This is a genomic window from Rossellomorea sp. y25, from assembly GCF_038049935.1.
Lineage (GTDB): Bacteria > Bacillota > Bacilli > Bacillales > Bacillaceae_B > Rossellomorea.
The window spans coordinates 3,446,567-3,504,237 of sequence record NZ_CP145886.1 but is presented as its reverse complement, the minus strand read 5'-3'; the positions used below and the strand labels follow the sequence as shown (position 1 = coordinate 3,504,237).

The following is a 57,671-nucleotide window of genomic DNA, read 5'->3' as shown; positions in this document are numbered from 1 at the left end:
GGATACATAGCCTTACCGTAAAGTACGTCCTGAGTGAAAGAGTAGTAGAGGAAGTACTAGAAGGAAAGCCAAAAACATTTTTTTCCCGGCTAAGACATTCAGAACGAATTGACGGGGCAGTTTCATCCTTATTTGAAGGAAGAGTGGTAGTGATGGTGGACGGGTACCCTTTCGCCATCATTGCTCCTGCTTTATTTATTGATTTTATTCAGGCACCCGATGATTACCACATATCAATGGGCAGATTCACCAGCCGAATCATCCGTTTTATCGCCTTTCTATTAGGAATATACCTGCCAGCGGTTTACATAGCATTAGCAAATTTTCATAAAGATGACATACCCACCAAGATTTCAAAAGCTATCATTTCTGACGATGAGATATTGCCAACCTTTTGGGAAATCGCCATTCTTTTATTCTTGGTCAGAATATTAGTAGACGTTTCGTTTCGTCTTCCGCAAAGTGCAGTCATATTGGTGTCTTTAATCGGGACCATCGTCATTGGCGAAACGGCGGTCACCGCCAAATTAATCCACCCCGTCAGTCTGATCGTCATAGGGATAACCGCTCTTTCCAGTTTCTTGGGAGCAAACAGAGGACTGGTGGGACCTGATGCCACCTTAAGGATAGTATTTTTATTAACGGCTAACTTTTTTGGTTTTAATGGAATCATCATTGGGACAACCATTCTAATGTTGTATATGGTGAGTCTGAAATCGCTCGGTGTTCCTTATCTTTCTCCTATCATTCCTTTTAAGATGCAGGAATTAAAGGATACGTTTTATCGAGAAGATTTACAGAGGCTTACTAATAGCAAGCATACTTATACTAAGGATGGTGATTGATCAATAGCAATAACCCTTTAATGTGCAAATTGCAATGGAAGGATAGGATCAAGACCATCCTGCGGTCAGTAGAATATCAAGGGTTTTTAAGAGGTACTATTAGGATACGTCCATTCTCAATACAGCTGTCGCAGCTGTATTTTTTTGTAGGGAATTCAATCGTCAAAGGGATATTGGATATGATTGTTTTGTAAAAAAAATGAAATCCCATTGCCATCTTTTAGTTAATATTGTACTATTGTGAATAATCAGACATATATATTAGACAGGTTATCGTCTAAGGGTAGAGATGCGGAGAATCCCTGTGACCAATGAATTGCATGACACTTATTTGTGATGCAGTTTATTGTTCATGGGTTTTTTTATGAAAAAAAAGGGGAGGAATTGGCATGAAGTTCAAGGTTTTATCATTCGTTTTAGTGTTGATGGTTGTTCTTGCCGGGTGCAGCAGCAGTGATACCGCCGGGGGTGAAACGACGGAAATCGATTTCTGGTTCCCGGTAGCGGTTGGCGGGGATGTTGCGAAGATCGTTGATGGGTTTGTGGCGGATTTTGAAAAAGAGAATCCTGACATCAAGGTGAATGCGAAATATGGCGGCAGTTATGCTGAAACGATGACCCAAGTCATGGCATCTGCTCAAGCTGGAAATTCACCTGAGCTTGCCGTCTTATTCTCCATCGATTTGTTCACATTGCTTGAGAATGATCTGATTGAAGAATTGACTCCGATGTTTGATCAAGGGTATTTGAATGATTTCTATGATGGATTCATGGCGAACTCTTCCATCGATGATAAGGTGTACAGTTTGCCATTCCAGCGCAGTACCATCGTCCTTTATTATAACAAGGACGCCTTCAAAGAAGCAGGGCTGGATCCGGAAGCTCCACCTGAAAACTGGGATCAGCTGGTGGAATACGGGAAGAAGCTGACGAAAAATGGAGGAAAGGACCAGTGGGGACTTGAAATTCCAAGTACCGGTTACCAGTACTGGATGTTCCAGGCTTTAGCGCTTCAGACTGGAGACAACATCATGTCTCAAGATGGTAAGGAAGTACATTTCAATGCACCATACTCAAAAGAAGCGATGGAATTCTGGTTATCCCTTGGAAAGGAACATAAAATCATGCCGGAGGGTGTCATTGAATGGGCGACGGTTCCTTCTGACTTCCTGAGTGGAAAAACGGCGATGATGTATCATACGACAGGTAACCTGACGAATGTGAAGAACAATGCGGACTTTGATTTCGGTGTGTCCTTCCTGCCGGCGAACAATGAGTATGGTTCCCCTACTGGAGGAGGAAACATCTACTTGTTCAAAGATCTTCCAAAAGAGAATAAGGAAGCTGCAATCAAGTTCATGAAGTTTCTTACAGAGCCTGAGCGTGTTGCTCAGTGGTCGATCGATACAGGATATGTAGCCACAACCGAATCAGCTTATGAAACTGATTTATTGAAAAAGTATGTAGAGGAATTCCCTCCTGCACTGGTTGCCCGCGAGCAGCTTGAGTATGCAGAAAGTGAACTCGCAACCTATCAAAATGGTGAAGTGCAGAAAATCTTCAATGACCATATTCAATCGATCCTGACGGGTCAAAGCCCGGTTGAAGAAGGGTTGGAAAACGCACAAGAGAAAGCAGAAAAAGTGTTGGAGCCTTTCCAGGAATAAGAATGCAGCAGAATAATGAAGTGAGTGAAGCTCAAGTGAGGATTGTGCTGACTTGAGCTCCTGCTTCACAAGAAAGGTGGGTCCGATTCATGACAACAAAGCAAAGAAAACTCAGTTCCCGAACGAGAAATAATCTGTTTGCCTACGGGCTGCTGTTTCCTTCTTTCATATTTTTGAGTTTGTTTACGTTTTACCCGACGATCAAATCAATCCAGTTAAGCTTCTACAGTGGCCCGATGACCAGGCTGCAATTTTCGGGACTTGAACAATATAAAGGAGTTTTGGAGGATGAGATATTCCGGAAGGTCATTCTGAATAACATCCTCTTCATGATCGGTACAGTGCCGACAAGTTTGTTCCTGGCGATGTATCTTGCCATCTGGCTGAATAAAAAAATGGCCGGAAGCTCTTTGCTTCGTACGTCATTTTTCTACCCGACGATCGTTCCGTTGATTGCGGTGGCAAATATTTGGCTTTTCATCTACACCCCGCAGTATGGATTGCTCGATAACTTTCTGCATATGTTCGGACGGGATGACACGAACTGGCTGGGGGATCCAAACACCGTCATGATCGCGATGATTGTCATGATCATCTGGAAAGATGCCGGTTTCTTCATGATCTTTTATCTGGCAGGTTTGCAAAATCTACCGAGGGACGTGTATGAAGCGGCTGAGATGGAAGGGGCGAAACCGTTCCAGATGTTCCGTCATATCACCTTCCCACTGCTGATGCCTACGACGCTGTTCGTCATGATCGTGGCGATTACGAATTCATTTAAAAACGTCGACCACCTGTACATCATGACCAAGGGTGGACCGGATAATGCCAGCAATCTATTACTCTACCATATCTATGAAGTGGCATTCACGAACTGGGATTTAGGTAAAGCAGCGGTGCTGACCGTGATTTTGATCGTCATCATGCTCGGAATCACAGCATTCAATTATTTGTACCTTGATCGGAAAATCCATTATTAAGGAGGGGAAGATTCGATGAAAAAATTGAACTATGGCATCATCATTTTTTTAGGGATACTTTCATTCATCCCCCTCCTTTGGGTCATCATCACCTCTTTCTCTCCCGGGAATCAAGTGATCAACGGAGGCTTTCCGTTCTGGGTCTCGAATCCAACGGTTGAAAACTATGTCAACGCGTGGAAGACTGCACCATTTTTGCAGTATTACTTCAATACATTCGTCATCGTTTTTGGGGTGTTGATTGTCCAGTTAGTCACCGTTACGCTTGCGGCATATGCGTTTGCACGGGTGAATTTCAGAGGGAAGAATGTACTGTTCATCCTGTTCCTGCTGCAACTGATGATTCAGCCCGAAATCCTGTTATTCCCGAACTATCAGGTAATCAGCCAGCTTGGGCTTGTCAATACAAAACTCGCCGTCATGATGCCATATTGGGCTTCTGCATTTGGGGTATTCCTCATGCGCCAAACGTTCAAGCAAGTCCCGTTCGATCTTGATGAAGCGGCAAGAATGGACGGATGTAAATGGTATCAAACACTGTGGCATGTATATATCCCATCGGCGAAACCGACCTATATCGCATTTGCCCTGGTATCGGTCAGCCACCATTGGAGCAACTTCATGTGGCCGTTGATCATCACGGATTCTGTCGAGTCCCGGCCGTTGACCGTCGGACTTGCCCTCTTTGCACAATCATATGAAACGGGAGCGCAGTGGGGAATGGTCGCAGCCGGTACGGTAATGGTCATCATGCCTTTAGTGCTCGCCTTCTTCCTTTTTCAAAAACAATTCGTATCAAGCTTTATGCACTCAGGAATTAAATAGGAGGGGATCTGATGGACATTCATTTCTTAGGAACGGGGAGTGCCTATCCTGGCTCCGAACGCGACAATACATCAATCTGCTTTTCGAATGATGACTATCATGTGCTGGTAGATGTCAGCGGCAATCCTTGCCGGAAGCTGAAGCAGCTGCGGGTGGATTTAGGGGAGCTCGATGCAGTGGTGTTCACCCATTTTCATATTGACCATATTTATGGATTGCCGTCCTTGCTGTGGGGGATGTGGCTGGAAGATAGGAAAAAGCCATTAAGGATTCTTTGTGATGATCGGAATGAGAAAAAACTGCAGGAATGGCTGTCAACGATGGAAGCAGATCAGTGGCCGATTGCTTTTACCATTAAGGTTGAAACCTTTGACGGTGATCGTGAAGATGATCTTCTGTCTGGTGGTGGGATGACGTTTTCCTGCTTTAAGGCCCTTCATTCTGTTCCTACTGTGGGGCTTGAAGTGCGATGTGCCGGCCGGGTCGTCGTATATTCGAGCGATACGGAAATCAACGCACGAATCCGACAGTATGACCATATTGATATGTTAATCCATGAAGCGACTTCTGCCCGGAATATGGCAGGGAACCACAGCAGTCTCGTTGAAGTTGCAGAGAACTATGATATGGATAAGATCGGGAAAGTCGTTCTCGTCCACTTATCCGACCAAGAACCTTATGAAGAAGAGGTGGCAAAGCTTGACACTCCAAAGGTCATCATCGGTGAAGATCTGATGACACAACGGGTATAAATGAATAGATACAAGGATAAAGATCAGGAGATTCCTTGAGTATGGCGAAAATCCAATTGTTCAATTGGAGAAATCGTCATGCTCAAGGAATTTTTTTAATTTGAAGGAGGGGGACAGATGAAAAATCTGAAAGGATATATTTTTGACTTGGATGGCACCGTATATCTTGGCAAGCAATTAATAGAAGGAGCAGACACCATCATCAATTCTCTTCTCGATGAAGGGAAGAAGGTACTGTTCCTCACAAATAAGACGATTGAATCCCGACAGCGTTATGTGGAGAAGTTGAACGGCTTCAATGTCAAGGCTACCCTTGAGAACATTTTGAATCCGACACTTACGTTGATTGACTATTTACGTGAACATCATCCAGATGCCACATTGTATGTGATTGGTGAGCAGCCGATTAAGGATGAGCTGACACTTGCCGGATTCAGGGAAGGAATGGCGCCATCAGAGGTGGATGTCGTCGTGCTCTCATGGGACCGGGATTTTCATTACGACCATTTGAATTTTGCTTATCAGGCGATCAAGCTTGGTGCGAAGATGATCGCGACCAATCCGGACAGAACCTGTCCAGTAGAGGTTGGTGATGTTCCGGATTGTGCCGGGATGATTGGTGCAGTGGAAGCCGTTGTGGGGAGAAAGATTGATGTCCAGATTGGAAAGCCTTCTAAGCTGACCATTCAGGCAGCTCTAAAATTATTGGAACTAAAGCCGGAAGAGTGCGTGATGATCGGCGACCGTCTTGAGACGGATATCCGGATGGGCATCGAAGCCGGGATGAAAACGGTCCTCGTTCTCAGCGGGGTCACGACCGAGGGGGATTTGAGGGGAACGGTTTGGACGCCGGATTATGTGCTGCCTTCAGTCAAGGGGCTGTTATCGGATAAAATCATATAAGGAAAAGAGAAGCTGTTATGCCGGGCACCCAAGCAAAACAACGAGCTTGAACGTCAAACCCGTTGTTTTTTTATGTAATCAACACCTTTTTGTGTTTCCACCATAAATCAACCCACAAATATTTGTGGCTCGAGCACGTTGTTTCCCAGCTGTTATTCCCGGTATAATTTTCTTAAGATTTACATTTCTTCGTTTAATCACCTCGCACTTGAGGTAACAGTCACTATAAGGAGGTGTTGTAATCATGGAAGCAATCAGTAAGCGTTTTTTCTTGTTTCTTTCTCACAATAAGGCGATGGATAAGATGGCCAAACGGTGGGGGTCAAGATTTGGGGCTAATAAGCTTGTAGGGGGAGAAACCTTTGCACAAGCGATTCCATTGATTACGCAATTGAACGAGGAGGGATTCCAGGTAACGGTCGATCATCTTGGTGAGTTCGTCGATTCCACATCGGTGGTCCGGGAGAATGTCCAAGGATGTATCCAGAGTATCAGTGCGATTGCCTATCATGGGCTGGAAACTGAGATCTCTGTGAAATTGACTTCCCTGGGATTGGATATCAGTCAAGATCTTGTCATGGAAAACATGGAGTTGATTCTCTCGAAAGCGAAAGAAAGCGGAATCACGGTCACCCTCGATATGGAGGATTCCTCGAGGTGCCATGCGATCCTTGACGTTTACAAGAAGCTCCGTCAAAAGTACGACAATGTGGGGACGGTGATCCAATCCTATCTATATGTCTCAGAGCAGGATGTGGATGATCTCAATCAGTTCTCCCCTTATTTGAGGCTTGTGAAGGGTGCATATAATGAATCGGGTAAAGTGGCGTTCCAGGAGAAGAAGAAGGTGGATGAGAATCTGAAGCATCTCATCAAGAAGCAGCTCTTGAACGGCCATTATACTGCGATCGCAAGCCATGATGAAGCGATCATCGATTACACCATCGGATTAGTAAAAGAACACAATATCCCGAATGACAGATTCGAGTTCCAAATGCTTTACGGCATGCGGAATCAACTGCAGTCCGACTTACTGAAAAAAGGATATACCGTCCGCATTTACCTGCCATATGGCGAGGACTGGTTCGGGTATTTCATGCGACGCCTGGCGGAAAGGCCGGCAAACATCGCATTTGCATTAAAGGGAATCTTCAGCAAGTAACATCCAGACAGAATGAAATCAGAAAGGAATGTGAAGAGAATGAGTAACGGAATTTACAACATCCCAAAACCAACAAATGAGCCTGGCAATACATATGCCCCAGGTACGAAAGAAAGAGAAACGTTAAAAGCTGAATTAGAACGCCAAGCTGGTATCGAGGTTGAAATCCCGGTCATCATCAATGGCGAGAAAATAAAGACCGATACAGTGAAACAAGTGGTTATGCCGCACGATCACAAACATGTATTGGCTACTTATTCACAAGCAGGTGAAAAAGAGCTTCGCGATGCAGTGGAAGCGGCAATGGCTGCGAAAGATTCTTGGTCCAATATGCCATGGCAGCACAGAGCATCGATCTTCTTGAAAGCTGCGGATTTGATCTCTGGTCCATACCGCGACGTCATCAATGCGGCCACAATGTTAGGACAATCCAAAACAGCGTACCAAACGGAAATTGATGCTGCACAAGAATTAGCGGATTTCTTACGCTTTGGCGTTGATTATGCAAACCAAATCTATCAAATGCAGCCAGATAGCATGAAAAACATCTGGAATCGTTTAGAATACCGTGCGTTAGATGGTTTCGTATTAGCTATCTCTCCGTTTAACTTCACAGCAATCGGTGGAAACCTGCCGTCAGCTCCTGCCATCATGGGGAACGTAGTTGTGTGGAAACCGGCAACAACGGCTGTACTATCAAACTACTACTTCATGCGAATCCTGGAAGAAGCTGGACTGCCTAAGGGCGTTATCAACTTCGTCCCATCACGTGGTTCACAAGTATCAGATGTGGTGTTAACAGACCCACGCATGTCCGGATTCCACTTCACTGGATCAACAAGCGTGTTCCAGACGATTTGGAAGACAGTCGGGGAAAACATCACAAACTACAAATCGTATCCTCGTTTAGTTGGGGAAACAGGCGGTAAAGACTTTGTCTTCGCTCACGAAACAGCTCAAGCAGACAAAGTTGTCGCTGCACTTGTTCGTGGTGCATTCGAATACCAAGGTCAAAAATGTTCAGCAGCTTCTCGTGCTTACATCCCTGCAAGCATGTGGGAAGAAGTGAAAAATGGTGTCGTGGAAGAAACGGCGAAGCTTAAAGTAGGGGATGTAAGAGACTTCAGGAACTTCATGGGTGCGGTCATTGACAAAGCTGCCTTTGATTCGATCACAAGCTACATCGACTATGCGGCTGATTCTGAAGAAGCTGAAATCATTGCCGGTGGTACGTATGATGATTCAGTTGGATACTTCGTTCAACCGACTGTCATCGTAACAACGAATCCAAACTTCAAAACGATGACCGAAGAAATTTTCGGACCAGTATTAACGATTTATGTATACGAAAATGAACAATTAGAAGAAACACTGACTTCAGTGGATACAGCTTCCATGTATGCATTAACGGGCGCAATCTTTGCGCAAGATCGTGAAGCGATCATGCACTTGGAACGACGTCTTTCCGGTGCAGCTGGTAACTTCTACATCAACGATAAACCAACTGGTGCCGTGATCAACCAACAACCATTCGGTGGTTCACGCGGTTCTGGTACAAACGATAAAGCAGGCTCTATTTTCAACATGATTCGTTGGACCAGCCCTCGTATCATCAAAGAAAACTTTGCTCCAACAACAGATATTGTCTATCCGTTTATGGATGAAGAATAAATCGAACACGATAAGCTCTCCCGATCAGGGGGAGCTTTTCTTTTTTTATTCGGGGATTTAACGCTATAATAGGAATCATAAACACTCGTGGAAAGGTAAGATTCCTATGGAAGCAATTGATGTAATCCTCCAAACCGAAGATATTCATAAAGCGACGGAATTGATCAGCTCAAAACTGGGCAATCCCGTCATCATTGAAAATAAAAATTTCGAACTGATTTCATACAGTTCCTCTTCTAATAAGTTCGATCAAACACAGCTAAAGACGATCCTTACAAAAAAATGTCCGGTCTTCATCATCGATCGACTGAAAAAAGAGGGAATCGTACACCAGCTCGAGAAACATACGGATCCGATCCGGGTGCAGGCGATGGAAGAGTTAGGATTTCACCAGCGCGTCGTCATTGCCGCAAAATACCTTGGAAACACGATGGGGTATATTTGGGTTCAGGAATCCAACCGTCTTCTGGAAAATGAAGAGCTCGCATTCATTGAAGAAATCTCTTCACATCTTGGAAACCTGATTAACGATATGTTCGCAAAGGTCAATATCAAACAGGATAGAAAAGAAGAAGTACTGTGGCATCTCCTGCAGCACGAATACGGAAGTGAAAGCCAGCTGCGCCATGATGCTTCCCTCGTCAAGCTGACCCTGCCGGAACGGTTCACGGTAGCGGTGTACTCGATCGCATCGTCGCAATATAAGTCCATGCTCGATCAACTGGAGAAGTTGGTCCAGGAATCCAGCTTCACCACAAATATTTATTCACTGCGTACGGAATATCAGGTGATCCTCGTTCTCTACGGAAAGGCAGACACACCGTTATCTTCCCTGGAACTAGCCAGAGATCTCGTCGAAAAGGTGAAAGAACAAACAGGCGAGGAAGATTTCTACAACTTCCTCATCGGGATCGGGAAGGAATACACCACGCTATATCAAATGCGAAAGAGCTTCTTGGAAGCGTCAGAAGTCATTGAGACGGCTAACTTCATCAGCCCGCGCCCCGAATCGATGCCCCGGGAATTTGCTCAATTGGGCATTTACCGGTACTTGCCAACGCTCTATGAGAAAAACACTTCAAAGGACTATTACAGTGATGACCTGTTGTCATTGATCAAGAATGATGTCAAAAAACAGACAGACCTTCTTAAGACACTCGAAGTATACCTGGCGAATGACGGAAAGGGAAAACAGACTGCTAATGAATTGTTCATTCATCCGAACACGTTGAATTATCGGATCAAAAAAATACAGGAACTGACTACGATTGATTTTAATGATTTTAATATGAAGGTATATCTATATACTGAATTACTTCTACTGAATAATGTTGAAGCGTATTATCAGCGGTATAAGGATGCTTTGAAGGGGATTTGATTCTGGTATGTGACAATTCCCGTGCAAGATTTCGCTTTCCTCGGGCGGATGGCAAGTCTCCTCGTCGCTGCGTGAGTTGCGCTCCTGCAGGGGCTCACCTATTCCGCCTTCCCCTTAGGAGTCTTCGTCTTGCACTCCAATCAACAGCGAGAACCTGCAAAGTGCATTTTATGTGCTTTTGAAAAACAATAAAAAATCCGAGCGAATTCGATTTTCATTAAAGAATTTCGAATCATCGTTCGGATTTTTTGGGGTTATAACTCTTTTGTGCTAGTGGGAGGCACAGTTCAGTCTCTACTATTTCCTTTCGACCATCACCCGGATTCATCCATGAAAGTATAGTAAGAAATGTCCCGGTTTTGACAAGTGAGTTGTCAATTCGCAACGTTCTTGAAGAGATTAGCCACTTGTTTGAAATTGTGTGATAAACTTGTAAATATTGGATATTGCATTTTCGGGCAAGATAATTGAAAAAATAGGATTGAAAGTAAAAAGAAAGTGAGTGAGGTATAAAATATGGACTTATTAATCTGGATAACTATTGGTTTTATAATAGTCGGATTTACTGCGCTCAATTCTATAAAAACAAGTATGGAAAACCAGCTCGCTTACATAATATCAAATTTGGAAGACGAGGAGAGTTCAATTAAAGCTAAGTCCATAATTTGGTGGATCGTGAGTGCCGCAGCTTGGGGAATTGTTAGTATGATTCTTATTGTTTGGTGTTTTCATAATTACATTGGATAATTGTTGGTTGTAGATGTATTTAAAAAATTATATTTGTAGGATGATAAGTCAATGATGGGAATAAGTATAGCGACGAAGTGGGAATATGATGCGACATTGGAGTACTTTAGCGTAAAAGAAAACGAACGTTTCGGTTATCCTTATGGCGAGTATTTCATGAGAACAATAAATGATGCTGAACTTGTTTTTTATAGTACCGGTGTAAGAAAAGTAAATGGTGTTGGTGGTAATCAGTATATGATTTCTAAATTTAATTTAACGAAAGTAATCGTTGCTGGAACATGTGCAGGAATAGATGATACGTTCAGTAATTTGGATATTTTTGTACCCGATAAAGCCGTTCAATATGATTGCACTGTAAAAGAAATTGAGCCTTTTATTAAACAATCTTTCATAGTCGATATTGATCTATCAAACTATGGAAATGATTTTTATACCGGAACTATTGCCACCGCTGATAAAGCAGTAGTGATGTGGAAGGACTATTTAGAACTGAAAGAAAACGAAATAACAATAGCCGATACAGAAGCGGGTGCAATTGCTTATATCTGTAAGAAGAATGATGTTGAATGCATTATCATTAAAGGAATATCTGATTTTCCAACAGATGAAAGAACCTCCGATAAGTTCGAATCGAACATTGAACAAATGAATGTTTATTTAGAAAACACACCAAAGGTGATGAACAAAATATTTGGCGAATATCTAAAAATATTTATTTAAATAAATTTAATAAAGGCAGGAAAGTTGCGGCGGAATACTTTACTTACAGATAAAAATGGTGAATGGACAAAAAAGACAAAGTGGTGTGTTAGTGCAATAAGAAAAAGGGCTTAGAGGTGGATATTCTCTAAGCCCTTTTCTGATGTGAAATTGCTACTCCATCCCCTTATCATCCTTCATCAACTTCTTCATATCGATCATAAGCATCCGGTCCATCGGATAGGTGGTCGTATAACGATATTTATCAGCACCGGATTCAAACACGACGTAGAGCTCTTTTTGTACTTCCACGATTCCCTCAGGCATCGGAATGGCTTCTATGCTCTGACGCGGTTTTGCCGTGTGGCCATCAAGGAACCAGAGAGGTACTTGCTTTCCATCAATGGTTACATGGGCATGAGGGTCTTCTTTTAACGGGTATTCATATCGGTACAGCACGCTATCGTTTGCTCTTCCATAGGAGGTACTGAGAGTGACGCCATTCCTTGCAGCCTTCTGCATGATGGCTCCCTGGACTTTTCCTGTCGTAGAAAGAACGTAATCCGGCACCGCGTCATGGTCAGGAGATCCATTCCAATGCTCTTCACTAAGCATGTCGTTGTTCCGTTCCAAATCAAAGCCGATCATCCAGGCGTAATGCATTTCCCCATCCCGGTTCTCAATATGATGAGATGGATCGGTCGGGTAGGCGTTTGCCTCATAGAATTCCCCGACCCAGAGGATGCCTTCATCATATACGGTATAAGCGGCTTCGACCGGTAATGGAATCTGTCTTGTGAACTGGATTTCCCCGTTATTTTCTGCCTGTACCATGTCGCTTAAATTAAAACTGAATAAGTGATTCTCGGATGCCACCCAGCCGTGATCACGACTAACGGTCACACCGCCTGCATGACCGGTATACGGTGTGCCGTCCGTATTGTAAAGGACAACGGACTTCACCAACTCTCCCGTCTTTCGGTCTGTTACGGTAATGGTACCAGGCCGAATCCCATCATCGACGTAGCTGACGGTAAGCAGCCAGTCTTTTTTTGCATAATAGGTCAATCCTTGAGGCACGAGCCCTTGGGAAAGTCCAGCGATCACCGGACCGTCCGAACTGATATCCCACAAACCTTGGTAGGCAGGATCTTTTTCATGTTCCCACCGTTCCAGCTGGGTGATGATCTGGTGTTCAGGAGTGACTAGTACAGGATCTGATTTTTCCGATACATTTCCTGATGTATCCTCCGCGCTCACTTGTAACGTGTATGTTTGATTACCAACTAACGTATAGAGCGTAAATGATGTCTGGGATGGATCTATGGAGAATTCAAGTTCCCCATCTTTGTAAATGTGATAACGGTATAGATCTGATTCAGTTGAAGCGTCCCAGGTCAAAACGGCATCACCGTTCCCCGCTGATGCCTCAAGGTTGGTCGGTGTTTCCGGTGCTTCTTCATCTGACACGGGGCGATCCGGTGCTTGATCTTCCACAACCCATCCCGGTGTCGGATATTGGCCGGCTGCCAATTTTTCCATTGTCCGGGTATTATCCTTTGGATAGGAATAGGTGACGGTTTGTTTTAGAGAAACGTCCTCTCCAGAGTATTCGGCTCTGACGACTTCGAGTCCATCAGGGTCATAAACGGTCAGTGTATTGCCGCCGTTGACCAGGCCGGCGATATCCCCGAGGACGATCGTATCCTCTTCTTGAAGATATTTGCTACTGTACGAATAGAAATAGTTATAATTGAATGCTTCCTGGGAAATAGGGTTGATGGCTGTATTTCTAGTCCAAATCACCACTGTATCCCAAGGCTTTAGTATGTGAGTGTCCCCGATTTCTTCATCCCAGTTATAGGAAGCGAATCGGTACCCTTTCAGGTCGATTGGGTCCGGGCTGTTGTTATAAAGCTCAAAATATTCGAAGGCATCATAGCCTGCATAGTTATCGGTGTTCGGAATCAATTCGGTGATCAGTAGGTTGGGTGTCGGTACGTTTTCTGTCGGTCCTGTGACGAGTGGTGCTGTAGCTTCCGATTCGTTTCCGACTTGATCGAGTGCCGTTACCTCGAAAGAGTACTCCCTGTTCAATTCCAGAGGGGAGATAATCAAGCTCTTCATGTCAGGGGCGACTGTACCGTAAAATGTTCCATTAATGTAGACGCGGTAACCTGCAAGATCACGTTCTGTATTGGCGTTCCACAATAACTTGACATGATCACTGCCTGGAGTTGCTTTCAGTCCGGTTGGGGTAGCAGGGGCTTCACTGTCCACGACCTCCTGTGGGACAGCCCGGACTTCTTTTGTGGCCGGGGATTCGTTTCCTTCCGGGTCGACAGCCGTCACCCGGAATGTGTATGCCTGACCATTTTCCAATCCATCCATGATTGAAGTGGTCGTGTCCGTTGAAGTGGTCGTTCCATCAGGGTGGTAGATCGTATAGGAGACTGCACCTTCTGAAGCTTCCCACTCAAGGGTGATTGATTGGTTGGCGGGTGTTGCAGTCAGGTTGGTTGGTGTCGCAGGACCAGTCACTTGTTCACTCAACAGGCTGGCAGGAGTCGGTTCTTCATCGTTTCCGAGCTTCTCCATTGCAGCTGAGATAGTGGCCTTGTAAATGATACTTCGGTTAGTGATGCCATCAACTACCCCATCATTAATGAGCGCTGTACTGAGAATATTGTCCTCCGCATCCGCAATCCCTACCTGGCGAAGGCTGCTGTCATGCAAACCCTGACCGGATGTCGTCAGCTTGATTTCGTATACGTCATCGGGAGTGAGATACATGTCATAGTTGGAGTTGAAGTCCCACAGCGGTACATCAGGATAAGCGAATTTCTTTAACCAGAGGACCAGGGATTCTTTCGGCTGGATGATTTTGTCGTCGATGGGCCATCGGTTAGCGGGGCTTGAGAAGTTACTAGTGAAGTATTGGAGCTCATAATCTTGTAGATTGATTGCTTCTGAGGTGGTGTTATAGATTTCGACGTACTCAAAGGGCTGACCGGTGCCTGCGGATTTGGTGACGATTTCCGTGATGACAAGAGGCGGATTGGTTTCTTTCGCGTTTGCGCTGTGAGCATGAAGCAATAAGAGTCCTGCGATTCCTAAAGCAAGAAGGACGGCTATACGGGTGATAGATCTGTTTTTCAACTTCATTTCCTCCTTTTAAATGGTATTTATGTATAAATGAAAAGAACCCCATGGCAATGGAGTGCACGATTATCGTACACACGAATTGACACAGGGTTCTCCTCATCTCTACCCGCTATATAATCTTACTAACTCCATCATACAATGGGGGATTCAGAGTGGCAATGCACATTCTGTAAAATTTAGAATTTTTAGATATATCATTGAAATGGTTGGCTGATTGGTGTATGATAAAAGGAATATTAAGAGGAATGAAGCTTGGTAGGAAGAGGAGAAGAGATCACCTATGAAGCGAACTGTATGGTTTTTTCACTATGGAGTGGAGAAATCAGGCATTCGTTTTGTGGCGCGATCTCTTTTTCATTTAAGGAGGATGGCGGCATGGCGCATTACATGAATGAGGCAACGGAATTTTTCTGGCAGCATGATATCTATTTCCGGATTTTGGTGAGTGCTGTATTAGGGTTCATCATCGGATGGGACAGGACATCGAAAAATAAACCAGCCGGGTTAAAAACATATACGTATGTATCGGTGGCCTGTACATTGATCACGATCGTCTCCATCGAAGGGGCGAATATGCTCAGTCAACCGGACAGCGGAAAAGTGATGGACCCGTTTCGTCTGGCGGCGCAGATCGTATCGGGACTCGGTTTCCTTGGAGCGGGCGTGATCCTGAAAGATGGATTGCGGGTGAAAGGACTGACGTCAGCTGCGATGATTTTCTACGTTGGGGGAATCGGGATTGGTATCGGAGCCGGGTTTTATTCCATTGTCATCTTCGCAACATTTGTAACCTTCATCATTACGAAAATAGGAAACTTCTTTGAAGAGCATGAAATCACGTCATTTCCTCTTCCATGGACACGGAAAAAAAGTAAGACAGAGGAGGAAGAAGAAAAGGTTGGCACGTAAATAAAGAGTGAGCTCAACTCCCAGTGGTTGAGCTCTTTTTTTGGTTAAAAATCCAGATTCCAGAGCTTCGGATCACCTGAAGAAATGGCGAGGGCACCGGCTCTTAGTCCATTCAGAATATCTTCCTTATTACTGATCAGGCCACCAGCGATGATGGGCAGCGTAGTCATGGCCGTCAGTTTGTCAATGATGGACGGCATGAGACCAGGAAGGACTTCAATCGCATCCGGCTTGCAGTTCTGTGCGATATCAATTCCTTTGTCAAGGGCATTGCGGTCGATAAGAAAAAGGCGCTGGATCGTCATCAATCCTTCTTCCTTTGCATATTTGATCAGGTTGCTCCTCGTTGTGATGATGCCAGCGGGCTTCCAGATTTCTGCTATGTATTTAATGGCACTTTTCGTGTTGGACAGCCCATCGATGAAATCAATATGTATGAACGTGGTTTTACCGGCTTCCTTCAGCTTTTTTAAATACCCTTCCATTGTAATCAAACTGCCGGTTAGGATGAACACGATGTTGGCGTTTGACTGTATGGCTTTGTCGAGGTCCTTTTCTTCCTTGATGGAAGCGATGACCTGGGATTGGACGATGTCGATAATGTTAGGTTTCATGGAATTGGCCCCTTTTAATAATCTGAATATTGTTTTTTCTTTTAGTATAGCATAGTTGTTTGGGGATTCTTCTTTAATGGAGGCGATGATCTGAGAATTGACGATATATTGGTCGCTCCTTTAGAGAGTGTGGGTCGTACCTTTATAGGTGAATATATTAGACTGCCTGTTAAAAGATGACTAGCACAATTATCGGTAGTGAGATCCGGTTAAGCATCAGAGCTAATCAATAGACGGAAATATTCCGCTTAAATTCGCCATGACGATTAAAAAAGGTTGAAATAAGGGGACATATTCCGATTCTATCTTCTTCTTTCGACTAATCTCAATTTCTCTTAAAGCCAAAAAGTAGAGTAAGGACCGTCCCCGGTTTGTCCAAAATAATACAATTAATTCAAAAACCGGATTGACAAACCAATTATAATCATTTACCATTACCCTAATGCTAAAACGCATCATAACTTTAACTTAATAAAGCATATCTTCTTATCCAGAGAGGTGGAGGGACTGGCCCTGTGATACCTCGGCAACGGGTTCTTATGAATACCGTGCCAATTCCATCAAGTCATGTGACTTGAAAGATGAGAAGAGCGGGACATATACATATTTTTGTGCCTCTCTTCTTATGAAGGGGGGCACTTTTTTATTTGAGCCATGATCGTCAACAAGAAGTATACATAGCGAAAGGAGCAAGTCTTATATGATCAGAGTTCAGAATGTTACGAAAGTATTCGAGACGAAGAATGGCCCATTCACCGCTTTAAAAAATGTTTCCTTCGAAGTGAAGAAGGGAGAGATTTATGGTGTGATCGGATTCAGCGGGGCGGGAAAAAGCACGCTTGTCCGCTGTCTCAATTTTTTAGAGAAACCATCATTGGGTGATATTTTCATAGAGAGGCGCAGCCTGAAAGATCAGTCGGCAGTCGATCTGAGGAAGGAGCGGCACCGCATCGGGATGATCTTTCAGCATTTCAATCTGTTTCAATCCCGGACGGTGGCAGGGAATATCGCCTATCCTCTGAAACTTGCAAAATGGCCAAAAGAAAAGATCAGCGAGAGAGTAAAGGAATTGCTCGCGTTTGTCGGACTTGAAGATAAAGCGAAGCATTATCCGGATCAACTGTCAGGAGGGCAGAAGCAAAGGGTGGGAATAGCAAGGGCCCTGGCGACATCGCCTTCGATTCTGCTCTGCGATGAAGCCACATCCGCACTTGATCCTCAGACGACGGAATCGATTCTGAACTTATTAAAGAGAATCAACGCGGAGTATGGCATTACGATTGTGATGATCACCCACGAAATGGGGGTCATCCGGAAATCTGTGATAAGGTCGCTGTCATGGAAAATGGAGAAATCGTTGAAGAGGGAAGCGTCTTCGATATCTTCTCCAACCCGCAGACCCCGACGACGAAAAACTTTGTGAAGAGTGTCATGAATGATCAGCTGCCGGCATCGGTTCTCGACAAATTGAATGACAGCAAAGAAGGGCGCATCTGCCGCCTCATTTTCAAGGGTGATTCGACGGGCACGCCGATCCTTTCCGAAACGGCAAAGAAATTCGATGCCCACATCAATGTGTTATTCGGCCAGATCACGGAACTCCAAGGTAAGCCGTTCGGGAATCTCATCGTACAGATCATTGGCAGCAAGAAAGAGACGGAAGAGATCCTGGATTATTGGAAGAACAGATTATTCGTAAGCGAGGTGGAGAAGCGTGCAAGTTAACTGGGAATTATTCTGGCCAAGAATTATTGAAGCGACATGGGATACCGTGGCGATGGTGTCATTCTCCCTCCTGTTTGCCACGTTGATCGGGCTTCCCCTCGGCATCATCGTTGTGGTCACGAGGAAGGGGCACTTACTTGAAAATAAAATCGTCTTTTCCATATTGAGCAGCATCATCAACGTGTTCCGTTCGATTCCGTTCATCATCTTGATGGTGGCCATCATCCCCTTTACAAGATTGGTAGTGGGCACATCGATCGGAACGGCGGCAGCCGTGGTACCTCTTGTCGTATTTGCAGCACCGTATATTGCAAGACTGGTAGAGAGCTCGCTCCTTGAAGTGGAACCGGGTGTCATTGAAGCGGCGGAGTCCATGGGGGCAGGGCCGTGGCAGATCATCTTCGGGATCCTCATTCCGGAAGCACTGAGTACACTGGTCCTGAATATTACGATCGCGACCATCGGACTCGTCGGAGCATCGGCCATGGCCGGGGCAGTCGGAGGCGGTGGACTCGGGGACCTCGCCATTGCTTACGGATATCAGCGATTTGAAACATCCGTCATGATCGTGACCGTCATCATTTTAATCGTGATGGTGCAGGGACTGCAGACAGCAGGGAATACATTATCAAAAATCATCAGGAGACGTTAGGAGAGAGGAATATGAAAAAATCAATCAGCCTGGCAAGTATCGCCATTCTATTAATCACCCTTATATTGAGCGGCTGCTCGGGAGACAGTGCATCCGGCTCAGGTGAAAAAGAAGTCGTTAAAGTCGGAGTGAATGGATCTGGGGTGCCGATTTGGGAGTATATGAAGGAGAAAGCAGCGAAGGAAGGGATTGAAATCGAGATTGTGGAGTTTGCCGATTACGTGAGACCGAACCAGGCGCTGGCCGATGGGGATATCGACCTGAACGCCTTCCAGACGATTTCGTATTTTGATTCATTCGTTGAAGAACATAATCTGGACCTTGTACCGATCGGCTCGACGATCATCGCGCCGATGGGAATCTATTCGGAAAAATATAAATCGGTAGAAGACTTACCGAAAGGCAGTAAAGTAGCCGTTCCTCAAGAGGCGACTAACTTAGGCCGTGCCCTTCTCCTATTGGAGGAAGCAGGTTTGATACAACTGAAAGAAGGTTTTGATCAGTCACAGGGTCTCGAAGCGATTAAAGAAAACCCGAAAAACCTTGAATTCACACCGGTCGTCGCTGCCCAGACACCGAGGGTACTGCCGGATGTGGCGGCATCGATCATCAATAATGGTGTGGCTGTTGAAGCAGGGTTCGTACCGGTTGATGACAGCATCTATATCGAAGGGGCGGAGTCTAAGCCGTTCATCAATATCATCGCAGCGCAGGAAAAAGATAAAGACAATAAGACCTATAAAAAGATTGTTGATCTCTACCAGGAAGATGACGTAGCGGAACATATCAAGAAAACATATAAAGATTCCCTGATCCCGACATTCGTGCCGGTCAGTGAATTGCATTAGGAGGGAAAAGAGATGAGTCAACCAGCAGCGATTGCCCATCGTAAGAACAACATCCTCTCGGCAGTGGATCAACTGGCTGTGAAACTCGTGTCGACCAGCCATCAGATCCACGACAATCCTGAAATCGGTAACGAAGAGTTCTTTGCTTCAGAGACCTTGACCACCCTCCTTGCAGCCAACGGATTCTCCATTGAACGGGGAGTGGCGGGCCATGAGACTTCCTTTGTGGCACGCAAACATTCAGGAAAAGAAGGGCCGGTCATCGGCTACCTGGCTGAATATGACGCCCTGCCTGGACTCGGTCACGCCTGTGGTCACAATATCATCGGGACGGCAAGCTGCGGGGCGGCCATCGCCCTGTCGTCCGTACTCGATGAAACAGGAGGGGAAGTGGTCGTGTTCGGGACTCCTGCCGAGGAAGGCGGTCCGAATGGAAGTGCGAAGGGCAGTTTTGTTAAGGCGGGCTTGTTCGAAGGAGTGGATGCCTGCATGATGGTCCATCCGTTCAACAGGACAACACAGACAGGGAAAACCCTTGCGGTGGATCCACTTGATTTCGAATTCAAAGGAAGATCTGCCCATGCGGCAGCTTCCCCTGAAGACGGCATCAATGCCCTTGATGGTGTGATCCAGCTGTTCAACGGCATTAACGCCCTTCGCCAGCACGTGACCGATGATGTCAGGATCCACGGCATCATCACCCACGGCGGGGACGCACCCAATATCGTCCCTGACTATGCAAAGGCCCGATTCTATATACGGGCTGCCACCAGGGAAGCGTGCAATGAAGTCACGCAGAAGGTGAAAGCGATCGCTGAGGGATCGGCACTTGCCACGGGGACAGAACTGAATGTCATCAAAATCCAAAATGAAGTCGATCACTTTCAGCTCAACCGCCGTTTCGATCAAGTATTCCAGCGCTCCATCGAGTCACTGGGGGAATCCTTCGACGATACAGAACGAAAGGGACTCGGTTCCTCCGATGCCGGTAACGTCAGCCGGGTGGTCCCGACCATCCACCCCTACATCAAAATCGGCCCCGAATCCCTCGTCGTCCACACGAACGAATTCAGGGAAGCGGCTAAATCCACCGAGGGTGACCGTGCGCTTGTGATCGGAGCAAAGGCACTTGCGCTGACAGGGTATGAACTGCTGACGGATAAGGGGCTTTTAGAGGAAATATGGGAAGAGTTCGGTACAAGTCAATAAGGATGAGAAGACAGCCAGATGAGGGCTGTCTTTTTTGTGAGAGAGCTTGCCCTTTATAGGAGAATCGGTGACGGTAAAATAAGCGGAGTTATTCCGGTTATATTGTGAATGGAACTTATTTTCGGGGGAAATAAGCGGAGGTTTTCCGCTTATGAATAGAAAAATCACCTATTTTTGTACTTTTTGAGTAAATAGGCGGAATTTTTCCGTCTATTTCAGCCATTTTTCTATTAAATTACTAATTAACGGGAATTTTTCCGTCTATTTAACAGAACTAAAAAATCTGATACATAAGTAACCAAACGCTTGGTTTATAATTTCAAAAATATAGATAAAATGCTTATTCCTCCAAAGGGGGATTGCTCAATAGTATCATATTTGAAATAATTGGTATTCTAAGATGATTATGAATATAGAGGTGGAATCATATGCCTAAAATTGACAATATGTTAGCCATTCTATGGATGCTTCGTTCAGGTGAAAAAATGACAGCACAACAAATTTCAGAAAAGCTAGAGATGAATATAAGGACTGTGTATCGTTATATTGATACCATTTCAACAAGTGGCGTACCGATCGTTTCAGAACCAGGACATAACGGTGGATACTCTTTATTGAACCATTTTGTTGAGGCTCCTCTGTTTTTTGATTTTGAGGAGCAAACTTCACTCTTTCATGCGGCTGTTTTTGCAGAAGAAGCCGGGTATTATGGAGGGGAAGCACTCGGTAGGGCCATTTCTAAACTAAGCCACCACTCCAATCAAGAGCAGGAAGCAAAGATCAACCAACATGTAACCAGTCTTGAAGTCATAAGTCGATTACGTCCACCCTCTATGGAACTTTTACTGAAGGAGTTGGAGCAGGCCGTAGCTGACGGGTACTCAGTCAACATTCTTTATCAAAAGAGTGGCGAAAAGCCATTAAGTGAAAGATTGGTTGATCCGTACAAAATGATCTATTGGAATAATAGGTGGTATGTGATTGGATTTTGTCATCTCCGAAATGATATTCGCAGTTTTAGAGTCGATCGAATGGAAAGTCTATTGGTAACTTAAAATACGTTATAATTACTAAATGCAATCCTGATTGACCTCTCTATAAGTAACAGCGTTAGAAACGTACTATATTTTACACGAAAGGATCGTTACAATTGACTCTAAACAAAAAGTCGTTTCTCGTAATAGCTTTCATTCTTGTGGGGGTTACCATTCTGATTTTTGTTTTTAATATAGTAAATCAATCACCAAAAAAAGTAGTAACCAATATCATGGAGGATGTCCAGGAAAACAAGGAAGTCGAAGAAATCTCAAATGAGAATCAAAAAAAACTTCAATACTTTTTTGAGTATTCCCAAGAGCGAAATTTAGAGAATCCAAATTTAATTGTAAGTGATTTTCCTAGTAGACCCAATATTGTTACAGTAACGATCGAAATCATTCAAAACGATAAAAAAAAGGGTATAGAAGCAATTTATGAAGGTCGTGCTGATTTTTATTTAAAGAAACAAGGTCTTAAATGGGAGGTAGAGAAGATACAAGTTACTCCCTACAAAAAAGAAAGGTAACTTTAGAACTGGATCTTTAAAATCTGAACGGAACAGTCATTTCGCCGACCATCTTTATGTATCTTAGTCCATATTCAGTATAGAGGACTTCAAAGGATAATAGTTCACTCACATGTTTACTAATCCTATGACAAAGAAAAAGACTCGTCACTTGAAGAGTCTTTTTTTTCTACTGGCTACCATTTATGAATTCAAATAGTATATCATTATAGACTGATATATAGCTATTGCTCTTTATAGATTCCAAAACTTTGGATCGCCTGCTGAAATACCAAGGACACTAGCTCTTAGTTCATGAATTCAAAATTTATCCTTTGAACTGGTCAATAAGTTTTAGGATTAAACTATTGCAAACGATTACAAACCTATGTTATTTTATGTGTAACCGGTTACACAATAACCAACCAAACGAACAGGAAGTGACAAGCGTGGCAACAATCAAGGATGTGGCGAGTGAAGCGGGGGTGTCGGTGGCGACGGTCTCCCGGGTGCTGAATGATAACGGCTATGTAGGAGCCGAGACGAGGAAGAAAGTGATGTGGGCGATCGAGAAGCTGAATTACAGCCCGAATGAGGTCGCACGCTCCCTATATAAACGAGAGTCGAGGCTGATCGGACTGCTGCTTCCGGATATCACGAACCCGTACTTTCCGCAGCTGGCGAGAGGGGTCGAGGATGAAGTGAGTGAGGCTGGTTTCAGGCTACTCCTAGGAAACAGCGACGAGAACATTCAGAAGGAGCTGGATTATATCCAGACTTTCGTTCAGAACAATGTCGTCGGCATGATCTCAGCGACCAATCATGTGGAGCATGATCAGCTGTATAGTGAATTGAATCTCCCACTCGTCCTCCTTGACCGGACCACGGATAACTATCCGGCGGTCTATGCGGACGGCCGCAAAGGGGGGCGCCTGGCGGCAAAGACCTTAGTTGAAAAAGGGGCGAAGCGGATCACCGTCATGAAGGGACCGGGCCACGTCAAGCCGGCTCAGGACCGATTCCGTGGAGCCGTGGAGTACTTAAGCGGGACCGACGTCGATTTCACGGTGATGTCCACGACCTCGTTCTCCTTTGAAGATGCAAAGGGCTGGGCGGAGGAACTGTTCGCCACGTATCCTGATACGGACGGGGTGATCGCAAGTAATGATATCGTCGGGATTGCGATTCTCCATGAGGCCTTGAGACTCGGGAAGAAGATACCTGAAGACGTACAGATCATCGGCTACGATGACATCCCACAGAGCAGCCTTTCCTATCCGGCGCTCTCCACAATCAGGCAGCCGGCTTACGAAATGGGCAGGCAGGCCGCGGCACTTCTGATTAAACTGATAAAAAAAGAACAAGACATCGATACAACGGTTCAGCTTCCGGTTGAACTCATACAGCGAAACACAACACGAAAGGGATGAAGGAAGATGAAAAAAGCGAAGATTGCCGTGATCGGCAGTTCATCCATGGATCTGGTGGTGACATCATCCAAACGACCAGGTGCAGGGGAAACGGTACTGGGGGACAGCTTTGACACGGTTCCCGGAGGAAAAGGAGCCAACCAAGCCGTTGCCGCAGCAAGGCTTGGAGCTGACGTGTACATGATCGGATGCGTAGGAGACGATCCGTACGGCCAAGAGATTTTAGAAAACTTTAAGAGCAACGGTGTTCATACCGACTATGTGGAACCGGTTACAGGTCAGAAATCCGGAACCGCTCATATCATCCTCGCTGAAGGGGACAACAGCATTGTCGTCGTCAAAGGGGCCAATGATCTTGTGACTCCTGAGTACGTCGAGAAAACAGCAGATTTCCTCAAAACATGCGATCTCATCATGATCCAGCAGGAAATCCCAGAGGAAACCGTTGAGTACGTGGCAGACCTGTGCAACAAGATTGAAGTCCCACTGCTACTGAACCCGGCTCCGGCACGGAAGATTTCACAAAAAGTCATCGATGGAGCCAGATATCTGACACCGAATGAACATGAAGCAGATGTACTCTTTAACGGAATGAATCCGTCAGAAGCACTGAAACAATATCCTGACAAAGTCATCATCACCGAAGGAGCAGCCGGAGTCCGCTACCATGATGGAACAAAGGAAATCATGGTTCCTTCCTTTAAAGTCGAAGTCGTTGATACGACTGGAGCAGGCGATACCTTCAACGCCGCATTCGGAACGGCAGTTGCTGAAGGACAAACAATGGAAGAAAGCCTCCGATTCGCAAACCGCGCCGCATCCCTTTCCGTGACTGGATTCGGGGCACAGGGCGGAATGCCGACAAGAGATGAAGTGGAAAGGAAGCTGGCAGAATGAAACGACATGGCATCTTGAACAGTCACATTGCAAAAATACTAGCCGATTTCGGTCACACTGATACGATCGTCGTGGCCGATGCCGGTCTCCCGATTCCGTCAGACGTCGTGAAAATCGACCTGGCATTGAAACCGGGAGAGCCGTCCTTCCTTGACGTGGTGGAACTGTTAAAGGAAGAAATGGTCGTCGAAACCGTAACGCTTGCAGAAGAAGTGGAAACGAATACAGGGGTCCATAAACAGATGACCTCATGGTTTGATGGGATCCAGTATGTATCCCATGAAGACTTCAAGAAAGAAACCCATAAAGCGAAGGCCGTCATCCGCACGGGGGAAGTCACACCATACGCAAATTGCATCCTTCACGCGGGAGTCATTTTTTAAAACAAAGGGGGTAGTAGCATGCAGATCAGCATGAAGAATATCCATAAAGCATTTGGGACGAACAAGGTCCTTGAAGGCGTCGACATCGAGATCGGGGACGGAGAAGTTCATGCCCTGATGGGGGAAAACGGTGCCGGAAAGTCGACCCTGATGAACATCCTGACGGGTCTTCACAAGAAGGATCAGGGAACGATCACCATCGACGGGAAGGACATGACGTTCGATAATCCGAAGCAGGCCGAGGAATTCGGCGTTGCCTTCATCCATCAGGAACTGAACGTCTGGCCGGAGATGACCGTCCTTGAGAATCTTTTCATCAATAAGGAACCGGTTACACAATTCGGTCTCATCAATACGAGAAAAATGAAAGCGGTTGCGAATGAACAGTTTGAAAAGCTGAACATTTCCATCCCTCTCACAAAAGAAGCGGGACAGTGCTCGGTCGGGCAGCAGCAAATGATCGAAATCGCCAAAGCCCTCATGACGGATGCAAAAGTCATCATCATGGACGAGCCGACGGCGGCCTTGACGGACCGGGAAATCGAGACGCTCTTCACCGTCATCCGTTCCCTAAAGAAAGCCGGCGTATCAATTGTGTACATCTCCCACCGGATGGAAGAGATCTTCACGATTTGTGACACCATCACGGTCATGCGAGACGGACGCACGGTGGATACAACGCCAATCCCCAAGACGAATTTCGATGAGGTCGTGAAGAAAATGGTTGGACGTGAACTGACCGACCGCTTCCCGGCACGGGATCCAAAGCCAGGCGAAACGATGCTTGAAGTACGGAACCTGACTAAGAAGGGACTGTTTGAAAAAGTAAGCTTTGAAGTCCGTTCAGGAGAAATCGTCGGTATGTCAGGATTGATGGGAGCAGGCCGAACGGAAATCATGCGCACTATCTTCGGACTCGACGGCCGTTATGAAGGCGAGATAATCGTAAACGGTAAACCGGTCACCATTAAAACACCTGATCAGGCGGTAAAACTCGGTCTTGGTTTCATCACCGAGGATCGGAAGGATGAAGGACTCGTCCTCGACTTTTCCCTGAAGGATAATATCGCTCTTCCAAGTCTCTACAGCTTCACGAAAAAAGGCTTGATCAACGATAAAAGCGAACAGGACTTTGTGGAAATGCTCATCAAACGGCTGACGATCAAAACTGAATCAGCCCGGACTCACGCAAAGAACCTTTCCGGCGGGAACCAGCAGAAAGTTGTCATCGCCAAATGGATCGGAATCGGTCCGAAAGTGCTCATTCTCGACGAACCGACAAGGGGAGTCGATGTCGGAGCAAAACGGGAAATCTATCAACTGATGAACGAGCTCACCGACCGGGGTGTCGCGATCGTAATGGTATCATCCGAACTGCCAGAGGTACTCGGAATGAGCGACCGCATCCTCGTCGTCCATGAAGGGACCATCGCAGGAGAGCTATCAAAGGAAGATGCCACACAGGAAAGAATCATGACATTGGCGACAGGAGGTCACGCACATGAATAACGCACTCAAAACGAATCACGTCGGCAATCTGATGCAAAAGCTCGGTCCACTTCTCGGACTGTTTGTGCTGATTGCGACCGTATCCATCATCAACCCTAGTTTTCTAGAACCCTTGAACTTATTGAATCTATTACGACAGGTTGCGATCAACGCTCTGATTGCCTACGGGATGACCTTCGTCATTTTGACCGGGGGAATTGACTTATCCGTAGGCTCGATTCTCGCCTTATCCAGTGCCCTGATGGCCGGGATGATGGTATCGGGAATCGACCCGATCCTTGCGATCCTGATCGGCTGTATTCTTGGAGCCATGATGGGAATGGTCAACGGACTATTGATCACAAAAGGAAAAATGGCGCCGTTCATCGCCACACTTGCAACAATGACGATGTTCCGCGGGTTGACGCTTGTGTACACAGACGGAAACCCAATCACGGGACTCGGTGACAGCTATGCCTTTCAACTGTTCGGAAGAGGATACTTCCTTGGAATTCCAGTACCTGCCGTTACGATGATTCTGACATTCGCGATCCTGTGGGTGATCCTGCATAAAACCCCGTTCGGCCGAAAAACGTATGCCATCGGTGGAAATGAAAAAGCAGCCCTCATCTCAGGGATCAAAGTTCCACGCATCAAAGTGATGATCTACTCCCTGGCCGGCTTACTGGCCGCACTCGCAGGAGCAATCCTCACGTCACGCCTGAATTCAGCCCAGCCGACAGCGGGTACATCCTATGAACTCGATGCCATTGCCGCCGTCGTCCTAGGCGGGACAAGCCTGTCAGGCGGACGCGGACTGATCGTCGGAACACTGATCGGTGCACTCATCATCGGAACGTTAAACAACGGTCTGAACCTGCTCGGCGTCTCATCCTTCTTCCAAATGGTCGTAAAGGGTGTCGTCATCATCATCGCCGTTCTCATCGACCGAAAGAAAGCAGCGTAGGAGGGATACTATGAAAAAAGCATGGTTACTACTAATCAGTTTGTCACTCCTATTCCTAGGCGCCTGCTCCCTGCAGCCGCCGGAATGGGCAAAGCCAAATAAAAGCTCGAACCCTGAAGACATCAAAATCGGACTATCCGTTTCAACCCTAAATAACCCATTCTTCGTCTCCATGAAAAACGGAGTAGAAGACGAAGCAAAAAAACAAGGCATGGAAGTCGTTGTCGTCGATGCACAAAACGATGCTGCCAAGCAGATCAATGACGTAGAAGACCTCATCCAGCAGGGGGTCAACGTCTTACTCATCAACCCAACGGACTCAGCGGCCATCTCCACTGCCGTCCAGTCCGCTAACAGCCTGGGTATTCCCGTAGTCACCCTTGACCGCTCAGCGGAAAAAGGAGACGTCGCCACACTCGTCAGTTCGGATAACGAAAAAGGCGGCGAAATGGCCGGAGAATACCTCGTCGAACAACTTGGTGAAGGAGCCAAAGTTGCAGAACTTGAAGGTGTCCCTGGAGCATCCGCCACACGTGAGCGGGGAGCCGGGTTCCACAACATCGCGGATGAAAAGCTGGATGTTGTGGCCAAGCAGACTGCCAACTTTGATCGTACAGAAGGATTGAATACAATGGAGAACCTGATCCAGGGGAATCCAGATATCAAAGCGGTGTTCGCTCATAACGATGAAATGGCATTGGGAGCACTGCAGGCGATCCAGAGTTCTGGTCGTGATGTATTAGTCGTTGGATTTGATGGAAATGAAGATGCGATGACTAGCATTCGGAATGGTAATCTGTCTGCGACTGTGGCTCAGCAGCCTGAGAAGATTGGTTCGTTGGCCGTTCAGGCTGGGGCTGATGTGTTGTCAGGGAAGAAGGTAGACAAGAAGATTCCGGTTCCGTTGAAGTTGGTGACGGAGGAGAATATAGAGGCATTAGAAGAATAAACTAGGTGGGAAGCCCCTTTCGTGTGTTTGTGCGGAAGGGGCTTTTTCTTTTGGATAATGGAGTTAGACCCTTGGTACGTGGCATCAATTGTAATCAGGTTCGCAACCAAATAGATATTTATCTATCGGATTTGATGCAAAAAGATGAACAACTCAGGAATTTATAATAATGCAGGTAGAATGAAAAACTGGTATTGCATTAATAATTTTTTTGAGGAGGGGATTTTGATGATACATACGAAAACGCCTGGAGGAATTTACGATGAGAATGATTACTGGGCTGTTTCATACATTGACATTCCACCAGACAATCCCGATGATTAAAAATCAGTGGCAGTTCTTCATTTGAAGATTTTGGGGTCAAACCCTCGCTACACGATTTTGAGCAGACATTGTAGATCTTCCTGCGCAATGAAACAACTACATTTAGATCTAGTGGGTCATACTCACGTCACATTTCCGATGTACCATAAACATAATAAAAACTTCTATTGTATTCAGGAAAACGTTCCTCATGCAGATGAATCAGACATTGTGTTGAGTGCGCAATAAAGCAAATGAAGAATATGCAGTGATATTATTTTTATTTCATCACCTATACTATAATGGTGACTATCGATATAAAATTTCTTACTCCTGGTTGTACATAAAGATACTTTTTCAGAATGAGGTGTTATCTTGGCCACCATTTTAGTAGCAGATGATGATCATTTCATTAGGGAATTGATCGGGATCTATTTGAAAAAAGAGGGATATACAGTTGTAGAAGCAACCGATGGTGTAGAAGCTGCGAATCTTTTATCTGAGCGCACCATTCATTTATGTATCATTGATGTGATGATGCCAAATAAAAACGGCTGGGAGCTTTGTAAGGAAATAAGGGAGTTATATGACCTGCCGATTTTAATGGTTACGGCTAAGGGTGAGAGCGAAGATAAAGTAAAAGGCTTTCAGCAAGGGACGGATGATTATATTGTCAAGCCATTTGATGCACATGAGTTAATGATGCGGGTTAAAGCGCTGTTGAGGAGATACAAAATCAATACGGCAGATAGAGTAACCATTGGAAATGTCATCATTGATGCGAACCGTATGGAAGTGACCGTTAATCATGAGCCTGTCCTTTTTCCGTTAAAAGAGTTTCAACTCCTGTACAAACTGGCCAGTCATCCTGGTCAAGTGTTCTCAAGAGACCAGTTAATAGAAGAAGTTTGGGGAAGTGATTTTGAAGGCTTTGATCGAACCGTCGATTCACATATTAAGAAAATAAGAAAAAAATTAAATCAACAAACGGCATTTGATATCGTGACAATCAGGGGACTGGGCTATCGTTTAGAGGTATCGAAGGATGTTTAACACGTTATATGTCCGCGTTGTAGTCACATTCATTTTGGTTGTAGGAATAAGTTTGACAGCCGCTTTCTTTATCACTTTCAGCTATTATCAAGAACGTGTGTTAAATGAGTTGGAGGAAGAAATGATCCAGGCTGGCAAGGGGATCATTCAGTTACAGAAAACGATGGGACAAGAGAACCTTGAAAGCTATTTAGCGGGTATACCAGCCATGACGATAGCCCTCTATTCAGAAGATGGAGAAGTGAAGGTGTTTGGAAAACATACGGATGAACCATTGGCAGCCCCTTCTGACGTCCGGAAAGTGCTGAATGGAGGCGTGTATCGAGTGAAATCCACGGAAAAAAGGTTGTTAAAGAAAGTGACAATCGGTTTGCCATTTCAAGTGGAGGGAACGAGATATGCGCTCTTTCTCAAGCCAAGAATCATGGATCGCATTGATGTTATTAAAGAGGCTCTGATTACCGTATTACTGTATGTGTTGATGATTGGCAGCTTACTTTATTTACTGGCAGCTTACCTATTAGTCAATCCAATCAAAAAGCTGACCGCGTTGACAACCAAAATCGCAAAAGGTGACTTCAAGCAAATTAATTCCATTAAGCAAAAAGATGAAATCGGCGAATTGGTCAGAAGCTTTAACAAAATGACTACGGAACTGATGAAACTGGAAACGATGCGAAAAGAATTTATATCCAATGTTTCACATGACTTACAATCACCTTTGACATCAATCAGGGGATTTGCTGTTGCGATAAAGGAAAATGAGTTTTCAAAAGAACAGCGGGATCATTACTTAACTATTATTCAAAAAGAAAGTGAACGACTTGCAAAGCTGAGTGAGAACTTATTAAAACTGTCCGTGTTGGAAAATAAGGATTCATTACTGGAGAAAGAAACCTTTCGCCTCGATCAACAAATCAGGCACGTTTTTTTAAGCCATCAGCCCCAATGGCTTGAAAAAAAACTTGAGTTGGATTTAGAGAAGGTTGAAAAAGCAGAGATCACAGCAGACCGATTGCAATTAGAGCAGGTATGGCATAATTTACTAACCAACAGTATCAAATATTCCAATCTCTGTGGCGAAATTAAAGTAGTGGTAAGGGAGATGCAAAACAAAATCCACGTTGTTTTTTCGGACACGGGGATGGGGATTCCTGAAAAGGATCTTCCGTCTATTTTTGACCGGTTTTACAAGGTGGACAAAGCAAGGGTCCCTTCAGGACAGGGCAGTGGATTAGGGCTGGCCATTGTCAAGAAAATCATTGACCTTCATGAAGGTGAAATCTCCATTGAAAGTGAAGTTGGAGCAGGAACTTCTATTCATATCGTTCTCCCGAAATAACGGCAAACTCTTCTATAGAGTCTGCCTTTTTTTTATGTTTCTTGGTCATATTCAGGGCACATTTCTCTTTTATAGTGAAATCATAATCGAAAGGGGACATGCGGAAGATGAAAAAATGGATTGATTTCAGCTTGAAAAATAGTGTTGCCATCCTTGTGTTAACGATCCTGGTGGTAGCAGCTGGTTTACTATCAACAAATACGATTAAGTTGGAAACCTACCCTGACGTGGAGGTTCCAACCCTTATGATACAGGTGGGTTATCCGAACCATTCCTCGGAAGAAGTGGAGCAGGATATCACACTGCCAATCGAGGAAGCGGTTGAACAACTGGCCCCATATGAAGAATTAACGAGTACAACAGGGGCAAACAGTGCCATGATTCAAGTAAGCTATGACTTTGATGAAGACATGGATGAACGGGAACGTGACATTCAATCAGCCATCAGTAAGCTTTCGCTGCCTGAAGATGCCACTCTTACGTATAAACGGTTATCAGCCAGTGCAAAGCCTATCTATCAGATTGCCTTTGCAGATGATGAATTAACAGCGTTACAAGATGATGTTACGGATAGTCTTGCACCACAGCTTCAAACCATTGCAGGTGTGAGTGACGTAACAGTCTCAGGAACATCCACAACCAAGCTGGTCGTAGAAGTAGACGAAGAAAAAGCAGCTGAGAAAGGGGTAACCGTGACAAGCATCATCAATGTGTTGAACGAGAAAAATCACGTGATGCCGCTTGGAAGTCTGGATGAAGAAGGGCAGATCCCGGTTAGTATAGAAGAGGACATTTCCAGCGTTGAAGAGATGAAGAAGATCCAAATCCCTGTCCCTCAACAAGGGAACCAGCCCAATGGAAAGGCTTCAACTCCCTCCCAGCCTCAGCAGTCAACGTTCATTTCCTTAAGTGATGTGGCTGAAATCAAAGAAGTTGACGAACAGAACAGCATCACCCGCTATAATGGAAAACCGGCACTTTTGTTAAATGTAACGAAAACACAGGATGCGAATACGGCAGAGGTGGTTGAGCTTTTAAAAGAAGAGGTGGAAGACTTCAATGATTCCTATGACTATGAAGTATATGCCATCACTGATCAAGGGAAAGAGGTAGAGAAATCCGTCAACTCCCTATTAAAGGAAGGCGGATTCGGTGCCTTATTTACGATCATGATCATCTTGTTGTTTTTAAGAAATTTCCGGGCCACGTTCATTGCCATACTATCATTACCGATTTCAATATTAGGGACCATTGCCGTTCTTGACTATTTGGGATACTCCTTAAACATCATGACACTTGGCGGGATGGCAGTGGCCATCGGCCGGATTGTCGACGATAGTATTGTCGTCATCGAGAACATGTTCCAATGGATGCATAAGAAAAAAGATGTGTCAAAACGGGAGCTCATTCTAAATGCTACCAAAGAAGTCATCGGAGCGGTCACGTCGTCTACGGTGGCCACCGTTGTAGTGTTTCTCCCCTTGGCTTTTGTAGGGGGAATTGTAGGAGAGTTTTTTAAACCGTTCTCGATTGCCGTGGTGACATCCATTGTTCTTTCCCTGCTTGTAGCATTCATCCTCATCCCTGTTTTGGCTTTGGCGCTTTTAAAAGAAGGAGGCCATGAAGAGAAGCAGGGATGGATTCAAAAGGCATACCACCGGTTATTAAAGGGTTCCCTGAACCATAAAAAGATGGTCATGGTAAGTGCAGCAGTATTATTGGCCGGAGCCCTCTTCATGGTCGCTTTCATCGGCAAGTCCTTTCTGCCAAGTGGTCCAGCAAGTGCAGTAGAGGCAGACATTGAACTTCCAGTGTCCGCAACACTTGAAGAAACCAATAGGCTTGCAAAAGAAATAGAAGACATGCTCATGAAAGAAGCGTCCGTAGAGTACGTTCAAGGCTCTGTCGGATCCGTCAATAACACGAATCAATTAAAGCAAAAAGCATCGGCTGATTATAAAGCCACCTTCTTTATTCAATTACAAGATGGGTACACCGTAACAACAGAACGAAAAGCCCTGGAAGAAGAAATAACCGAACTGGTATCAGCATCATACAATGACAGCACCGTTCGCATGCAAGAGGTACAGCAGGAAGGACCTCCATCTGGAAAGACGATTGATATCACCCTCTACGGTGAGAATGTAGAGGCTCTCCTCGATGCTGCCGATCAAGTAGGAGGTGCCTTACGTGAAAATGACCAATTAACAGATGTGTCCAGCTCTGCACAAAAGCTTCAAACGAAATACAAATTGGAATTAACAGATGAAGCCGTTGAACTAGGCGTCAATCAATATAGTATTCACCAGCAGCTAAAGGAAAAAATGAATGAACTGTCAGCGGGTGTGATGGAGGTTGACAGCAAAGAGCTCGAGGTAGTGGTAACATACAACGAGCTCATCCGTGACAAAGAAGAACTGGAAAATACGGAGATCCTCACACCGCAGGGACCAAAACCTTTAATCGAACTCGCAACGATTGAGGAACAGTTCATTCCAGCAAGTATTCAGCATAAAGACGGCAAACTTGCCTACACATTATCAGCAGAAAGTGTCAGTGAGGAAGTTGGAGACGTAACGGAACAAGTAGAAAAAGATGTGGCCTCACTCCCCATCTCAGAAGAAGTCGCATGGGAAGTCGGTGGCGGACAAGACATGATGACAGAAGGCTTCCGTGACCTTGGTCAGGCCATGATGATTGCCATAGGACTGGTGTTCTTAACGCTAACCATCACATACGGGGGAGTCATCACCCCATTTGTGATCCTTTCATCATTGATATTTGTCCCAATCGGCTCTCTAGGGGCTCTCCTGATCACAGGTGAAACCCTATCCATGAGTGGAATGATCGGGATGCTGATGCTAATCGGGATCGTCGTCACCAATGCGGTAGTCATGCTGGACCGCGTAGAAGCCAATCGCATTAGCGGAATGGCCTTAGAGCATGCAGTGATTGAAGCCTGTACCACCCGCTTCCGTCCTATTCTGATGACGGCTCTAGCTACGATCCTGGCACTCGTCCCACTGGCTTTATCCACATCCTCTTCAGGTGTGATATCAAAAGGACTGGCTATCACAGTCATTGGCGGACTGACCACCAGCACACTGCTCACCCTTGTCTTCATACCCGTTCTGTACAGTGCAGTAGGGGAATGGAGAAGGTTATCTTAAACATGAGGTAATGATAAAGTACCAGATTGTTTCATTGTAAGAAGAGAAGATTGGCTTGATTGAATGCATCTCCAGTGTTCTTCAATCATATATTTTTTAACGAACAGGCAGGATGAGCATTCTGCCTGTTCCTATAGGGGAGGGATCATGTTGAAGAAGTGGATCGTCGTCAGTGTTGCCGTGATAGTGATTTTATTGGGCAGCATGTATGTGACAAAGCCTACAGAGGATAAGTACGCAGAGTGGCTGTTGAGTGTTGTCAGTGAAAGAGTTGGTGCGAACCAACCTTTAGAGAATAAAACGTTGAAGGCGTTAGGGGAGAAAATGATTAAAAGTAATTCAGAGTATCATGATTATGTTTTTTTTACTGTTCATACAACCCGATTTATGGGGAAGGAAATGACGTTTATTGGTGTTTATGGTTCTTTTGTGCCTGTTAGGGAGAGGTAGTGGGGTAGGGAAGGAAGTGAGAGATATAGAACTGAGAGATTTAAAATAAAGTAGATAATTAGGGACAAAAACTATACAACTAACCAGATTTATCCAATCGAATGTACCTTGGTGCATTAGTATAAATATAAGTCCGAAAATAATAACAGCAATCATGGAGCCAATTGAGCCTAAATTCCACCAAAGTGCTCTATTACTTTCCTCAATTGCAATTGGGGTAGAGTGGCGACGGTTCCGCCTCTACCTTTTCCTTTCGACCATCTCCGGAATTCACCCAAAAAGTAGAGTAAGAACCGTCCCCGGTTTGCATTTCATTGGCAGGATGGATGTAATCATGATGTTTGAGTAGTTCATACGGAGGAGTTCTGGTTCGAGCACTTGGAAGAGTGTATTTTATACTAGGTGAAGAGGAGAATACAGGTCTATTTCATCAATGGCTGATAAGGTCATTAGTTGAAAGTGCGCTTTTCCAGATTAATGCAAAAAGTCAAATTGGATCCGTCCCCGTTTAACCGGAGAAAAACCAAAAACGCACGGTTGTACCAATCAACAAGATTTGAACAAAATTTTATTTTACCTTGCAATAAAATAATTTGTCAATACTAAATTTGTATTTTTATCAAAAAAATGGTATGATCATTACCTGGTGATTCTTTTACATTGAACGTTTAGTTATATATCTTATTTATTCCGTAGGGAAATTCAAACAGTTTTTGTGAGCTTTTTAGGCAATAGTACCCGAGTTATTATACAAGGAGGACTAATATATTGAATTTAATCAATAAGAAAGTTACACATGAGCGGTTTGGTATGGGAAGTATCGTTAAACATAATGATACGGTAGTTGAAATACATTTCGCCTCGGAAAATAAAAAATTTGTTTACCCGGATGTTTTTGGACAGCACTTGAAACTACATGATAAAAGTGCTGCCAATTCACTTGAAAAAATTTTACACGAGCAGGAAATGGAACGCAAAGAGGAAGAAATGCAGAAGCAAGAGGAAAAGGAACGGCAAAGAAAACACCAGGAGCTTCGAGTTGGTCATGAAAAACGTATGAAAAATCATAAACTTCATCCCGAATCGCAGATGGTTTACAGGTGCGATACAGAAGAACAGAGTAGCTCCTTTTCAGATTGGACGGTTTCCTCTGGTGAAATTAAAAGTGGTAATAATAAGGGTAAGCCAAACAAGCCCAGTCGCTTACACCAAAACAGTGCGGTCCTGCTGACAGCGGTCGATCCCGGCATGCTTGAAAAAGACAGACGGATATTAGGTGTCTATATGGTGAAGGATAATTTCATCGGTAAACTTTGTGAAGATGGAAATATTCCTGCCCATTCCCATTACAGACTCCAACTTACAGACGAGGAATCGAAGCAGATGCCTTTTTGGAAGTACTATGCCAATGAAAAATCCCCTCAAAAAACGACATGGAATACAGGTAAGTACCGTTATTTTGATAATTCGTGGATGGCTCAGATTTTGCGCGACATCGTTTCATTGAAAAGTGACACGGAGGAACAAGAGCTGGCACAACAATTTCTGGACCATTTCTCTAAAATGAATCAAATAGTAGAGCAGGAGTTAAAAGAGCCAAATGGAGCATTATTGCGTGCTTAGATAAGAACAGCGGGGGAACTGGCACATATAAGGTGAGAGATAGTGTTAGGTTTACTGCGAATAGTGTTAAAAAGGGACAAGGCGGCCGCCTTGTCCCTTTTAGTGGTTTTTGGACACCTTACTTGGTGATATTGGGGTCAGACCCTCGTTACGGTGAAACGTTAATGAGTTGGGGTCTGACCCAAATTTCTGAAGGGGTTTTTTTGCAGGAAATATTGGGGTCTGACCCTAGGTGCGGTGAAGCGTTAATGAGCTGGGGGTTTGACCCCGTTTTTGTTGGATGCTCGATTTGGATACATTTAATCACCTGTATATGTGGATTCTGTTGAATGCCTTGTATGAAGGTGGAGTTCAGTTAGGGTGTGTGGCGCTCGGTGAAAGGCCGTATATTCGGTCGATTGGGAAGTTTCGAGAGGACCTGTTTTATAAAGTGAGAATGTGGCCATTTTGTAAGAGATTGAAGTCTGAGAAGTATGAGTATGGGGATGTCTTTACGGTTAAACCGATGAATGATTTCTCTTGTGGGGATTGTTTCTATCGGATAGGGTTGTCTGTTAAAAAGGGATATGATGATTCGGGGATTGACCGGCTTGATAATGAAGCTGATTCCGGAATGTCTTCGTGCGGCGAAAAGCATGTGAATCAGGTACGGAAATAAACTGCAAACAGACTTAAGAACTTAGAGAAAGAATAGATTTTAGAGAACAACAACATCAAAACCACCGCCATTAGAGACGCTAAAGGTGTAGATAGTAGATAGGAGGGAGGAGATGATAGGACATTTCATTGAGATGAGGGGACGGAATAATGTGGTCTGACCTTCGGCGCTGTTAAGTGTTAATGAATTAGGGATTCGACTCCAATTTTCGAACCAACCAGAGGTAGCACTTCCCTAGCTATTAGCTTATCTGTATCTGCCGAAAGGCTGATTAATGGAATGGAACTTTACAGCGGCGTAGATCTTTTTATAGTTTGCAAATTTTTGTGACTTTGTGAAAAAGTATTCTTACTTAAAAGAGAGGTGAAATAATAAATTAGATTTTTCTTTCCTTTCTAATCGTTTCAGATTGTTAAGCAATTTTATTAAAAGTGAAAATGAGAAAATATGTTTTTTATGGAAAATTATAGGGTTTTTATATAGTTATTAAAAATATGTACAGGAAAATATACCCTAATGTAGAATTAAGTGAAAGGTGAAAAAGTGTAAAGGGATGATTAGATGGAAGAGAAAATACAAGAAGAACTATATGAATCTTTTAATTCGTTTCTAAAGTTTACGTTCGAATTAATTGAACAAGTAAAACAAGATAAAGAATACTTTAAATTTGCTGTAGTTAATATGCAAATAGCCTTGGAGCTTTTCTCAAAATATTATTTTACTAGAATGGGAAAACTTGAGGCGATTACCAAAAAAATAAATGGTGACAGTGTGATATTTAAAGATTTTTCACAGGTTCTAAATTTCTTTTTTAATAGCCATCATTGGTCGTATGGAACTAAAAAAGAATTAAAGTATATTTTGGAATTAAGAAATGCTATCGTTCACAAAGGTAGCAACACTCATTTTGATGATGACGCAGCCAATTTTATAATAAAAAGCATTTTCTTTATGCACGGTACCATGTATTCTCAATTTGGAGAATCCCTTTTAAAATCTTTTAGAGGACTTGATTTAAAGACAAATAAAATGTGGGTACAGGGTGTTAATCAATTTATAGATGATCATATAAGAGGAGATAGATGGGTGTGTCTTGATTGTGAAAATTATACAATGGTTACAAAAGAGTTCATAGAAGTGGAAGATAACACTCCATTTACTGATATTGATGAATTAGTTTGTTTATGTTGCTTTTCAGAGCTTTTGATAGGAACTGATTGTACATTAATAGACTGTTATAAGTGTTACGAAAACTCCTATTTTATTAATATTTTGAATCCACAACGTGATCAGCAGTATATTGGACGTTGTAGTGAATGCGATACATCTACATTGGTGAGGAAATGTAACGAGTGTGAAAGATATTATCACCCATATGAATCTAATGACTCCTTTTTTAACAATTCTTACTTTTGTTCAAATGAATGCTTAGAAATTTATAAAGAATATTAAATGTGCCAGGGGTCTGACCCAGCTTTCGTTGCTCAGCAGCCTGAGAAGGTTGGACAGTTGCCCTTCTGGCAGGGGCTTATGCAGAGGAAGAAGGTTGATACTAAAATGCCGGTGCCGTTGAAGTTGGTGACGGAGGAGAATGTTGAGGAATAGTTATAGTGAGGTTATGGGAAACCCCTTTCTTTGAAAGGGGTTTATCTTATTTTGGTAGAGGCAACTTTAAAGATAAATAGCATATCTTAAAATGACAAACTACTATGATTAATTCTACTTTCTTACTCTTTACCTCCATCCGTCTTTACTACACACATAGGATTAAAAAGGTTTCGCTTTTATTGCTATATACTAAAATCAAAGTGAATTATGGTAAAACTTATGCCGGCGGTCTGACCCTTGGTACAGTAAAGCTTTAATTTACTGTGTATCAGATCCTGATTTCATAATGAAGTAAAAAAGTATGGATATTGGGGTCAGACCCTCGGTACGGTAAAGCGTTAATGAGCTGGGGGTCTGACCCCGTATTTTCGTATATCTACATAGAATAAAGAAATAACCGTTTTTCACTAAATCTGAGTTCGATTTATGATCTCATAATAAAGTTCTTATTTGTTCACTTTTTTTGATTATTTATTAAATTATCTTCCCTTTAAACGAATTCCTTCTTCGCATATGAAGACGATAAAAATTCTAATTTAATTTATTTGTAAAATAGTGTATACTTTTATAAGCGTGTGGCTAGATTTTTTTGCTTGTGTTTCGCAAGTGTTGACAAAAATGGAGGGAACATTCGCTTCTCTGATCATCTTTGCATGCTGTAATATTCGAATGTTTAGCATTTTCAGCGCCTAATGAGTAGCCACACGTTTATTTATAAAGGAGTTTTCTACAATGGAATTTAATGATATTAAAACCCGAAATGATCTTGCAGATTTTCTGAGAATTCCTAAAAAACAACTTAGCTACTTACTGTACGTTAAGGAAGTTAACAATTTGTACACCTCGTTTGAAATTCATAAGAAAAATGGTGGAATTCGTAAGATTAATACTCCAATAGATGAACTTAAAGACATTCAAAAAAAACTTGCAAAAGCCTTGTATTTGCATATAGAAAACAAGCAAGAGAAAGAAAATAATATCTCACATGCATTTGAAAAAAACAAAAGTATTATTACAAATGCAAGAATTCATCGGAATAAAAGATTAGTTTTGAATATTGATTTAGAAAACTATTTCGAGAGTATTCATTTTGGTCGTGTCAGGGGGTTTTTTATTAAGAATAAAGATTTCTTACTCCCTATCGAAGTAGCCACAGTTATAGCACAAATAACATGTTATAAAGGAAAACTTCCTCAAGGATCCCCAAGTTCTCCAATCATTTCAAACTTAATTAGTAAAATACTCGATAACAGATTATTAAAGATTGCAAATAAATTTAAGGTTAATTATTCTCGTTACGCAGATGATCTTACTTTCTCAACCAACGATAAAAAATTCCTAGATTTACAAAAGGAATTTCATGAAGAAATATCCAAAGAAATAGAACTAGCTGGTTTTAAAATTAATGAAAAAAAGAAAAGATTGCAATATAAGAATTCAAGGCAGGTTGTTACAGGTCTTGTTGTTAACAAGAAAATAAATGTGAATAGAATATATTATAAAGAAACTAGAGCAATGGCACATCAACTTTACAAATATGGTACGTTTACTATTGATGATGAACCTGCCACCATTAATCAATTAGAAGGACGCTTTTCCTTTATAAATCAACTCACTTGGTACAATAACAAAATAGATGGGGAATACCCCCGTTTCAATAATTTTCATTCAAGAGAACTTGAATACCAAAAATTTCTCTTTTATAAATATTTTTTTGCAAATCCAAAGCCACTAATTGTGACTGAAGGAAAAACGGATATAGCTTATTTAAAATCAGCTTTAAAAAGTCGCTATAAAGAATATCCTAATTTGATTTCAAAAAAAAGTGATGAATCATTTGAGTTTAAAGTATCTTTTCTAAATAAATCTAGAAGATTAAAATACTTTCTAGGAATTTACCAGGATGGGGGCAGCGCACTAAAAAATATATATAATTTTTTTGATTCTAAGAAGCCAGCCCCTGATTATCTGAGTTTCCATAAAAAAATAAGCAACTCTTTACCAATAAACCCTGTGATTTTAATGTTTGATAATGAGATTAAGAGTAACAATAATAAACCTATAGGTAATTTTCTTAATCACGTGGGTCTTGGTAATGAAGAACGGATGATTTTAGAAGATAAATACATGGTAAACCTTATTGATAACTTATTCCTTTTAACTGTCCCTCTAATTAATGGTAAGAAGGAATGTGATATAGAAGACTTATTTGAAGACGTTACTCTATTACATAAAATAAACGGAAGAGAATTCACAAAGAAGGACAGGTATGATGTTTCAAAATACTATGGCAAAGAAATGTTTTCTAAGTATATTCTAGGTAACTATTCTAATATTAACTTTGATGAATTCAAACCAGTTTTAGATAACATAAACAATATAATAGATATATACTCGAAGAATGTTGGAAGTTTAGAGTGTAATTCGAAAGGTTTAGACAAGGGTAGGGCGAAGCAGAAAGCACCTATACTAACTTGAAAAAATAATAATAAATAATTTCTATATATGTAGTGTTTTGACACTACACATAAAGTCAAGTCTTAGTGAGGAATATTAGTAGTATATAGGTGAATGGGGTAAGACCCTTGGAACGGTGAAGCGTTAATAAACCGAGGGACTTACCCTATTCTTCAAAGAAGAAAGAAATCACTGGACTATAAAGAAGAGAGGCAAAACAAAATAAATAATTACGTAAAAAAGCCGTTATAAATTGTTTAATGGCTTTTTGTATATCTTCAGTGTAGATTGGTCCGCCTCTATCATTTAAGCGAGTCAGAGGTATATGTGAAGTCGATCTAGCATCTTGATGAGATGATGGAAGCTTACAAGTTGCCATCATCATTTATTTTGAACGCCTTTTATAAACGGAAAGTAGAAGGACTAAAGCAAAGAAAGATAGCTCGGAAACAAGGCAGTGGTCTAAAAGTCTCTTATTTGAAATTGAGAATGGACTTGAAAAGCTATTTTATTAAGCAAATAACAAGATTGAGAAGTTACCCCAAGTGTGAAAAAATGTAGCTGAAGGTAGAAGAATGTTTGTCTTATTCCTCTACCTTTTAATATTATCTTAAAAAGTTTAGTGTCCTTTATAATAAGGTATTAATGGTGGATGCATTGGATCATCAGGCGTCATGTGTTTTTTTATTGTAATAATCTTTTTAGAGAGTTCTTCTGAAATTGGGTAATATTCTTTGTCTACAATAATAAATTGTAAATCTCTCAACTCGTTTTCTGCTAACCTATAAAGGAAAGAGTAAAAACCTTTAAAAATATCTTCATTTTCACGTTCACTTATGTTTTTCATTGGTGTATCAATCATAAGAAAATTTGGAAGCGGAATATTTCTTTGTTTTGCTAAACGGTGTACCGCTAAAGCAAAGCAACATTTAAATATCGTTTTTTTACCTCCACTACCGAGATTGGAAAATTGCATTTCATATACATCATCATCTTTCGAACGATAGATTTTTGGTATAAAGTCATTAGTGCTTATTGATACTATATCGTCTTGATTAACACCTGGAAGGCCTACTTCTACTAGGTTTTCAAGGAATAATGACTTAAGCTCTTCAAGGTTGGTGTTATCTTTCTCAGCTTTTTCTCTTGCTTCTTTTAGATCTCGTTTTAAGTTTTCTTCGTCAACAATTAGATTGTCGGCTTGATCTTGCAATTCTTTTACTTGATTTGATAAAGGGAGTAAACGATTTAATGCCACTTTTTCAGCTTTAAGTTTTCCTAAAATTCGTTCGTGATTTTTTGCTTTTGCTAAATAAATTGAATCGTAAGTAGTTTGTAGTTCTAGTATCTCTTGATCAATTATTTGTTTTTCTTCTTTGATTCTACGTAATTCTTTTAACATGGAGTCATTTTGTCTATTAAGTCGGGTAATAGAATCATTTAATTCATTATATCTTGATGTTAAGTCGGTTTTCATTACTTCAATATTATTACTTTCAAAATAAGTATTCTCATCAAATGGAACTTGACATAAAGAACATTGATTACTATTGGTGATATTATTTTTTAATTCACGTTCACATTGAGGACATGATGAAAATTCTAAATCCTTTAGAGTGTTCCTAGCAATTAATGATCTATTAACTTTCATCTTAGCTGATGCAAATTCACCTAGAAGTCTTTTTCTTTGTGTAATTTGTACCTCAATATCATATACTGATGTATTAAGTTCATCTAATAAAACAGCGTAAGATCTAGCTTTTTCTTTAAGTCTGTCTACAGGATGAATATTCTCTTGTTCAATTTCTTTTTTAATATTGTTAATCTCAATATTTGTCTGATGAATAGCATCTTCAACTTCCTTGATTTTTTTTATGATAGTTGCAGTATCCCCTATATCATTCTCGTCTAAGAATTTTTGTAATTGTTTTGCAGTGGAATTGAGAGTAGCCTTTTCATTTCGAACTGCAAGTAGATCACTTTCCAATAAAGCAACACTCTCTTGATGAAAGCCAAGGAGTAATCTCATTACATCCCGACTTTTTAATTTTTTGAAATTGTTTGCCTCTTTTTCCAAATGAAAGATAGAACTATCAATCTCATCCTGATTAAGGTAGCAATACCACATTAAATCTCTAAAACTCAAACGGATAAGTTCAGTATTTTCAGTTTTTTTGCTTTTGCGAACAAGTGGAGGTTGAAAACCACCTAAATAAAATAGGATGTCAGTTAATAATAATAGGTTAGTGTTAGGTATTAGTGGCTGAGAGTTTTCTTGCTTATATATGGGAGCAATTAAGTTTAGTACCTCATACTCGTGTTGGTCTTTCCATTCTACTTGTACTTGATTTGACCCCTTTTCCCGAAAAAGTGAAACCTGATGACTGCCAATCATTAGTTCTAAATGAGCATTAATGAATTCTTGTTGAAGTGCAGGGGTTACAATAAGTTCATTACCTAAACAATAGTCAATTAATTGTAGTATGGTGGATTTACCCGCCCCCATTTTTCCGTAAAAATAAGTAATATTTTTTGCAAAAGGAATTTCTACTATCTCTTTTTTACAAGTAAGCGTTAATTTTTCTATTTTCAAATTCATAATTTTATTTCCTCTCCCTGTGCCATCGTAACCATTTCAGGAAACACATCATAAAAAAAGTTGATAAGTTTCTTTGAAGAAAACGAACCAAAGTGCCTCTTTATTAGCCCACTCCGTACTACATAAGGATTAAATTCTGAAAATTCGGAAATACCCTCAACTATTTTATGTCCCGTATGAGTAATGGAGACTTTCACTGTTTTTCCACTAATTGTATAAGCGATTAAACCTTTAGCTTCGAGAATGGTAAGGAATCTCCGATACCTACTATCCCAAGGACCATAATTAAAATACATTAAATTAGCCTCTACGCTTTCTCTTTCATATTCTTGAATATCTATTTTAGGAATATCTTTCTCTTCTTTAAGCTGCGCTAGTGCTCGTTCTAAGGCAACTGGATAACGTAAGAGAAAATCCAATTTTACTAATTTATTTATCCCATCGATTGTTTGTTTATGATTTCGGCCAGCCATCTTATCAATCAAAATAAGAATCCTAATTATATTTAGTTCATCATTTTCATCGAGTTTAATTATTTTCTCGAGTAGTGATTGATCCATTCTTTTTCCAACCTCCTGGTGGCACTTCGCTAAATGCAATCTTACATTCATTTGTTAGTATCCCTACTATGCCCTTAAGGATTTCATAAGGCGTTTGATAGACCATATTATGACGACTTTCAACTAATTTCTCTAGTCTGTCTTCAATATCGTGCAGCATTATTACTCCATACGGTGCCCCTTTTAATTTGCTCCTAGACTTTGATTCAATAGCTTGATTTTTTACTATTGTACGAATTTGATCTAATTGTTCTAATGTTTCGGTCGGATTTTTAGTTTTATAATGATTCTTTAAGATATATGTTTCAGCAGATGCTCTTAGGTCATCCATAATTTCAATACTATCTTCCTCAATTAGTCCACACTGCATTTTATAGAACATTAGGTCTGAAGTTAAAGTTAGAGAGTGGTTCTCTGAAGGCACCCCTTTTCTTGAACTGAGAAATAAATTCTTTGTAAGAGGCTCAGTAATTAAATTATTAATTTTATCTATAGTAATTCTTTTTGTATTTATATAAACTTTTTCAAGTAGCTGACCATTTCCATTTACAAATGCTAAATAATCTTGAAGTGGATTTTCTACTCGTTTAGACGAAGAAAAATAAATATGACTAATAATAGAGTCAAGGATAATTCTTAATTTTGGTAAAGGTGTTTCTGAACATTCAGTCATTTTCCCTAAGTGATCTGTGAGTATTTTTGATTCAATATCTTCAATACTTGGACCTTGCTGGACTTGAATAATTGATAAGACACTAATAACATCTTGTTCACTTGAATTGCTTTTGTCGCAAAGAGATTTGAAAAACTTTTCTAATGTACCAGGCTTAAAAGGATCATGTGCTTTTTTATTTTTAGCCTGATTTATTAGGTTATTTAAACTTTTTCCTGTCTCATCATTTCTAGTTGGACAATTGGAGACAAAGATAAATTTCTTAAACGAGCCGGGGTATTCGTTATATAGTTTAATGAACCTTAATAGGCTTTTTACTACTGATTCTTCTTCTAACTCAAATGGTCCGTCTGATATTTGCTTTGTCTTAATTTGTATTCCTTCAAATTTTCCATCATTACGTATTCCAAGAATATCCTCATGTAGTTCACATAATAATTCTTTATAGGAAATCTTTCCTGAAGCCATTTGGATAGATATAAGTGCTGTATAAGTATGCTGATATCTAAATCTTCTTTGTACTTCATCACCTGGATCAGTTTTAGAAAGAACTTCATCAGGAGAATTCAATTTTTCATTTAATTTGGTTGTTTCATCATTCATTGATTATCCTCCTACAATTCTATAGAAGTAAAACGATTCCTTAGTAATAACATTCTACAAATTTTTACAAAAACCTCTGTTATTTAACTTTTTAAATAGTAAAGTTGGATAACATTTAAAGGAAGCTTTTTGGAGTAATGGGATTTGACCCTTGGATGGATAAAACTTAAATGTACCGTGGGGGAGGTCTGTTTTTTAAACTTTTTTAAGGGACTAGAGTTAATTAAATAAAGATAGAGTCCTACAACTGGATATTTATGTTAAAATTATACAAGGATGCATAATTCAAGGGAAATTTAAATTTATGACATTGCAAATATATTAGGTCAAAGGAATATTGGGGCAGACATTTAAATAATCATCCAAAAGCTAATTTTTTTCACTTTCTTACCGATAAAATAGTTATAATAAATGAAAATGTAGGAGTTACATATGTCAAAGAAAACTATTAGTAAAGAATCATTAATTATAGAACTTGCTGCTAAAGGAAATGTAAAGGAATTAGAGGCTATAGGATTTGAAGGGTTTAATGATATTAATAGGAGAGATTCAAAAGAAAATACGCCACTAATCATTGCTGCTTCTAAAGGTCATACCGAGGTTGTAAAGTGGCTATTAAATAATTATTCTGATGTCAATTTATCTAATAGAAAAAAAGAAACTGCATTAATGCTATCAATAAGGTCTAATTATGTTACTATCGTAAATCAGCTATTGCAAAAAAGAGCAAATCCTAATTTGTATGATGATAGTAATCTTAGTCCGCTGCTTTTTGCCGCAAAAAATGGACATCTGGATATTGTTAAGAGCTTATTAGAACATGGTGCAAATGTTGATGCTAGGGATAGCAAGGGAAATAATGCCTTAATGATTGCTATTCAGAATAATCAGTTAAATATTATTGAAACTTTGCTAGAAACTCAACTTAATATTAATAGTATAAATGAAAATTCTTATACTGCACTGCATTTTGCAATGAAATCACCTGCTGCATTAAGTATAACGAAAGTTCTAATTGATAAAGGCGCAGATATTTCATTGAAGTGTAGGTCTGGTGAGAGCCCGTTATTTAAAGCATGCCATTTAGGAAATATTGAAGTAGTTAGATACTTGGTTAAAGTTGGGGCAAGTGTAAATGATGTAAATAGTGATGGAGACAATATTATAATAGCATCTTGTAATAATATAAATTGTTTAAGATTTTTGCTTTCATTCCAAAATTTTGACGTTAATTATCGCAATAACGATGGATATACCGCTTTGATGGAAGCGGCTGAAGATGGGAAATTTGATTCTGTAAAACTGCTATTGGAATCGGGGACTAATGTTGAATTTCAAGATAATTATGGAAGTACAGCATTAACTTTAGCTAAAAATTATAACTACCAAGCAATATGTAAGTTGTTAAAAGAGAATTCGTAATCAAACATCTAATACTAATGAGGTAATGGGTCAGACCCTCGGCACAGTTATCGCTAATGAGCTGGGGGTCTGACCTTGTTTTACAAAAAGAGTTCTCAAATACTAAAGTTGTTAGAGAATATAACGGTTATTAAGAATTGAAGGACACACTCCTGAAATAAAATCAAAGAAATGTAAAAAATAACGAGAAAAATATAAGTCGGGGGCAAGTATGGATACACAAATATTTAGTTATTTAGTAAATTACATATCGGATGTTATTGGAGTTTCAAGTGACAGAATTTATATAATAGAAGAAGAGACTAATATTGTTTTTGGAAGTGAGGATTTTAATATAAGAAGAATAAAATATAGGAGTTACGATTTTATTAAAGCAGAAATTCCTTATACTAATTATGCTGTATATATCGATATATCGAAAACTGCCAAGCATTACAGAAATCAAAGAATAAGAAGTTTTATTAAACACGCTTGTATAGCTGCAAATGAGGTGCAAAATATTATTTTGAAATTCCCTAGTATTGACAGTAATGAGGTTGTAGATTTAATAAAAAGATTAAGCATACCAGCGGTGTTACAAGAGTTTTATTCAGAATCTACCAATCGTATAGCACGTTCCATTACGGATGCAAGATCAATCGATTATGGCAAGATAATCAGAGAAGTATTACGTTGGGGGAATTCCTCTATTGAAGGACGAGAAATACATACTGGAATAATTATAGGCGACAACCTATTAAAAATAGAATCAACATTAAGGGCTTCTACAATAAAAGGACAATTCGAAATAATTAATTTAAAAAGCAAGCCTTTATTAACGGATTTTAAGGAGATCAAGCCATTGTTAGAAATAGCTGATGGACTATATACTTTCTTAATTTGTGAACCTGTTGAAGATAATAATTTTATGATTTCTGGTATTTTAATAACAGAAACCGGGTTGATGTCTAGTGTGATAGGAGAATCAAATAAAGGATTTAATGCTCCGGTGTTTTCGTTAAGAGAAATGGGTTTACGAATTGGCAGAGGAAATGAGTTAATAATGGAATATATTAATAATACACCTAGAATACGCAACTATAAGGAACTTACAAATATTCTAAGGGAATTTATGAAAATTAAAGTTGAAGATGTGAATAAGCTAACAGCTATTATACTTGAGATTAGTCATATGGGAAAAGGCGCTTCAATTGTATTTAACTTTAATGAAAATTACTTTGATGATGTTGAGAAAACTCAGTGGATTAAACCAACAAAGATTCAGTTTAGTGGTGAAAAAGTTTTTGTTGATACTTTTTCAAATTTCACTAAAACAGATGGGGCGGTTCTAATTAACAGTAATAATGAAATAATTGGATTTGGTTCTATCTTAAAACCGACTAAGGCTAAAGCTAAAATATCAGGGGGTTCAAGACATAAATCAATGGCATCATTTTCTCATAATAAAGAAATATTGGGGATAGTAATATCAGAGGATGGTCCGATTTCGATAATAAAAAATAATTCAATTATATTTAGGCTTTAAGTAATGTAACCTAAATTAAGTATATAGATATTTTATTTTGGGAATTGCCCAAAATAAAGAGTTGCTGTGAGAAGAAAATAATCTTAACTCTATGTAATTTTTTGTGTAATACAATATATTTTATTAAGGACAGATATTAACTAGAATAACTTTTGAAGTTGTCGTTTTTCGTATTTCTATACTTCGATAAAAATAAATTTTTATATAATATTGGCTTCAGACTCTCGGTACGGTAAAGCATTAGTATACCTGAAAAATAAATCTGAAAATCAACGACGAGATGGACAACAAGTTCGACTTTAAGTATAGTTTGTAACAATATCCGTGAACTCTATCAAAATTCCAAAAATCGATTAACTCTCAGACAAATGGGAATATGGTTAATAAACGTAACATGGAAAATGATGAGAGGATGGCGCTATGAATACGAGTTTATCTTTGTGGATTTTTCTCATAATAGAAGTGCTTTTATTAATATTTGTTTTATATAAAGGATTGACCTCTTTACCTCATCCGAATACTAATCTATCGATTACAATTCCAGCTTTAGTGATCGCCTTTTCAACATTAGTAGTTATATCGATCCTTATGTTTTTCATAATTACGACGTCAAATTAGGCTAATCACATGGTGTTTGGTTCAGACGCTTGCGACAGGATAGGAATATCCTTGGTCATATGCCATTTCTAATTTTGTGAGGTTTCTTAGTGGAGGCAGTTGGAAAATGAAAAAATATTTGTTCTTCTTCATCTGTCTTATGATCATGACAGGCTGCAGTCAAAATATCCAAAGCCATAGTGAGAGGATCAAGACTCCTCTAAACCAATCATGGAAGTTATTTCCATCTATCATAACTAATTTCGAGGTAATCGAGAAACCTCTCAGACCGGATCAAATGAAATGGAATTTACATGTGAAGTTCGGTAATCCTGAAACACATGTCAAAGTCGTTTTGGAAACATCCGGTGTCATCCAGAGTAGCGAAGAGGGAAATAAGGCCCTTGAATGGACTGAAGTTCAGGAAGGGGAAACTGCAACGGTCACCATTGCGGTAAAAGCTAAAGAGTTTGGCCAAGGCAGTATGAAAGTAAAGGTGGAAGCATACGATCAAGATGGGAAGTTTAAATATTCGTTGAATCCCACTCAATATTTTCTGGTTACAAAAGAAGAGGTGCTAACAGGGAACAATGGGGTTACTGAGTTGGAGCTCCAGCATATTGACCATTTAAACCAGAAGGGTAAGATTTCTGATAAAGATACGAAACCCGAAAAGAAGAATTGATGAAGAGGAACTGACAATTCATATTAAGAAGAAAAGAGTGAACCTAAATTGCAGGTTCACTCTTATATCTTTAACCAAGTTTCTGGATAGGATGCTGTTCTTCGGTACTACTCCTTATTTTAGTAAGAACATAGATAATAGAGGTCATAATAAAACAACTAAACCCCGGCGAAAACGAATCCGGAATCACCAAATATAAAACCATGCCAATCCCCAACACAACCAACGCCTCCCGATTAAAATTCGATTCCCCACTCGCAAGCCTTACAAGCGCACTCTCAGAAATCCTTCCTTTCCGAATAACCAAAAAATCAGCCACCACAATCGCCGATATCGGAATAATCAGGATCCCCAGATAAGAAATATACTCCTGCGCATTATAAACCAGCTGAGGAAACGAACTTAAAATAATCCCTGCGACACTGAACAGTAAGGCACTCTGAATCCGCGACAGGGACGGCAGTGCATTCAGCAGACTGTATCCCCCTGTATACGCATTACTAAGATTAATTGATATCATCGATACCATCGCACAAGCCGTAATCACCAATAGAAGCAAACTGGAGTCGGTCAGCTGACCCGCTGCGACGAATGGATTTAGATCTTTAAACAAGCTGGCACTCAATCCTCCAAGCAGGGCGGTCATCATGAATCCGACGACGTTTCCACTATACAGTCCCCAGAATCCGTGACGGTCACTCTTGCTGTAGCGGGTGATGTCGGAGGATGCGCTGACGCCTGAGATGTATTGGACGAAGACGAGGCTTGAGTAGAATAGGAACGTTCCGATGGAGAAGGGTTCCTGGCCTTGTGTGAGTGTTGGGAGGGAATCGGCTCCTTTTGATAGGAACAGGTAGAGAATGATTCCCTGGCCGATCACGAGGATCGGGATGAATAGTTTGGTCGCTTTTTTGACAGCTTCGAAGCCGATGAGGGCTAAAAGGGTCATGATGATGGCGAGTCCGATGGCGACCGGGATGAATGGTATGGTGTAGGGTGTTACTTTTTCCACCATGGAGATGATGACGAAGGTTCCTCCGATGGTTTGGACGCTGAACCAGTAGAGGGACGTCAGTGACCGGATGGGGGATGCGATGAGCATCGACAGCCGGGTTCCGATGATGGACCGCAGGACGTATTGAGCGGGCAGGCCGTAGCGGGAGCCTGGTAGTGACAGGAATGATACGAATAGGAAGGCGACGCTTGCTCCGAGTACGGTGGCAAGGAACGCTGCCTGAAAGGATAGTCCGCCTTCAAGGACGGCCAGAGCCGGGATGAGGAAGTTTCCTGCGTTCACGGAGAAGGCGAGCTGTATGATGAAGTATTCGATCCAGGTGGTTGATTTTAATTGTGGTGGGACCTTTTCAAGTCCGAGTCTTTCGATCATGGGTTGTTTCATGGAATAATCTCCTTTGGGTATACTAAGATGCATCGTTTCTATTTTAAAGAATTTTTGGAAAAAAGCGAAGAAATAATCATTAAATTTTTTGAAGAAAAATAGAGATATTTCCTTATTTATTTGTTAGAATGTAAGTGCTTACAGGGTGAGTAATTGCCCTTCGCTATTATAGATGAATAGTGTTATATTTAGGAAGTAAATGCTCCAAGGAGCAATAGTGCATTTAGGAGGTTGGCTTAGTATGCGTATTGGTGTACCAACGGAAATTAAAAATAATGAAAATCGGGTGGCTATGACTCCCGCAGGTGTTGTGAATCTGGTTCTTTTTGGACATGAGGTTTACATCGAATCAGGAGCTGGATTGGGCTCAGGATTTACAGACGAAGATTACGTAGCAGCAGGTGGACACATCGTTGATTCTGCAGCGGAAGCATGGTCCATGGACATGGTCATGAAAGTGAAAGAGCCACTTCCAAGTGAGTACTCTTATTTCCGTGAGGGACTTATCTTATTTACATATTTACATCTTGCTCCAGAACCTGAATTAACGAAAGCGTTAATCGATAATAAAGTGGTCGGAATCGCGTACGAAACGGTTGAACTGAATCGTGCCCTTCCATTATTGACTCCGATGAGTGAAGTGGCTGGACGTATGGCGACTCAAATCGGTGCTCAGTTCTTAGAGAAGATCCACGGTGGTAAAGGTGTATTACTATCAGGTGTACCAGGGGTTCGCCGCAGTAAAGTAACGATCATCGGTGGAGGGGTTGCCGGTACGAACGCAGCGAAAATGGCTGTTGGACTTGGTGCCAACGTAACGATCCTTGACCTTAACCCGGATCGCCTTCGTCAGCTGGATGATATCTTCGGAAGCGACGTAACAACACTTATGTCTAACCCGCTGAATATCGAACAAGCTGTAAGAGAAGCGGACCTAGTCATCGGAGCTGTACTAATTCCAGGAGCGAAAGCACCTAAATTGGTAACAGAAGACATGATCAAAGCGATGACGCCTGGTTCAGTTGTAGTCGATATCGCCATCGACCAAGGTGGAATCTTCGAAACAACGGACCGCATCACGACTCATGACGATCCAACTTACGTGAAGCATGGCGTTGTACACTATGCCGTTGCCAACATGCCTGGTGCCGTACCACGTACGTCTACGATTGCATTGACGAACGTAACCGTACCTTACGCGGTTCAAATCGCAAACAAAGGCTACAAAAAAGCGTGCTTAGAAAACGAAGCTTTATTAAAAGGTATTAACACATTGAACGGATATGTGACATACCAAGCCGTTGCTGAAGCACACGCTGTAGACTACTCAGATACAAGAACACAATTAGAGCAACAATAACAACAAGAAGCCGACTGCATGAGAATGTTCAGTCGGCTTTTTTTATGTAAATATAGGAGAGATTATGAAGCCCTCAGTGTTATGTCCTTATGGTGATTGGAGTGCAATTCTTCACATAACAAAATGGGAGTATACAGAAAAAGCCACATCCTGAAATGTGGCTTTTTCTGTATTTTTTACTCTATTCGAGATTGGCATGTTTCCCATACATTTTAGTAGAATCCAATCCTTTTTTCTCCATGAAGCGCAGGATGATGGCATCATAAAATAACAACATCGTTTGCTCAAATAGAGAGCCCATTGGCTGGATCGTTTTGTAATCACCTTCGGACTGGTCTTTCGTTACTCCTGGTAATGTAACGGTCAGATCAGCTAATTCTCCAATGGTTGAATCAGGAGATATGGTTATTGCTGCGACGGTACCTCCCAAGCTTTTTGCTTTTTCAGCAATGGCCACTAACGTTTTGGTTTCTCCTGAGCCCGATCCAATGATTAATAGATCATCCTTTTCTAAGTTGGCTGTTACTGTTTCCCCTACGACATAGGCATCAATCCCCATGTGCATCATTCGCATCACAAAAGATTTCCCCATCAATCCAGATCTGCCAGCACCAGCCACAAAGATTTTCTTGGATTCTAGAATCAGGTTTACTAATTTCTCTGCCTCTTCATCAGAGATTAAGTGCACTGTTTGTCTTAATTCTTCAACGACTTTGGCTAAATATTGAGTAGACTTCATCGTTTCATTACCCTTGGTGAATTAATTCCTGCATTTCACGTGCAGTCGCTCGTTTATCTTCTTTGCTTGTAATCCCGCCACCTACAATGATGAGGTCAGGCTGTTCTTTAATAACTTCCGGTAGTGTTTCTAATTTGATTCCACCGGCAATTGCCGTTTTGGCATTTTTTACAACGCTTTTGATCGTGTGTAGATCTTCAAAGGAATTTTTTCCTACAGCTTGTAAATCATAACCTGTGTGTACACAAATATAATCGGCACCAAGTTCGTCCAATTCTTTTGCACGGGCGGCAACGTCTTTCACGGCGATCATATCTACAAGGATTTGTTTCCCTTGTTTTCGGGCTTCTTCTACTGCGCCTTTGATTGACTCGTCTTCTGCCGTTCCAAGAATCGTAATGATGTCTGCACCCGCAGCAGAGGCTTGACTGACTTCATATCCAGCTGCATCCATAATCTTTAAGTCCGCTAATACGGTTAAGTCAGGGAACGCTGCTTTTACTTCTTTCACTGCTTTAAGCCCTTCATTTATGACGACAGGTGTACCAATTTCTACAACATCAATATACTCTTCTACCTCTTTTACTAATTCAATGGCTCCTGGGATATCGACAAGATCTAATGCTAATTGTAATTTCATTTATATTCGCTCCTTCTGGAAAATTTTATTTTATTTAAGCGGCTAGAAGTAAATGTTTCCTTCTGAAAAGTTATTTACTCACTAGCATGTTGTTTAGTATACTCAGTATGTAAATAAATTTAAAGTACGCACATTTACCGCATATAGTGATAAAAAGTATACTATTGGATGAATAAAGGAGAGTTGAGGCAAATGCCAAATTTAGGAGAGAAAAATTTCAACTGTGAAAAAGAATTAACCCTCGCCGTAATCGGTGGTAAATGGAAAATGTTGATTTTATGGCATCTAGGCAAGGAAGGAACAAAACGATTTGGAGAATTAAAATCTCTTATGCCGGGTATCACTCAAAGAATGCTTGTCAACCAATTAAGAGAACTTGAAGATCATTTGATCGTGCACCGGGAAGTGTATCCTGTCGTCCCGCCTAAAGTCGAATACTCACTCACCGAGCATGGGGAAAGACTGTTGCCAATCTTAGAGGGTATGTATGAATGGGGCAAAGATTATGTCGAGAATGTACTGGAAAAGGAAACGGATGATCAATCAGCGGTAAAATAGATAGTCTTTCTAACCAAGGGTTAACCTTGGTTTTTTTTTACTGTTTTATATGAGTAGAGACAACAACTTAATTGCCACTACTCGCTTATTTTTATAAAATTGGGGTATAACATAAAATAGCAAACGAGAGAAAGAAAAATAGATAAGTTTATTTGGAGGAGATGCAAAATGAAGATTTCATATCATGGACATTCAGTAGTCAAAATCGAAACAAACGGAAAAACGATTCTAATCGATCCCTTCATCAACGGAAACGAACTGACAGATCTTAAAGTCGATGACGAAAAGCCCGATGTGATCATCCTTACACACGGTCACAACGATCACGTAGGGGACACCGTCGAGCTTGCGAAGAAAAACGACTCACTAGTCATCGCCAATCACGAACTGGCAACCTACCTAAGCTGGCAACTAGTGAAAACTCATCCGATGCACGTTGGGGGAGCTTACGAATTCGACTTCGGTAAAGTGAAACTAACACAGGCTTTCCATGGATCAGGTCTGATTACAGACGGAAATGAGATTATTTATATGGGTATGCCTGCAGGCGTTCTTCTCATGATTGAAGGAAAAACCATCTTCCATGCAGGGGATACGGGATTATTTTCCGACATGAAACTGATCGGGGAGCGTCATCCCATCGACCTTGCCTTCTTACCGATCGGAGATAATTTCACAATGGGACCTGAAGACGCGGCCACGGCAGCAAGCTTCTTAAAAGCGAAGAAAGTTGTGCCGATCCACTATGATACATTCCCGCCGATCAAGCAGGATCCAAACAAATTCATCGAGCTGCTCCAGGATTCTGAAGGACAGGTCATGAAAGCCGGAGACGTAATCGAATACTAATAAAGGAAGGGTGGTGCATTTGCATCACCCTTTTTCACATGTTTACACAATATCCTCCACTCACTCGCATATACATGATACAAGCCCAGAGAGGAGGAAGAACGTGTGAAACAACGATATATCCTATGCTTACTCGTAACAGGAGCACTCATCTACTATGGAGCTCCCCGTATGTCCATCTTTGCAGAAGGCCTTCAAGGCACCTTTGCCATCAGCTGGCTCGTCCTCGCCACATTCGTCGTAGCAGGAAATCTAGCAGCCCTTCTATATACACCTAAAGGAACAAGTAAGGGTAAAGGCAAGAAGTTGAAATCTAAACCTGTTCGCAGAATGAAATCAAGGTCGTTTGGATGAGTTTAGGGAGAGAGTGATGCTTCTTAAAGGTAGAGTTGCAAACCCAATAAGTTGATTGAAGCGGAAGGGGCTCGACTCCTGCGGGAATAGCCGGAAAGTACGAAAAGCGGAGGCGGCTCGCCCAGCCCCGACAAGCATAAGATGAATGGGCCGGGAAGGCGTTTTTTGCCTTCTTGGACCATTTAGCTTATGACCTCGAGGGACTAGCCGCCGGAGCTAGACAGGTGAGATCCCGGAAGCGCAGCTGAGGAGGCTCACCGCCGGCCCCGCGGAAAGCGAGCCCCTGCAGCGAAAATCAACCAGCACTCTCTAATCTAAGTGGGGCTTTCACAACCGAAAGCCCCGATTAAATTGAAACACCACGCTTTTCACATTATAATAAACATATGAAGCAGGACGTTATAAAGAAGGGTGAAAAGCTTGGCTACTAAACACGAACAAATATTAGACTACATAGATACCTTGCCAGTCGGTGAAAAAATCTCCGTCCGCCAAATTGCAAAAGCACTGAACGTGAGCGAAGGAACCGCGTACAGGGCGATTAAAGATGCGGAAACAAAAGGCTACGTCAGCACCATCGAACGCGTCGGAACGATCCGTATCGAACAAAAGAAGAAAGACAACATCGAAAAGCTCACCTATGCAGAAGTGGTCAATATCATTGATGGACAAGTATTGGGTGGAAGAACGGGATTACATAAAATGCTCAATAAGTTCGTCATTGGAGCGATGAAGCTTGAAGCCATGATGAGATACACGGAAGCAGGGAACCTGTTGATCATCGGGAACCGGACCCAGGCCCACGAGCACGCACTGAGAGCAGGGGCAGCCGTACTGATCACCGGTGGATTCGATACAGAAGATCATGTCAAGAAGCTTGCAGACGAGCTCGAACTCCCTATCATTTCCACTTCCTACGACACCTTTACCGTGGCGACCATGATCAACAGGGCCATCTATGATCAGCTCATCAAAAAGGAAATCGTATTGGTGGAAGATATTTTAACAAAAGCAGATGACACAGCGTACTTGCATATAGATGATACGTTGGAGGAATGGTACGAAAAGAATCAGTATACGTTCCACAGCCGTTTCCCGGTAGTGGATAACAACCTGAAAGTACATGGCATGGTCACCTCTAAAGACGTCATGGGGCAGGAAAAGTATACGGGGATCGATAAGATCATGACCAAACAACCGATCACCGTCAGCCCGAATACAAGCGTAGCCTCTGCCGCCCATATCATGATCTGGGAAGGGATCGAATTACTTCCCGTCGTGAATGAACAAAACAGGCTCCAGGGAATAATCAGTCGTCAGGACGTATTAAAGGCACTGCAAATGATCCAAAGGCAGCCACAGGTCGGGGAGACGATTGATGATCTGATCAGTAACGCAGTAGAAGCAGCGGGTGAAAAGAAGGGCGATAAAGAAGTCTACCATTTTGCGGTGACTCCTCAGATGACCACGGGAATTGGTACAATCTCGTATGGCGTATTCACGACACTCATGACAGAAGCGGCCAATCGTTCATTGAAGCCCTACAAAAAAGGGGATATTGTCATCGAAAACATGACCATCTATTTCATCAAGCCCGTCCAAATGGAGAGCATGCTTGAAATTCACCCAAAAGTGCTCGACGTCGGAAGGAAATTTGGTAAAGTGGATGTAGAAGTATATTGTGAAGGTGTAATGGTCGGAAAATCCCTGATGATCTGTCAGCTGATTGATCGTCATTAAGTTTGTTTCTGAATAAGCAAATGATGGATGTGAGATTTTCTGGAATCACTTGTAGAATGTTCGACAAAAGGTTCATAAAATGAATTTCCGGTTCATAAGTTGCCGAAACCGGATCATAAATCTGGAAAGAGGATCATAAGTAACGAAATCCGGTTCATAAATCCGGGAAGAGAGTCATAAGTAGCCAAAATCGGTTCGGAAAGTTGAAGAATGACCGCTTTTTCATCCATAGGCTACTTAAAAGGTCATCATTCACCCGATAATTGAACAAAATGATGCTTTTTTTACCTGAA

General features: G+C 41.9%; 46 protein-coding genes, 2 pseudogenes and 1 riboswitch (1 of these 49 cut by a window edge). Of the genes and pseudogenes, 40 read left to right on the top strand and 8 right to left on the bottom strand.

The window, feature by feature from the left end; translation table 11 throughout:
- From AAEM60_RS17730 to AAEM60_RS17680, 11 genes are all read left to right on the top strand, one after another.
- Positions 1–845, top strand: partial view of a spore germination protein gene (locus AAEM60_RS17730; protein WP_299739210.1) — the 3' portion only. The gene continues 601 nt to the left of window position 1, outside the view; the window shows 845 of its 1,446 coding nt (coding positions 602–1,446); its start codon lies off the left edge, out of view; the stop codon is at positions 843–845.
- 389 nt (positions 846–1,234) lie between these two features.
- On the top strand, positions 1,235–2,512 hold the full coding sequence (locus tag AAEM60_RS17725; RefSeq protein ID WP_299739208.1) for an ABC transporter substrate-binding protein: 1,278 nt from the start codon (positions 1,235–1,237) through the stop codon (positions 2,510–2,512).
- An 89-nt stretch (positions 2,513–2,601) separates the two neighbouring features.
- The gene (locus tag AAEM60_RS17720; protein WP_341356807.1) at positions 2,602–3,492 is read left to right on the top strand and encodes a sugar ABC transporter permease; all 891 of its coding nucleotides are present in this window, start codon (positions 2,602–2,604) and stop codon (positions 3,490–3,492) included.
- A gap of 15 nt (positions 3,493–3,507) precedes the next feature.
- The gene (locus tag AAEM60_RS17715) at positions 3,508–4,317 is read left to right on the top strand and encodes a carbohydrate ABC transporter permease (protein ID WP_299739206.1); all 810 of its coding nucleotides are present in this window, start codon (positions 3,508–3,510) and stop codon (positions 4,315–4,317) included.
- Between the two features lie 11 nt (positions 4,318–4,328).
- Positions 4,329–5,069 carry an MBL fold metallo-hydrolase gene (locus tag AAEM60_RS17710; RefSeq protein ID WP_341356806.1) on the top strand — a complete coding sequence of 247 codons (741 nt, stop codon included), beginning with the start codon at positions 4,329–4,331 and terminating at the stop codon, positions 5,067–5,069.
- 117 nt (positions 5,070–5,186) lie between these two features.
- A complete protein-coding gene (locus AAEM60_RS17705; RefSeq protein WP_341356805.1) occupies positions 5,187–5,972 on the top strand; it encodes an HAD-IIA family hydrolase in 786 nt (261 codons plus the stop codon).
- A 244-nt stretch (positions 5,973–6,216) separates the two neighbouring features.
- Positions 6,217–7,134 carry a proline dehydrogenase gene (locus AAEM60_RS17700; protein WP_299739200.1) on the top strand — a complete coding sequence of 306 codons (918 nt, stop codon included), beginning with the start codon at positions 6,217–6,219 and terminating at the stop codon, positions 7,132–7,134.
- Positions 7,135–7,173: 39 nt separating this feature from the next.
- Positions 7,174–8,805 (top strand): L-glutamate gamma-semialdehyde dehydrogenase, encoded by a 1,632-nt coding sequence (gene pruA / locus AAEM60_RS17695; RefSeq protein WP_044339391.1) that lies wholly within the window; start codon positions 7,174–7,176, stop codon positions 8,803–8,805.
- A gap of 106 nt (positions 8,806–8,911) precedes the next feature.
- A complete protein-coding gene (locus tag AAEM60_RS17690; protein WP_341356804.1) occupies positions 8,912–10,183 on the top strand; it encodes a helix-turn-helix domain-containing protein in 1,272 nt (423 codons plus the stop codon).
- 516 nt (positions 10,184–10,699) lie between these two features.
- The gene (locus AAEM60_RS17685; RefSeq protein ID WP_341356803.1) at positions 10,700–10,930 is read left to right on the top strand and encodes a hypothetical protein; all 231 of its coding nucleotides are present in this window, start codon (positions 10,700–10,702) and stop codon (positions 10,928–10,930) included.
- Positions 10,931–10,981: 51 nt separating this feature from the next.
- Positions 10,982–11,653: a permease gene (locus tag AAEM60_RS17680; protein WP_341356802.1), complete on the top strand. Its 672-nt coding sequence runs from the start codon at positions 10,982–10,984 to the stop codon at positions 11,651–11,653.
- Between the two features lie 153 nt (positions 11,654–11,806).
- Here AAEM60_RS17680 and AAEM60_RS17675 read toward each other — a convergent pair whose 3' ends face one another.
- The gene (locus tag AAEM60_RS17675) at positions 11,807–14,791 is read right to left on the bottom strand and encodes a lamin tail domain-containing protein (protein ID WP_341356801.1); all 2,985 of its coding nucleotides are present in this window, start codon (positions 14,789–14,791) and stop codon (positions 11,807–11,809) included.
- A 393-nt stretch (positions 14,792–15,184) separates the two neighbouring features.
- Here AAEM60_RS17675 and AAEM60_RS17670 point away from each other — a divergent pair, with 393 nt between their 5' ends.
- A complete protein-coding gene (locus AAEM60_RS17670; RefSeq protein ID WP_082051291.1) occupies positions 15,185–15,706 on the top strand; it encodes an MgtC/SapB family protein in 522 nt (173 codons plus the stop codon).
- A gap of 44 nt (positions 15,707–15,750) precedes the next feature.
- Here the strand turns inward: AAEM60_RS17670 and AAEM60_RS17665 are convergent, their stop codons facing one another.
- The gene (locus AAEM60_RS17665) at positions 15,751–16,320 is read right to left on the bottom strand and encodes a glycerol-3-phosphate responsive antiterminator (protein WP_341356800.1); all 570 of its coding nucleotides are present in this window, start codon (positions 16,318–16,320) and stop codon (positions 15,751–15,753) included.
- Positions 16,321–16,803: 483 nt separating this feature from the next.
- A riboswitch (SAM riboswitch) is annotated at positions 16,804–16,908 on the top strand.
- A 112-nt stretch (positions 16,909–17,020) separates the two neighbouring features.
- Here AAEM60_RS17665 and AAEM60_RS17660 point away from each other — a divergent pair.
- From AAEM60_RS17660 to AAEM60_RS17565, 20 genes and pseudogenes are all read left to right on the top strand, one after another.
- Positions 17,021–18,045: pseudogene (locus AAEM60_RS17660) on the top strand (methionine ABC transporter ATP-binding protein).
- Positions 18,035–18,697 carry a methionine ABC transporter permease gene (locus tag AAEM60_RS17655; RefSeq protein ID WP_148996068.1) on the top strand — a complete coding sequence of 221 codons (663 nt, stop codon included), beginning with the start codon at positions 18,035–18,037 and terminating at the stop codon, positions 18,695–18,697. Before AAEM60_RS17660 ends, AAEM60_RS17655 begins: the two are co-directional and overlap by 11 nt.
- Before the next feature lie 11 nt (positions 18,698–18,708).
- Positions 18,709–19,545: a MetQ/NlpA family ABC transporter substrate-binding protein gene (locus AAEM60_RS17650; RefSeq protein WP_299739165.1), complete on the top strand. Its 837-nt coding sequence runs from the start codon at positions 18,709–18,711 to the stop codon at positions 19,543–19,545.
- 12 nt (positions 19,546–19,557) lie between these two features.
- Positions 19,558–20,754, top strand: coding sequence for a M20 family metallopeptidase (locus tag AAEM60_RS17645; protein WP_341356799.1), 1,197 nt, complete (start codon positions 19,558–19,560; stop codon positions 20,752–20,754).
- Between the two features lie 428 nt (positions 20,755–21,182).
- Positions 21,183–21,800, top strand: a pseudogene (locus tag AAEM60_RS17640) (WYL domain-containing protein); the annotation flags it as partial.
- A 104-nt stretch (positions 21,801–21,904) separates the two neighbouring features.
- The gene (locus AAEM60_RS17635; protein WP_341356798.1) at positions 21,905–22,318 is read left to right on the top strand and encodes a hypothetical protein; all 414 of its coding nucleotides are present in this window, start codon (positions 21,905–21,907) and stop codon (positions 22,316–22,318) included.
- A gap of 428 nt (positions 22,319–22,746) precedes the next feature.
- Positions 22,747–23,727 (top strand): LacI family DNA-binding transcriptional regulator, encoded by a 981-nt coding sequence (locus tag AAEM60_RS17630; RefSeq protein ID WP_341358014.1) that lies wholly within the window; start codon positions 22,747–22,749, stop codon positions 23,725–23,727.
- Between the two features lie 6 nt (positions 23,728–23,733).
- Positions 23,734–24,624: a ribokinase gene (gene rbsK, locus AAEM60_RS17625; protein ID WP_341356797.1), complete on the top strand. Its 891-nt coding sequence runs from the start codon at positions 23,734–23,736 to the stop codon at positions 24,622–24,624.
- Positions 24,621–25,007 carry a D-ribose pyranase gene (gene rbsD, locus AAEM60_RS17620; protein WP_341356796.1) on the top strand — a complete coding sequence of 129 codons (387 nt, stop codon included), beginning with the start codon at positions 24,621–24,623 and terminating at the stop codon, positions 25,005–25,007. The genes rbsK and rbsD overlap by 4 nt, the downstream gene beginning before the upstream one ends.
- Positions 25,008–25,025: 18 nt before the next feature.
- The gene (locus AAEM60_RS17615; RefSeq protein WP_341356795.1) at positions 25,026–26,516 is read left to right on the top strand and encodes a sugar ABC transporter ATP-binding protein; all 1,491 of its coding nucleotides are present in this window, start codon (positions 25,026–25,028) and stop codon (positions 26,514–26,516) included.
- Complete coding sequence (rbsC, locus tag AAEM60_RS17610; RefSeq protein WP_341356794.1) at positions 26,509–27,462, top strand: ribose ABC transporter permease RbsC; 954 nt, start codon at positions 26,509–26,511, stop codon at positions 27,460–27,462. Before AAEM60_RS17615 ends, rbsC begins: the two co-directional genes overlap by 8 nt.
- Before the next feature lie 10 nt (positions 27,463–27,472).
- Positions 27,473–28,411 carry a ribose ABC transporter substrate-binding protein RbsB gene (rbsB, locus tag AAEM60_RS17605; RefSeq protein WP_341356793.1) on the top strand — a complete coding sequence of 313 codons (939 nt, stop codon included), beginning with the start codon at positions 27,473–27,475 and terminating at the stop codon, positions 28,409–28,411.
- 678 nt (positions 28,412–29,089) lie between these two features.
- On the top strand, positions 29,090–29,767 hold the full coding sequence (locus AAEM60_RS17600) for a response regulator transcription factor (protein WP_341356792.1): 678 nt from the start codon (positions 29,090–29,092) through the stop codon (positions 29,765–29,767).
- Complete coding sequence (locus AAEM60_RS17595) at positions 29,760–31,109, top strand: HAMP domain-containing sensor histidine kinase (protein ID WP_341356791.1); 1,350 nt, start codon at positions 29,760–29,762, stop codon at positions 31,107–31,109. Before AAEM60_RS17600 ends, AAEM60_RS17595 begins: the two co-directional genes overlap by 8 nt.
- Positions 31,110–31,216: 107 nt before the next feature.
- Positions 31,217–34,279, top strand: coding sequence for an efflux RND transporter permease subunit (locus tag AAEM60_RS17590; RefSeq protein WP_341356790.1), 3,063 nt, complete (start codon positions 31,217–31,219; stop codon positions 34,277–34,279).
- Between the two features lie 147 nt (positions 34,280–34,426).
- Positions 34,427–34,729 carry a hypothetical protein gene (locus tag AAEM60_RS17585; protein ID WP_341356789.1) on the top strand — a complete coding sequence of 101 codons (303 nt, stop codon included), beginning with the start codon at positions 34,427–34,429 and terminating at the stop codon, positions 34,727–34,729.
- 768 nt (positions 34,730–35,497) lie between these two features.
- Positions 35,498–36,352, top strand: a complete 855-nt coding sequence (locus tag AAEM60_RS17580; protein ID WP_341356788.1) for a malate synthase — start codon at positions 35,498–35,500, stop codon at positions 36,350–36,352.
- 289 nt (positions 36,353–36,641) lie between these two features.
- The gene (locus tag AAEM60_RS17575; RefSeq protein ID WP_341356787.1) at positions 36,642–37,010 is read left to right on the top strand and encodes a hypothetical protein; all 369 of its coding nucleotides are present in this window, start codon (positions 36,642–36,644) and stop codon (positions 37,008–37,010) included.
- 561 nt (positions 37,011–37,571) lie between these two features.
- Positions 37,572–38,462, top strand: coding sequence for a hypothetical protein (locus AAEM60_RS17570; protein ID WP_341356786.1), 891 nt, complete (start codon positions 37,572–37,574; stop codon positions 38,460–38,462).
- A gap of 888 nt (positions 38,463–39,350) precedes the next feature.
- Complete coding sequence (locus AAEM60_RS17565) at positions 39,351–41,096, top strand: retron Ec67 family RNA-directed DNA polymerase/endonuclease (RefSeq protein ID WP_341356785.1); 1,746 nt, start codon at positions 39,351–39,353, stop codon at positions 41,094–41,096.
- Between the two features lie 598 nt (positions 41,097–41,694).
- On the opposite strand, the gene AAEM60_RS17560 is transcribed toward AAEM60_RS17565, so the two are convergent.
- Genes AAEM60_RS17560 through AAEM60_RS17550 form a run of 3 tightly spaced genes read right to left on the bottom strand, consistent with a single transcriptional unit; the run spans position 41,695 to position 45,510 of the window.
- Positions 41,695–43,674: an AAA family ATPase gene (locus AAEM60_RS17560; protein WP_341356784.1), complete on the bottom strand. Its 1,980-nt coding sequence runs from the start codon at positions 43,672–43,674 to the stop codon at positions 41,695–41,697.
- The gene (locus AAEM60_RS17555) at positions 43,671–44,234 is read right to left on the bottom strand and encodes a hypothetical protein (protein WP_341356783.1); all 564 of its coding nucleotides are present in this window, start codon (positions 44,232–44,234) and stop codon (positions 43,671–43,673) included. Before AAEM60_RS17555 ends, AAEM60_RS17560 begins: the two co-directional genes overlap by 4 nt.
- Positions 44,203–45,510: a dsDNA nuclease domain-containing protein gene (locus tag AAEM60_RS17550; protein WP_341356782.1), complete on the bottom strand. Its 1,308-nt coding sequence runs from the start codon at positions 45,508–45,510 to the stop codon at positions 44,203–44,205. Before AAEM60_RS17550 ends, AAEM60_RS17555 begins: the two co-directional genes overlap by 32 nt.
- Positions 45,511–45,942: 432 nt before the next feature.
- On the opposite strand from AAEM60_RS17550, the gene AAEM60_RS17545 reads away from it, so the two are divergent.
- The 3 genes from AAEM60_RS17545 (at position 45,943) to AAEM60_RS17535 (ending at position 49,739) form a co-directional block, all read left to right on the top strand.
- A complete protein-coding gene (locus tag AAEM60_RS17545; RefSeq protein ID WP_341356781.1) occupies positions 45,943–46,932 on the top strand; it encodes an ankyrin repeat domain-containing protein in 990 nt (329 codons plus the stop codon).
- Positions 46,933–47,143: 211 nt separating this feature from the next.
- The gene (locus AAEM60_RS17540; protein WP_341356780.1) at positions 47,144–48,457 is read left to right on the top strand and encodes a diadenylate cyclase; all 1,314 of its coding nucleotides are present in this window, start codon (positions 47,144–47,146) and stop codon (positions 48,455–48,457) included.
- Between the two features lie 724 nt (positions 48,458–49,181).
- Entirely contained in the window at positions 49,182–49,739 is a 558-nt protein-coding gene (locus tag AAEM60_RS17535) for a hypothetical protein (protein ID WP_341356779.1), read from the top strand.
- A 70-nt stretch (positions 49,740–49,809) separates the two neighbouring features.
- On the opposite strand, the gene AAEM60_RS17530 is transcribed toward AAEM60_RS17535, so the two are convergent.
- Positions 49,810–51,138, bottom strand: a complete 1,329-nt coding sequence (locus AAEM60_RS17530; protein ID WP_341356778.1) for a cytosine permease — start codon at positions 51,136–51,138, stop codon at positions 49,810–49,812.
- A gap of 241 nt (positions 51,139–51,379) precedes the next feature.
- Here AAEM60_RS17530 and ald point away from each other — a divergent pair, with 241 nt between their 5' ends.
- Positions 51,380–52,498 (top strand): alanine dehydrogenase, encoded by a 1,119-nt coding sequence (gene ald / locus AAEM60_RS17525; RefSeq protein ID WP_341356777.1) that lies wholly within the window; start codon positions 51,380–51,382, stop codon positions 52,496–52,498.
- A 181-nt stretch (positions 52,499–52,679) separates the two neighbouring features.
- On the opposite strand, the gene hxlB is transcribed toward ald, so the two are convergent.
- Both hxlB and hxlA read right to left on the bottom strand, forming a co-directional pair.
- The gene (gene hxlB / locus AAEM60_RS17520; protein ID WP_341356776.1) at positions 52,680–53,237 is read right to left on the bottom strand and encodes a 6-phospho-3-hexuloisomerase; all 558 of its coding nucleotides are present in this window, start codon (positions 53,235–53,237) and stop codon (positions 52,680–52,682) included.
- Between the two features lie 7 nt (positions 53,238–53,244).
- Positions 53,245–53,877: a 3-hexulose-6-phosphate synthase gene (gene hxlA / locus AAEM60_RS17515; RefSeq protein WP_299739119.1), complete on the bottom strand. Its 633-nt coding sequence runs from the start codon at positions 53,875–53,877 to the stop codon at positions 53,245–53,247.
- 192 nt (positions 53,878–54,069) lie between these two features.
- On the opposite strand from hxlA, the gene AAEM60_RS17510 reads away from it, so the two are divergent.
- The 4 genes from AAEM60_RS17510 to AAEM60_RS17495 all read left to right on the top strand — a co-directional run bounded on the left by AAEM60_RS17510 (position 54,070) and on the right by AAEM60_RS17495 (position 57,378).
- Entirely contained in the window at positions 54,070–54,435 is a 366-nt protein-coding gene (locus AAEM60_RS17510; RefSeq protein WP_159362486.1) for a winged helix-turn-helix transcriptional regulator, read from the top strand.
- 168 nt (positions 54,436–54,603) lie between these two features.
- Entirely contained in the window at positions 54,604–55,284 is a 681-nt protein-coding gene (locus tag AAEM60_RS17505) for a metal-dependent hydrolase (RefSeq protein WP_341356775.1), read from the top strand.
- Positions 55,285–55,389: 105 nt separating this feature from the next.
- Entirely contained in the window at positions 55,390–55,638 is a 249-nt protein-coding gene (locus AAEM60_RS17500; RefSeq protein WP_341356774.1) for a hypothetical protein, read from the top strand.
- 420 nt (positions 55,639–56,058) lie between these two features.
- Complete coding sequence (locus AAEM60_RS17495; protein ID WP_341356773.1) at positions 56,059–57,378, top strand: DRTGG domain-containing protein; 1,320 nt, start codon at positions 56,059–56,061, stop codon at positions 57,376–57,378.
- The last annotated feature ends 293 nt before the right edge of the window (positions 57,379–57,671 follow it).

What these genes read in the sequence shown, in the direction of transcription:
- AAEM60_RS17725 (WP_299739208.1), top strand. Translation starts at nt 1,235, where the DNA reads ATGAAGTTCAAGGTTTTATCATTCGTTTTAGTGTTGATGGTTGTTCTT.
- AAEM60_RS17720 (WP_341356807.1), top strand. Translation starts at nt 2,602, where the DNA reads ATGACAACAAAGCAAAGAAAACTCAGTTCCCGAACGAGAAATAATCTG.
- AAEM60_RS17715 (WP_299739206.1), top strand. Translation starts at nt 3,508, where the DNA reads ATGAAAAAATTGAACTATGGCATCATCATTTTTTTAGGGATACTTTCA.
- AAEM60_RS17710 (WP_341356806.1), top strand. Translation starts at nt 4,329, where the DNA reads ATGGACATTCATTTCTTAGGAACGGGGAGTGCCTATCCTGGCTCCGAA.
- AAEM60_RS17705 (WP_341356805.1), top strand. Translation starts at nt 5,187, where the DNA reads ATGAAAAATCTGAAAGGATATATTTTTGACTTGGATGGCACCGTATAT.
- AAEM60_RS17700 (WP_299739200.1), top strand. Translation starts at nt 6,217, where the DNA reads ATGGAAGCAATCAGTAAGCGTTTTTTCTTGTTTCTTTCTCACAATAAG.
- pruA (WP_044339391.1), top strand. Translation starts at nt 7,174, where the DNA reads ATGAGTAACGGAATTTACAACATCCCAAAACCAACAAATGAGCCTGGC.
- AAEM60_RS17690 (WP_341356804.1), top strand. Translation starts at nt 8,912, where the DNA reads ATGGAAGCAATTGATGTAATCCTCCAAACCGAAGATATTCATAAAGCG.
- AAEM60_RS17685 (WP_341356803.1), top strand. Translation starts at nt 10,700, where the DNA reads ATGGACTTATTAATCTGGATAACTATTGGTTTTATAATAGTCGGATTT.
- AAEM60_RS17680 (WP_341356802.1), top strand. Translation starts at nt 10,982, where the DNA reads ATGATGGGAATAAGTATAGCGACGAAGTGGGAATATGATGCGACATTG.
- AAEM60_RS17670 (WP_082051291.1), top strand. Translation starts at nt 15,185, where the DNA reads ATGAATGAGGCAACGGAATTTTTCTGGCAGCATGATATCTATTTCCGG.
- AAEM60_RS17665 (WP_341356800.1), bottom strand. Translation starts at nt 16,320, where the DNA reads ATGAAACCTAACATTATCGACATCGTCCAATCCCAGGTCATCGCTTCC.
- AAEM60_RS17650 (WP_299739165.1), top strand. Translation starts at nt 18,709, where the DNA reads ATGAAAAAATCAATCAGCCTGGCAAGTATCGCCATTCTATTAATCACC.
- AAEM60_RS17645 (WP_341356799.1), top strand. Translation starts at nt 19,558, where the DNA reads ATGAGTCAACCAGCAGCGATTGCCCATCGTAAGAACAACATCCTCTCG.
- rbsK (WP_341356797.1), top strand. Translation starts at nt 23,734, where the DNA reads ATGAAAAAAGCGAAGATTGCCGTGATCGGCAGTTCATCCATGGATCTG.
- rbsD (WP_341356796.1), top strand. Translation starts at nt 24,621, where the DNA reads ATGAAACGACATGGCATCTTGAACAGTCACATTGCAAAAATACTAGCC.
- AAEM60_RS17615 (WP_341356795.1), top strand. Translation starts at nt 25,026, where the DNA reads ATGCAGATCAGCATGAAGAATATCCATAAAGCATTTGGGACGAACAAG.
- rbsC (WP_341356794.1), top strand. Translation starts at nt 26,509, where the DNA reads ATGAATAACGCACTCAAAACGAATCACGTCGGCAATCTGATGCAAAAG.
- rbsB (WP_341356793.1), top strand. Translation starts at nt 27,473, where the DNA reads ATGAAAAAAGCATGGTTACTACTAATCAGTTTGTCACTCCTATTCCTA.
- AAEM60_RS17595 (WP_341356791.1), top strand. Translation starts at nt 29,760, where the DNA reads ATGTTTAACACGTTATATGTCCGCGTTGTAGTCACATTCATTTTGGTT.
- AAEM60_RS17590 (WP_341356790.1), top strand. Translation starts at nt 31,217, where the DNA reads ATGAAAAAATGGATTGATTTCAGCTTGAAAAATAGTGTTGCCATCCTT.
- AAEM60_RS17585 (WP_341356789.1), top strand. Translation starts at nt 34,427, where the DNA reads ATGTTGAAGAAGTGGATCGTCGTCAGTGTTGCCGTGATAGTGATTTTA.
- AAEM60_RS17570 (WP_341356786.1), top strand. Translation starts at nt 37,572, where the DNA reads ATGGAAGAGAAAATACAAGAAGAACTATATGAATCTTTTAATTCGTTT.
- AAEM60_RS17565 (WP_341356785.1), top strand. Translation starts at nt 39,351, where the DNA reads ATGGAATTTAATGATATTAAAACCCGAAATGATCTTGCAGATTTTCTG.
- AAEM60_RS17560 (WP_341356784.1), bottom strand. Translation starts at nt 43,674, where the DNA reads ATGAATTTGAAAATAGAAAAATTAACGCTTACTTGTAAAAAAGAGATA.
- AAEM60_RS17555 (WP_341356783.1), bottom strand. Translation starts at nt 44,234, where the DNA reads ATGGATCAATCACTACTCGAGAAAATAATTAAACTCGATGAAAATGAT.
- AAEM60_RS17550 (WP_341356782.1), bottom strand. Translation starts at nt 45,510, where the DNA reads ATGAATGATGAAACAACCAAATTAAATGAAAAATTGAATTCTCCTGAT.
- AAEM60_RS17545 (WP_341356781.1), top strand. Translation starts at nt 45,943, where the DNA reads ATGTCAAAGAAAACTATTAGTAAAGAATCATTAATTATAGAACTTGCT.
- AAEM60_RS17540 (WP_341356780.1), top strand. Translation starts at nt 47,144, where the DNA reads ATGGATACACAAATATTTAGTTATTTAGTAAATTACATATCGGATGTT.
- AAEM60_RS17535 (WP_341356779.1), top strand. Translation starts at nt 49,182, where the DNA reads ATGAAAAAATATTTGTTCTTCTTCATCTGTCTTATGATCATGACAGGC.
- AAEM60_RS17530 (WP_341356778.1), bottom strand. Translation starts at nt 51,138, where the DNA reads ATGAAACAACCCATGATCGAAAGACTCGGACTTGAAAAGGTCCCACCA.
- ald (WP_341356777.1), top strand. Translation starts at nt 51,380, where the DNA reads ATGCGTATTGGTGTACCAACGGAAATTAAAAATAATGAAAATCGGGTG.
- hxlB (WP_341356776.1), bottom strand. Translation starts at nt 53,237, where the DNA reads ATGAAGTCTACTCAATATTTAGCCAAAGTCGTTGAAGAATTAAGACAA.
- hxlA (WP_299739119.1), bottom strand. Translation starts at nt 53,877, where the DNA reads ATGAAATTACAATTAGCATTAGATCTTGTCGATATCCCAGGAGCCATT.
- AAEM60_RS17510 (WP_159362486.1), top strand. Translation starts at nt 54,070, where the DNA reads ATGCCAAATTTAGGAGAGAAAAATTTCAACTGTGAAAAAGAATTAACC.
- AAEM60_RS17505 (WP_341356775.1), top strand. Translation starts at nt 54,604, where the DNA reads ATGAAGATTTCATATCATGGACATTCAGTAGTCAAAATCGAAACAAAC.